We start from the raw sequence: 57,671 nt of genomic DNA, 5'->3' as shown, positions 1-57,671 counted from the left end.
GTGGGCGGGAAGGCCATGGTCTGGCCGCGACTCGGGAGCAAGCTTGGCCATCGTCCACGACAGTCTGGAACGCGAGCCGGCGCAGGCCGCCCTGCCACTGGTGAACGCGCGCGATCCGCAGCGCGTCGTGGCCTGGCGCCACGGCGCGGCGGTGAGCGCGGCGCAGTTCCTTGCTCACGTCGAACGGGTTGCCGCGCTGCTGCCCGAGGCGCCCGCCGCGGTGAACCTGTGCGAAGACCGCTACGCCTTCCTGGTCGCGTTCTGCGCCATCGCGCGTCGTGGCCAGGCCAACCTGCTGCCGCCCTCGCGCGCGCCGCAGGCGGTCGAGGAGGTGATGGCCGCGCATCCGGGCAGTTACGCGCTGGGCGAGCTGGCGCTGTCGCCCGCGCCGCACGGCTACCGCAAGCTGCCCGCGCTCGACGGCGACGCGCTCGCCGCGCCGGCCGCCGTGCCGATGATTCCCGCCGGACAACCCGTGGCGATCGGCTACACCTCCGGCTCCACCGGCGCGCCGCGCGCCAACGCCAAGAGCTGGCGCGGCCTGCGCGCCAGCAGCGCCGGCACGCTGGCGATGCTGGGCGGCGTGGTTGGCGAACGCTTCAACGTGGTGGCCACCGTGCCGCCGCAGCACATCTACGGCATCGAGATGAGCGTGCTGCTGCCGCTGCTGGGCGAGGTGGGCGTGCACGCGGGGCGGCCGTTCTTCCCCGCCGACGTGGCCGCCGCGCTGGCCGAGGTGCCCGCGCCGCGCGTGCTGGTGACCACGCCGGTGCACCTGCGCGCGCTGGTCGCTGCCGGTACGCAACTGCCGCCGCTGGCGGCGGTGCTTTCCGCCACCGCGCCGATGCCGCCGGAGCTGGCGCAGGCCGCCGAGCAGGCCTTCGGCGCGCCGCTGCTGGAAGTGTTCGGCTCCACCGAAACCTGCGCCTTCGCCAGCCGCCGCGTCACCGTGGACGCGGACTGGACGCTGTTCGACGGCGTGCGGCTGCACCCGCAGCCCGACGGCACCCAGGTCGAGGCGCCGCAGCTCGATGCCCCCGTGGTGCTGGCCGACATCGTGAGCCTGCACGACGCGGGCCGCCGCTTCCGCCTCCGCGGGCGCAACACCGATCTGCTGGAGATCGCCGGCAAGCGCGCCTCGCTGGGCGATCTCACGCGGCGCCTGCTGGCGATTCCCGGCGTGGAGGATGGCATCGTGTTCCAGCTCGACGAAGCCGACGCCGCCGGCGTGCGCCGCATCGCCGCGCTGGCCGTGGCGCCCGCGCTGGACGAAGCGGCCATCCTCGATGCCCTGCGCCACGCCATCGATCCGGTGTTCCTGCCCCGCCCCCTGCGCCGCGTGCCCGCGCTGCCGCGCAACGACACCGGCAAGCTGCCGCGTGCGGCGTTGCTGGCCTTGCTGGGCTGACACGCGCCGCTTTTCCTTCATGGCGGCATGATTCCGCTCGTCATCCCGGCGCAGGCCCACTGCTGTCCGGAATAATCCGGGGATGGTGTCGAAGGATGAAGACCCGCGCCGCTTGCACGAAGCGTTGCGAGAAGGCGACTTCATTTCCGATAACGACCACTTATCCAGACCGTCATCCCGGCGCAGGCCGGGATCCAGTAGCGACCACGCTCGCTCAAGCCGCACGGCGACTGGATGACTCGCTTCGCTCGCCCCTTCGGGGCCGCCATGCGGGTGTTCTGCGCGCTTCGCGCTGGTTCGGCCTGCGCCGAAATGACGAGCTAGAGCGCGGTGCCGGTGCATGCCCCAACGGCGGCATGCAACCCCCGCATCACTCCCGCAGCAACGGATGATCCGCCTGCGGCTTGTCCAGGTGGTAGCCCTGTACCAGATCCACGCCGAAGCCCCGCAGCAGGCGCAGGGTTTCCTCGTCCTCCACGAACTCGGCCACGGTCTGCTGGCCCATGCCGCGGGCCACTTCGATGATGGAGCGCACGAACACCTGGTTGTCGCGGTCGTGCGGCAGGTTGCGGATGAACAGGCCGTCGATCTTGAGCACGCCGACCTTGAGGTGCTTGAGGTAGGCGAACGAGGCGAAGCCACTGCCGAAATCGTCCAGGCACAGGGTGCAGCCGACGCGGCGCAGCGCGTCGATGAAGCGTTCGGCGTCGCGCAGGTCGGAGATGGCCGCCGTCTCGGTCAGCTCGATCAGCAGCCGTCCCGGCGCCACGCCGTGCCGGATCAGCTGGGCGGTGATGAAGCCGGGCAGGTCGGGGTCGTCGATCGAGCGGCCCGAGATGTTGATCGCCAGCGCCGGCAGCCGCGGGTGTGCGGCCAGCAGCGCGATGCTTTCTTGCACCACCCAGCGGTCGATGTCGAGGATCTTGCCGCTTTTCTCGGCGTGGACGATGAACTGGTCGGGGGTGACGTAATGCGCGGGGTCGGCTTCGTCCACCATGCGCAGCAGGGCCTCCAGGTGCGCCAGCTCGCCGTTGTCCGCGCGGTACACGCCCTGGAAGTGCAGGCGCAGCAGCTCGCGTTCCAGCGCGCGGTCGATGCGCTCGTTCCAGGTCAGGCGCGCGGCCATGGCCTGCGCGGCGTCGCGGTCGGGACGGTAGGTGTTCCAGCGGTTCTTGCCCAGGCGCTTGGCCTGGTACATGGCCATGTCGGCGTGCGACACCAGGTCTTCGGTGCCCTGGCCGTGTTCGGGGCAGTGCGCCACGCCCAGGCTGGTGGTGAGCCGCACGGTCTGGCCCTGGATCTCCAGCGTGGTGCGCGACACGGCGCGCACGATGCGCTCGGCCAGCGCCAACGCGCTGACCAGGGTGGCGTGCGGCATGAACACGGCGAACTCATCGCCGCCCAGCCGGCACAGGACATCGGTGTCGCGCATCAGCGCCCGGGTTTCGCCGGCCACGCGCACCAGCATCGCGTCGCCGGCGAGGTGGCCGAAGCTGTCGTTGACGTACTTGAACTCGTCGAGGTCGAACAGCAGCACGGCGCCCCGGTGGTCGGTGCCGGCGCCGTCCTTGAAGAAGCGCGTCAGTTCGTCCTCGAAGCGGCGGCGGTTGTACAGGCCGGTCAGGGCGTCGCGCTCGGCCAGGGTGACCAGCTGCGCGCGCCGCTGCGCCAGCTCGGCCACCATGGCGTCGAAGGCCGCCGCCAGCCGCCCCAGTTCGTCCTGGTTGCCCAGCGCGATGGGCTGGGGCATGCGCCCCTGCCCCAGCTCGTCCACGGCACGGGACAGGCGTTTCAGGGGGCGGGTCACCAGCCGGTGCAGGCGGCAGCGCAGCAGCCACAGCATCGGCAGCAGGATCAGCAGGCCGGTGGTGAACATCGCCATCCAGCCCAGCAGCACCAGGTGGTTCACCCGTGTCTGCGGCAGCACGTTCACCTGGAACCAGTCCGGCCCGCGGATGCGCGACCATGCCACCCATTGCCGGCCGTCGGGCGTGCGGCCCGCGCCGGTGTCGGTGTGCGCGGCCAGCACCATGCGCTGCACCTGTTCCAGCACTGGATCCCGCAGCATGGCGATGCGCAACTGGCCCTGCGCGGCGGCGATGCGCTCGCGCAGCTGCGTGTAGGCGATCAGGTTGCCGTGATCGTCCATGATGAGCTGCTGCACGGCCGTGCCGTGGTTGTCGTCCACGGAGTCGATCAGGGTCTGGATCGCCACGTCGTGCCCCACCGTGCCCACCCAGCGGCCCTGCCAGTCCAGCGGCGCGATCACGGACACCATCCAGGTGTGCGCCTGGTTGTCCAGGTACACCGGCGTCCAGAACACCTTGCGCTTCGGGTTGCGGCGCGGATCGGAGCCCAGCATGGTGGGGTAGTCGGCGTTGCTGGCCTGCGCGTCGGCGTTGCCGCCCCAGTCGATGCCGCGGGAATACACCATCAGCCCGTTTTCCACGAAATCCATGTAGGCCGAGAAGAACGGCGGCACCAGCGCCGGGCCTTGTTCGCGCAGCAGGTCGTAGCTGACCACGGCGCGCAGCCGCGCCGACTCGGACAGCCCGTGCGGCCCGTTGTGCAGGTACAGCGTGGGCGCATTCACGGTGTCCAGCAGTTCGGGGCGCACGCGCCACAGGCCGTCGGGGCTGCGCGCGAACAGGCTGTCGAAGCGTTTGGCGGTGCCGGGCGGCGCATTGTCCAGGCGCTGCACCAGCAGTGTGCGCAGCCGGCGCACGCTGGCGTCGGCCTGCACGAACAGGTTTTCGTTGGTCTGCGCCTTCAGCTGCGCCCATTGCTGGATGACCAGCGGCACCACCCGATCCGCCCCCAGCCGCAGCGCCGCGAAGCCCAGCACCGACAGCGACAGCAGCAGCGTCAGGAACAGTCCCCACAAGGTGAGGGACAGCCGGCGGATCAGCGAGGTGTTGGGCGATGCAAGCGACAAGGAATCACCCTGTTTTCCATTCCATCGTGGTGATCCCGAACGATGAGCCAGGCATGGTCTTGAAGCTGATCGACCCGCCCCGGCCGTTCTTTAGGGCGGCGCCGATTTTGTCCATCGCAAGCGTCAAGAGCGTGTCCACCGGAGGGGAGCGGGCGCAGCCCGGCTACAATAGCCGTCCGTTTCCACGCGGCAACACTTTTCGGAGTCATCGGCATGAAGGTTCTGGTCATCGGCAACGGCGGGCGCGAACACGCGCTGGCGTGGAAGCTCAAGCAGTCGCTGCGGGTGGACGAGGTGATCGTGGCGCCGGGCAACGCGGGCACCGCGCGCGAGCGCGGCGTGCGCAACGCGGACGTGGCGGTGACCGACCTCGACGGCCTGCTGGCGCTGGCCAAGCACGAGAAGGTGGAGCTGACCGTGGTCGGCCCCGAGGTGCCGCTGGTGGCCGGCGTGGTGGACAAGTTCCGCGCGGCAGGCCTGCGCATCTTCGGGCCGCGCGCGGTCGCCGCGCAGCTGGAAGGCTCCAAGGCCTTCGCCAAGGATTTCCTCCTGCGCCACAACATCCCCACCGCGCGCTACGCGGTGTTCACCGAACTGAATCCCGCGCTGGCCTACGTGCGCCAGCACGGCGCGCCCATCGTGATCAAGGCCGATGGCCTCGCCGCCGGCAAGGGCGTGGTGGTGGCGCTCACCCAGGCCGACGCCGAGCTGGCGCTGCACGACATGCTGGGCGCGCACGCCTTCGGCGACGCCTCCGCGCGGGTGGTGATCGAAGAGTTCCTCGACGGCGAGGAAGCCAGCTACATCGTGATGAGCGACGGCCAGCACGCCCTGCCGATGGCGTCCAGCCAGGATCACAAGCGCCGCGACGACGGCGACTTCGGCCCCAACACCGGCGGCATGGGCGCGTACTCGCCCGCGCCGGTGGTCACGCCGGAAGTGGAGAAGCGCATCCTAAAGGAAGTGATCGAGCCCACCCTGCACGGCATGGCGATGGAGGGCGCACCCTTCATCGGCTTCCTCTACGCCGGCCTGATGATCGACAAACAGGGCAACCCCAAGGTCATCGAATTCAACGTGCGCTTCGGCGACCCGGAGACGCAGCCCATCATGCTGCGCCTGAAGTCCGACCTGGTGGAACTGGTCGAGGCCGCGCTGGACGGCGAGCTGCACCACACCCGCATCCAGTGGGATGCGCGCCCCTCCATCGGCGTGGTGATGGCCGCTGGCGGCTACCCCGGCAAGGTGCGCAGCGGCGACGTGATCGAAGGTCTGAACAGCCACTTCGGCGCCGACGCCAAGGTGTTCCATGCGGGCACCAAGCTGGATGCGGAAGGTCGTGTAGTGACTGCGGGCGGGCGCGTGCTCACCGTGTGCGCGCTGGGCAAGGACATCGCCGCCGCCCGCGAAACTGCCTACGACGCGGTGGCGAAGATCCGCTTCGAAGGCGCGTTCTGCCGGCGCGACATCGCGCATCGGGCGTTGCGGCGCTGAGAGCCACACGCTGCATGCTGGTTTTGCTCGTCATTCCGGCCTGCGCTCACTGCTGTCCGGAATAATCTGGGGATGGTGTCGAAGGATGAAGGGCCGCGCCGCTTGCACGAAGCATTGCGAGAAGGCGACTTCATTTCCGATAACAACCACCTATCCAGACTGTCATCCCGGCGAAGGCCGGGATCCAGTAGCGACCATGTTTGCTCAGGCCGCACGGCCACTGGATGACTCGCTTCGCTCGCCCCTTCGGGGCCGCCCTGCGGGCGTTCTGCGCGCTTCGCGCTTGTCCGGCCTGCGCCGGAATGACGAGAAAGACCGCGGCCACGAATGTTCAAAATTATTCCCGACAGTAGTGGGCCTACGCTGGAATGACGAGCGAAGAAAGATCGATCACGCCAGCGCCGCATCCACCACCGACTGCGCTTCCTGCAGCAGGCTGTCGAGATGTGCCTCGTCCTTGAAGCTCTCCGCGTAGATCTTGTAGATCGCCTCGGTGCCCGACGGGCGCGCGGCAAACCAGCCGCCCTCGGTGACGACCTTGATGCCGCCGATGGCGGCGCCGTTGCCGGGGGCTTTGTCCAGCACGGCGACCACCTTGTCGCCGGCGATGCGCTCGGCCTTGAGCTGGTCGGGCGAGAGTTTCGAGAGCTTCGCCTTCTGCGCCAATGTGGCGGCAGCGTCGATGCGGCGACTGTATGGCCGGCCGAGTTCGTCGGCGATGCGTGCGTAGACCTCGCCGGGATCGCGGCCTTCGCGCGCGGCGATCTCGGCGGCGAGCAGGCCAGGCACCAGGCCGTCCTTGTCGGTGCTCCACGCGCCGCCGTCCATGCGCAGCAGCGAGGCGCCCGCGCTTTCCTCGCAGCCGAAGCCCAGCGTGCCGTCGTGCAGGCCGGGCGCGAACCACTTGAAGCCCACCGGCACCTCGTAAAGCTTGCGGCCGAGGCGCTGCACCACGCGGTCGATCAGCGCGGTGCTCACCACGGTCTTGCCCACCGCCGCCTGCGCATTCCATTGCGGGCGATGGCGGTAGAGATAATCCACCAGCACGGTGAGGTAGTGGTTGGCGGGCATCAGCCCGGCCGAGCGCGTCACCACGCCGTGGCGGTCGTGGTCGGTGTCGCAGGCGCAGGCCACGTCGTATTTGTCGCGCAGGCCGATCAGGCGCTGCATCGCGTAGCTCGACGAGGGATCCATGCGGATCTTGCCGTCCCAGTCCACGCTCATGAAGGCGAACTGCGGGTCGACCGTCTCGCTCAGCACGTCGATGGCGATGCGGTGGCGCTCGGCGATCGCGGCCCAGTAGTGCACGCCCGCGCCACCCAGCGGATCGACACCGAGACGCACGCCGGCCGCGCGGATCGCGTCGAAGTCCACCACGTTCGCAAGATCGGTGACGTAGCTGTTGAGGTAATCGTGCTCGTGCGTGGTCGCGGCATGGCGTGCCTGTGCATACGGCATGCGCCGCACCTCGCGCAGGCCGCCTTCCAGCAGCGCGTTGGCGCGGTTCTCCACCCACTTGGTGATGTCGGTGTCGGCGGGGCCGCCGTTGGGCGGGTTGTACTTGAAGCCGCCGTCGGCGGGCGGGTTGTGCGAGGGCGTGATGACGATGCCGTCGGCCAGGCCCGTGCTGCGGCCGCGGTTGTACACCAGGATGGCGTGCGACACCGCCGGCGTGGGCGTGAACTCGCCACCCGCGGAAACCATGGTCTCCACGCCGTTCGCGGCCAGCACTTCCAGCGCGCTCTCGAACGCGGGCTGCGACAGCGCGTGGGTGTCGGCGCCGATGAACAGCGGGCCGGCTATGCCTTTCGATTTGCGGTACTCGCAGATCGCCTGGCTCACCGCGAGGATGTGATCCTCGTTGAAACTGCGCTCGAACGAGGAGCCGCGATGGCCCGAGGTGCCGAACGCTACGCGCTGCGCCGGCACGGCAGGATCGGGCTTCAACTCGCTGTACGCCGCGAGCAGCTGCGGCACGTCGACGAGGATGGACGCGGGAGCCGGCTTGCCGGCGAGCGGGCTTATCTGTTGGCTCATGGGATCTCGAATGGTGCGCTTTTGCCGTCATTCCGGCGCAGGCCGGAATCCAGTAGCGGTGCGGTGTGGACTGGCATGGCAGTCGCTGGGTGACTCGCTGCGCTCACCCTTTCGGGGCCGCCCTGCGGGCGTTCTGCGCGCTTTGCGCTTGTCCGGCCCGCGCCGGGATGACGATCCATGGGAGTCTTCGTGAGGTTGCTGTCCACGCGTTCCCTCACGTGAGTTTGCCGTCGCGCAATGCGCGATAGCGCCGGATCAGCGCATTGGTCGAGCTGTCGTGCGCGAGCTTGGGCTCGTCCTTCGCCACCAGTTCGGCGATGGTGGTCTTGGCGAGCTGCTTGCCCAGTTCCACGCCCCACTGGTCGAAGGAGTCGATGTCCCAGACCACGCCCTGCACGAACACGCTGTGCTCGTACAGTGCGACCAGGCTGCCGAGTGCAAAAGGGGTAAGGCGTTCGGCGAGGATGGTGGTGCTGGGCCGGTTGCCCTCGAAGGTGCGGTGCGGCACCAATGCTTCCGGCGTGCCTTCGGCGCGCACTTCCTCGGCGGTCTTGCCGAAGGCCAGCGCCTCGCCCTGCGCGATCAGGTTGGCGATCAGCAAGTCGTGCTGGTCGCCGCCCGGCTTTCCATCGGCATGTTGCGCAGGCACGGGCTGCAGCGTCTGGCCGAAGCCGATGAAGTCGCAGGGCACCAGCCGCGTGCCCTGGTGGATCAGCTGGTAGAACGAGTGCTGGCCGTTGGTGCCGGGCTCGCCCCAGTAGATCGGCCCGGTGGCGTAGTCCACGTGCGCGCCGGCCAGCGTGACGTGCTTGCCGTTGCTCTCCATCGTCAGTTGCTGGAGATACGCGGGGAAGCGCTTGAGGTACTGCTCGTAGGGCAGCACCGCCACCGTGGCGGCATCGAGGAAGTTGGCGTTCCACACGCCGATCAGGCCCATCAGCACCGGCAGGTTCGCCTCGAACGGCGCGTTGCGGAAGTGCTCGTCCATCGCGTGGAAACCGGCGAGCATGTCGCGGAAATTGTCCGGGCCGATCGCGATCATGGTGGACAGGCCGATTGCCGAATCCATCGAGTAGCGGCCGCCCACCCAGTCCCAGAAGCCGAACATCTGCTTCGTGTCGATGCCGAACTTTTCCACCTCCTTCGCGGCGGTGGACACCGCCACGAAGTGCTTCGCCACCGCGCTCTCGTCGCCCAGCGCCTTGACGCACCAGGCGCGCGCGGCGTGCGCGTTGGTGAGCGTCTCCAGCGTGGTGAAGGTCTTGGAGCAGATGATGAACAGCGTCTCGGCGGCGTCGAGGTCGCGCACCGCCTCGGCGAAATCCACGCCGTCCACGTTGGAGACGAAGCGGAACGTCATGTCGCGCCGGCTGTAGTCGCGCAGCGCCTCGTAGGCCATCACCGGGCCGAGGTCGGAGCCGCCGATGCCGATGCTCACCACGTTGCGGATGGCCTGGCCGCTATGGCCCTTCCACGCACCGCCGCGCACGGCGTCGGCGAAGCCGGCCATGCGGTCGAGCACCTCGTGCACGTCCGGCACCACGTCGTGGCCATCCACCGCGATGTGCGCATCGCGCGGCGCGCGCAGCGCCACGTGCAGCACGGCGCGGTTCTCGGTGCTGTTGATGCGGTCGCCGCGGAACATCGCCGCAATGCGGCCCTTGAGGTCGCGCGCCTCGGCCAGCGCGCGCAGCAGGCGCAATGCCTCGTCGTCCACGCGTTGCTTGGAGTAGTCGAAGTACAGGCCCACCGCCTCGGCGACGAGCCGTTCGCCGCGCTGCGGATCGGCGGCGAACAGCTCGCGCAGGTGGCGGGTTTCGACGCGGTTGCAGTGTTGCTGCAGGGCTTGCCACTCGGGCAGCAGGGTGAGGTCGGCGCGGCTCATGGATGTGGATTCCTTGGGGTTCTTGTCCCTTCTCCCGCTGGGAGAAGGTGGCGCGGAGCGCCGGATGAGGGTGCGGGCGAAGCGCGATGGGGAACCTTGCGGCGGGCTTCAATGGCGCGCTGCGCACGAACCCTCAAACCAACCCCTCTCCCGCGGGGAGAGGGGCCTTCTTTCAGCGCTTGCCCGACAACGCGGCCTGCTTGTCGGCGATGCGCTGCAGCAGCTGCTTCCATGACTTCACGAAAGCCTCGGCGCCATCCTGCTGCAGCTTGGCCGCCAGCGCGTCGAGATCCACGCCGGCGGCACCCACCGAGGCCAGCACCGCGTCGGCGTCGCCGCCGTCCATCGGCATCGCCGGGCCGGGCTTGCCGTGGTCGGCCACCGCGAGCAGGGTCTTCTCGGGGATGGTGTCCACCGTGTCGGGCGCGCCCAGCGCATCCACGTACAGCGTGTCGGAGGCGTTGGGATCCTTGCTGCCGGTGCTGGCCCACAGCACGCGTTGCGGACGCGCACCCGCGGCGGCGAGCTTCTGCCAGCGCGGCGAGGCCAGCAGTTCGCGATAGGCGCGGTAGGTCTGCTTGGCGACCGCGATGCCGAGCCGGTTGTGCTGGCCGGTGGGCAGTTGCGGATTGACGGCCACGTCCCAGCGGCTGAGGAATACGGAGGCCACCGAGGCCACCTGCGGATCCTTGCCCGCGGCGATGCGGCGTTCGATGCCGCGCAGATAGGCCTCCGCCGCGGCGAGGTACTGCGCGCAGGAGAACAGCAGGGTCACGTTGATCGGAATGCCGCGGAAGATGGCTTCCTCGATGGCTGGGATGCCCTCGGGCGTACCGGGGATCTTCACGAACAGGTTCGGCCGTTCGGCCTGCGCATGGATGGCTTCGGCGGCGGCGATGGTGCCGGCGGTATCGGCGGCGAGCAGCGGCGACACTTCCATCGACACCCAGCCGTCCACCTGGTGGGTGGCGTCGAATACCGGCTTGAACAGGTCGGCGGCGCGGCGCAGGTCTTCCAGCGCCAGCTCCATGAACAGCGGCTCGCCCGACAGCCCGGCCAGCGACTTGGCGTGGATGCCGGCGTCGTAGGCCTCGCCGTCGCCGATGGCGGCGTCGAAGATGCTGGGATTGGAGGTGAGGCCGGTGACCGAGAGCTCCGCGATGTAGTGCGCCAGCGTGCCGTTGTCGAGCAGGGTGCGGGTGATGTTGTCCAGCCACAGGCTCTGGCCGAGGTCGTGCAGTTGCTGGGTCGCTTTCATGGTGGCTCCGGGGATGGGGAGGTGGGGTTTGTCGAATGCTCCGTTCGTACTGAGCGTAGCTTGCGGCAGCAAGCGAAGTCGAAGTACTGGCGACAAGCTGCCCTTCGACTCCGGCCCTGTGGGCCTACGCTCAGGGCGAACGGTGGGGATGGGTCGAAGCGTTGTCGGTCATTTGGAAGCCCCCAAGCTTACGCCCGCGCAGTTCCGCGATGCACGCGATCTCCACGTCGGGCGCCGGTTCAATGCGCTGGCCCGCGGCGGCGGCGGCGTAGTGGCCCTGCCGCACCCACACCGTGGTGAGGCGGTTGCCGAGCTGGCGCTTCATGTCGGCGAGGATCTGCGGCTTGTCGTCCACCATCGCGTAGTGCGCGGCGGGATAGCGCTGCTGCATGGCGTCCAGCATCTGCTGCTTGTGCAGGTATATCAGCACGTCGCCGCCGAGCGCGTCCCACAGGCCGGCGCGCTGCACCTTGCGCGGCTGGAACACCACGTCGCCGTCGGAGAGGATCACCGGCCGGCCCAGCGTGCGCAGGTGGGCAAGCGCTTCGATCGCGCCGGGGAACAGCCGCTGCTCGAACGGGTAGTCGAGCACGAAGCCGGACATCTCCAGCAGCGCGGGGTGGTTCTCCAGCCCGTGGCGGAAGCGCTGCAGGCTGGCGAGGTAGTCGGCGTAGCCCAGCTCGTCGCGCAGCTCGTCGTAGATCGCCCAGTAGCGCTCGCGCTCGGCGGTGCCGAAGCGGCGCTCCAGCTCGTCGCCGAGGTCGGCGGCGAAGCGGTCGTTGTCCAGCAGGGTGTCGTCGACGTCGAGCAGGATCACCAGTGGCTCGGCGGCCGTCACGGCGCGGCCTCCGGTTGCGGGTCGTGCCAGCCTTCGTCGCCGGCCAGCGCCGCCGCCTCGGTCGGGCCCCAGCTGCCGGGTTCGTACAGGCGCACCGCGTCCTGGTGCTCCAGCACGTTGTCCACCACGCGCCATGCCGCTTCCACGCATTCGTCGCTGGTGAACAGCGCGTTGTCGCCGCGCAGCGCGTCGCTGAGCAGGCGTTCGTAGGGCGCCATCTCCGTGCCGACCTGATGCCGCGCGATCAGCTCCACCGGTTCGCCCTGCATCGCCTCGCCCGGTCGCTTCACCCGCATGCCCTCGGCGATCACCACCTGCGGGCTGAGCCGGAAGCGGAAGTAGTTGGATTGCTCCGCGCCGATGGTGTCGAACACCGACATCGGCGGCTTCTTCATGTCCACCATCACCTGCGTGGTGGTGAGCGGCAGGTTCTTGCCGGTGCGGATCAGGAACGGCACGCCCGACCAGCGCCAGGTGTCGATGGCCAGGCGCAGCGCCACGAAGGTTTCCACGTTGGAATCCGGCGCCACGCCGGGCACTTCGCGATAGCCCTTGAACTGGCCGCGCACCACGTCCTGCGGCTGCAGAGGGCGCATCGCGCGGAACAGCCGCAGCTTCTCCGCGTTCAACGCGGCAGGGTCGTGGCCGATCGGCGCGTCCATCGCCAGCAGCGAGGTCACCTGCAACAGGTGGTTCTGCAGCACGTCGCGGATCGCGCCCACGCCCTCGTAGAAGCCGCCGCGCCCGTCCACGCCGAACTGCTCGGCCATGGTGATCTGCACGCGATCCACGTAGCGGTTGTTCCACACCGGTTCCAGCACGCTGTTGGCGAAGCGGAAATACAGCAGGTTCTGCACCGCCTCCTTGCCCAGGTAATGGTCGATGCGGAAGATCGCGTGCTCCGGGAACACCTCGTGCAGCGTGGCGTTGAGGGCCTGCGCGGTAGGCAGGTCGCGCCCGAACGGCTTCTCCACCACCACGCGCGCATTCTCCGCGCAGCCCGCGGCCTTGAGGCCGCTCACCACCGTGCCGAACAGCACGGGCGGGATCGCGAGGTAATGCAGCGGCGCCCGCGCGGCGCCCAGCGCCCGCTTCAGCTGGGCGAAGGTGGCGGGATCCTTGTAGTCGCCGTCGATGTACTTCAGCAGCGCGGACAGCTTCGCGAACGCGGCTTCATCGACGACACCACCGCCTTTCTGCGCTGCCGCCGCAACGCTGTCGCGCGCGCGCTGGCGCAATTGCTCCAGCGACCAGCCGGCGTGCGCCACGCCGATGACCGGCACGTCCAGCCCGTCGCGCGCCACCATCGCCAGCAAGGCGGGAAAGATCTGCTTGTAGGCCAGGTCGCCGGTGGCGCCGAAAAACACCAGCGCGTCGGAAGCGGGATTCGCCATGGGCCGGTCTGCTCCGTGTCGGTTGGGCGCGTCGTGGATGGCGCGCGGAACGCAAAGGTTCGCACGATGCGGGAGCGCGGGCCAGTTGAGGCGGGCGCGGCGAATCCAGTCCGCAAGAAGGTGCGGCCCCACCTGCCGTGCCGGCGCGCCTAATCGGCGTGTTCACCACTTTCGCAGGACTTCCTTGATGGATTCGCCCTTGAGCGCCTGCATGGCGGCATCGAAGGTGCCTGCGCGTGCAGGGAATGGAAGCCGCCAGGCAGTCGTCCAACGCTTGAGTCAAGCGGCGGCGTAGTCGTTCGCCTTGAACGAACTGTTAGGCCGCATTATGGATGAACCGAAGCGCTGGACTGCAACGCACTGGCACTGAACGAAAGTAACACGACGGCAGCAAAGATGTCGGACACCATCGCAATGTTCTCGAGTTTGCCACGGTGAAAGTGCAGGACGTGGTTTGCACCTGCCAAGCCGTAGAAGATACCGCCGGCCAATGCAATTGGTACGATCCAACTTGAGAAATAAATACTCAGGAGTCCGACTAATCCGAGCGCTACGTTGGCAAAGCCAAGTTCGCGAACGATTAGGAGGGGTTCGTCACTCTTGAGGCCAAGAATGACTTGAGCGGTATAGCGAGGCTGGACGACTTGACGCGAACCCGCCAGCAATAAGCGTACTCCAATTGCCCAGAAAACATACCACTTACCGACGAGAGGCATGATGGGCTGATGTGCGGTCAAGGCTTCCGTAAGCACGGAAGTACACGGCAGAAAAAACATGAACAAGCCGACAACCGCGTAATACATGACCGACGTAGCTCCTTGTAACCTTAAGCCGTGCATTGGAGCATCACGGTTTTAGGATGGCGTAGCGAAAGCCCAAAACCGTGCCGCGAAGCGGTGTCGGTTTGAACGAATAGTTAGGTTTGTTTGCGGCGCCACTGAACTGCATGAAAGATCGTCGGCACATCGCTTTTCCATTTCCGGAGGATGAGCGAAATAGCTATGCCTTCCAGATCGCAAACGATGCCCAGATAGATCATGAGGTCGACTAAAGGGGTGTCGCGGCGGAAGACCAATAGGGAGAAGAATCCCACAAAGAGGCTAAGTGCCCATAGCTTAGAAGACCACATGTGGTAGCTGGCTTCGCGCTGGAACTTAGAAAAATCAAACACATAGCGGAATGCCTCAAGAGAAACCAAAATCAGGATAGGCACCCACCTAGCCCGAATCATCTCCGGGTGAAGGTGCCAGGCAGCAAAAGCTACTGAAATAAAGAACAGTGTATCCACCGCGCTGTCGAGTCGTCTAAGTGTGGGCGTAGCAATGCCTAGGCGACGAGCGATTACGCCATCGAAGTAGTCTGACAACAGCGCAGCAATCAAGCAGAAACCGAATCCGATAGGAGATGAGTAAAACAGCGCCAGAGCGAATACCACTGGAGCAAGTCCAGCTCGAAGTGCAATTAGGAGTGTTGGTATGCTGTTCAATCGATTACTATACTTCAGGGCATCTCATAAACAAACCTGACGCTAGAATTAAGTGGCGCGCGGCTTTTTGCGCATCCGTTTGGACGATAAGTTAGTCCTGAGCAAGATACAAAGAGCAGAGGCCAATACAGATCCCAACGACCAAGAGAGCAACGTTTTGTGCGCAAAAATCAAAACCCCAGAAGCAGCCAGCACGGTGACCAATGTAACCAAGAAGCCGAGCAACGACAGAAGTGGCTTGGAGGGCGAGAAACGGAGTACAAGCAGATGAACGACTAGAGCTACAGCGAATGCCCCCAGTCCGAAAACTACAAGGGACTGCCAAACCATCATGGGAAATTCGCGAGGTTTTGTGAAGGCGCTTGTATAAGCGAGCGCATAGACGGACGCCTGGTATGTGCATAGGCCGGATACAACCCCGGCAATGAGCCCGATGATGACTTGCCTCATGATCTCTCCTTGAGCTCTAACGCTGGAGTTAAGCGGCGGCGAAGCCGTCCGCCTTGAACGAATTGTTAGGTGTGCGGGCCACGACTTTTACGGCCGCCACCGATGATTGCGAACACGAGACCGATGCTGCCTGCTGCGAGAGGCCAGATGATGCCGATGCCAGCTTTGACGTGGAGCTGCCACAAGGCAATGGCACTGACGAAGACGAGTAAACCAACAGCTTCAACTACGCCCAACGACCTGTTGCCAGCCTGATAGAACCTGCCGTCATCGCGGTTGACCCACTGTCTGAGTTTGGCAAGGCGACTCATTCTTGGACACACCTAACGCCTGAGTTAAGCGGCGGCCCGCCAGGGCCGTCCGCTTGGACGAAGAGTTAGACGGTTGCTACGCGGTGCGCACAGGCGACGACGCTTGGCCGGGCTGAGCGCAGAGCTTGAGCAACTGACAACCCCCAACTGCCAGCTCTGAAGGCGGAAGACTTGCCGAGCGCCACGAACAAGGTTGCCGAGGCGAAGGACTGCAAGTTGCCGTAAAGCTGGGTGAAACACACGAACCGATGAAGCAACAACAAGCTACCGACTAACGCTTGAATTAAGCGGCGGCGGAGCCGTCCGCTTGAATGAGAAGTTAGGGGCTTGCGCCGCGCCATGTTCGAGCGACATCGCTGGCACACCCGCGAGCTCCGCCGAACGCAACGCTAGCAGCTTTGGAAGCCTGGAGCTTGCCGCAGCACTGCAAAGCCTGTGGCCAAGTGCGAAGGACTGAAAACTGGCGGAGGCCTTACCGAAGCACACGCTGCGAGAGAATTACCAAGCAAGGGCCTAACGCTTGAGTTAAGCGGCGGCGAAGCCGTCCGCCTTGAACGAGATGTTAGGCGCCACGATACCAGCCCATGTACGAAAGAAGAGACACATAGAGCAGCAAAGCTCCCCAGAATGTAGTGGTGGCTACAAGGCCCACCCAGAATCGAGCCGGCGAATAAGTTCGTAGACTTCGTGAAGCCGCGTTAGTGCCTGTGACCTCGCCAGAGCCAATCACGGCGAGCGGATAAGTAAGGACGAAACACAGCCATAGCATCCAGTTTACGACTAGAAGACCATTCCGAGTGTTGCTAGGGGGAACATGCGCACTGATGATAAAAAGGGAGAAACCAACTGCAATAAGAAGCAGGCAGACATTCGCTATTCGGAGCGGTGACTTTGTAGTCATTAGTGCCTAACGCCTGAATTAAGCCGCCTTGCGAAGCAAGGTCGGCTTGAATGAATTGTTAGGGGGCGTCCCACGCATAGACCTCACCCTCATCTCCGACTATACGTGCCCCGATTGCCGTGGAGAGTGAAATGACCGCCCGCCTTACTGGGTCTTGTGGATCTTGTATGAGTGCATCAGTAGCCGCGAATGACACGCGGCCCTGACTGTACCGAAACACAGGTTGCCAATTGCACTCCGCGTTAGCAGCTGGACGAATGCATACCTCCACACCGCTTGGCTGCATCTGAATTTCAATTCGCTCGCCTGTGCGGGGATTTACAGCCGTGGCCGGCCCTGCGCTCTTGCGAACGTCTGGAGTGGACTGTATAGCCACATCCCACTCCGCCTCGGAGATAGGTTGGCCGTTGTTTTTCTCAATGTGCAGGTCGTATGCCACACCAGCCCTCTAACGCTGGAGTTAAGCGGCGGCGAAGCCGTCCGCCTTGAACGAGATGTTAGGCGCCATGCCCAACACCCTCAATTGCGACACCTGGAAAGAGCGCTGTCGCTTCGGTTGGCGTGACACGCCTAGCGTCGTGGAGTGACTCTTGCCACAAGGCGCCACACACGCGGCAGCGCTGTAAAAGCGCCGGGCCGTCCGGGACAACCGCTATGCGCTCGAAGCGCTGGAACGGCGCGTGATAGCCCAATTGGCAGTCGGGGCAGCCGTCCGCCTTGAACGAGATGTTAGGCGCGCTCATGGTGAGAGCTCAACGAGCTGCCCCACATAAAATTTGTCGGAGTCTGCTGCAGATGCCAAGTGAAAAGCGAACACCGACAGCTCCGGTGAGCCGTCGGCTTTGAGTTTGCGGGGCTGGGTTATCGACCGCGTGACCGAGACTCCGCCAAATTGAGGGCACTCCCCCAGGCCAAACTGGCCAATATCAAGCTGGCGTGCCAACACATAGGCCTTGTTGGAGCGTGAAATAACAGCCTCGACTTGGAACTGCATTAGCTCTCCTTGCCGCCTAACGCCCGAAATCAGCGGCGCGCGCAGCGCGTCCGCTGGATTGAGCTGTTAGGCCCAAAGCTAGTCTGCGTGATACCACTGTATGCCTTGTGACGTACAAAGGCGGATGCCTGTACCCTTTGGTATGCGCGACAATGCAGAACACGTGCATGCGGCAAGTTGCGAAGAGCTATTGGTGCGAGAAGATGCGTCGGAAACATGAACCGCGCAGTAGCCCTCACATTGGTCGGGGCCAGAACAAGACTTCCCTGCATCCTTAGTAGGTAAAGTACACCCCGGACTGCGCCCGCGGCCAGCAACTGTGCCGCCCCAGATGCCGTTCTTAACACTGCATTTTTTGGCCGTGTTTATGCACTCTTCGCCTGCTTTCAGGTAGTAACCAGTCGTGCCGACCCAACATACCCTCTGCTTTTGGGGAAGTGGAGGGCTCGTGGCTTGATGCGCACTGACTTGAGCGCAGAGAAGTGTAAGGATAAAGAAAGCGAGAGTCTTCACGATTTCCCCATGGGCCTAACGCTGGAGTTAAGCGGCGCCGGAGGCGTCCGCCTTGAACGACTGGTTAGGGCGACTACCCAGAAAGAACGTGGCAGTTTTTGCGCTAAGGAGCGCCCATGCGTTGATAACAATTTCCAGAGTGTTGCGTATGACATTGGCCCAAAGCTTCGACGTGACTTCGGCAGGCAGCGATGATCCGGAGGAGACGAGAAGAGCCAAGTTTTGGAAACCAAGGATGCCAAAGAATAGCAATGCGGCTGCCAACATGAGCCAACGAGCGAATTGAACACGAAGCAACGCAAGTACAGAAGCGAGGATGAGGAGGCCGGCTGTCCCCAAAGCGAGCAGCAATGTTGAGAGTCCTGGCTTCAGGTTCTCCGGAATATTGGGATTTGAGCTGAGCAGAAGAAACGCAACGGTTGCCACGCTGATGGTAGCTACGAGAATATTCATGATTGCTGCTACCCAAAGTCTTTTAGGACGCGGAAACTTTGTGACAGTCATCATTGATGAGCCCTAACGCCTGAGTTAAGCGGCGGCCCGCCAGGGCCGTCCGCTTGGACGAGGAGTTAGACGGTTGCGACGCAGTGCGCACGGGCGACGACGCATGGCCGGACTGAGCGCAGAGCTTGAGCAGCCGATAACCCCCAAAGTGCCAGCCCCGAAGCGGAGAGCTTGCCGGGCGCTACCGGCAAAAGTTGCCGAAGCGAGACACTGCAAGCCGCCGCGAAGCTGGACGAAACACACGAACTGCTGAAGCAACAACAAGCTACCGACTAACGCCTGAGTTAAGCGGCGGCCCGTCAGGGCCGTCCGCTTGGACGAGTTGTTAGATGGAACCGGCATCGGCTGTGGTGCTGACCACCGTCTGGCTCTCAACTGGCCAGAAGATTTCAATGCCAGCCACAAAAATGCCGATGGCAAGCGGAACCCAAAACAGGAAGTGCAAGGACAAGAGGGCAAGGAGCGCGAACACGATGTGCAGTACGAAGGGGAGGCGGCCACGCCTACCTAGCTGCACCTTTAGGGTTCCGACAAGAAGTGAAACAGTAACCGCTAGAAGTAGCAGGAATGAGATAACGCTTATAAGGCCAGTGTCGGCCCATCGAACGAGCGTGGGCGCTTTAATGACCCATCCTATAGCAACCAGAAAAATTCCGGCGATGGATGCTGCCTTGCGTGTACGAAAAACCATGTTGTCCCCCATATCTAACGCTGGAGTTAAGCGGCGGCGTAGCCGTCCGCCTTGAACGAAATGTTAGGCGCGCCCACTACGCTGACTCGTGCATGAGAAGCCTGTGAATGGCCAGGCCCCTGCGAAGAAAGTAGAAAGCGATGAGGGTAAAGAAAAGGGACTCTATGAGAGAGAGCCCCGTGCCGATCCAAGTTCGAAGGATGAGCTGCTCAGCTTTTGAGGCCAAGGTTTCGACGGTGACGCCGTATAGCTTCCACAAATTAAAGGCATCGACCAATGCACTGAACAAGGACAGGAATGCCTGTCCGAGAGCGAGCAGGCCGATGATCCGTAATGCGAGCCAAGCTGCTGAGTCTTTGTTCATATGACGCCTAACGCTTGAATTAAGCGGCGGCGGAGCCGTCCGCCTTGAATGACTGGTTAGGGGCGAAGTAGACCTGCACGCTCTGCCACTTGTACATGTAGAACGTACCGACACCAACGACCAGCAGGCCCGGAAGAACATACGCTAGCATGCCGAAGAATGGACATGGTGCTACGAATGCGAGCGCCAGGAAACCCAAATACACGGCGCGAGCATATGGCTGTTTTGACGCTAGAGCCCAGGCGGTGAATGGGCCAACGATGCCTAGCAAGGAGGCAAGTACGCCGGCGCCGCTGCTCCACCACTCAGCGTAAGTGACGTGCCGACCTTGTATAGCGTATGAGTCGATTGGAATGACCGATATGACCAAGAATACGAAGCAACATGCCGCATGCGCAGTTAGAAACTTTAGAAGCTTTGGCATGCCGCTGAAGTTTGCCCACATGGCCTAGCCCCTAACGCCTGAGTTAAGCGGCGGCCCGCCAGGGCCGTCCGCTTGGACGAAGAGTTAGACGGTTGCTACGCGGTGCGCACAGGCGACGACGCTTGGCCGGGCTGAGCGCAGAGCTTGAGCAACTGACAACCCCCAACTGCCAGCTCTGAAGGCGGAAGACTTGCCGAGCGCCACGAACAAGGTTGCCGAGGCGAAGGACTGCAAGTTGCCGTAAAGCTGGGTGAAACACACGAACCGATGAAGCAACAACAAGCTACCGACTAACGCCTGAGTTAAGCGGCGGCCCGCCAGGGCCGTCCGCTTGGACGAGGAGTTAGACGATTGCGATGCAGCACGCTCGGGCGACGATGTTGGCGTACGACGAACGCGAAGCTTGAACAACCGACTACCCCAGAATTACCAGCTCTGAAAGCTCAGGCTTGCGACGACGCTGCGCGAAAAGCTGCTGCGGCGATGGACGACAAGCCAGCGCGAAGCTGAGCGAAACACACGATACGACAAACCACCACGAGCAACCGCCTAACGCCTGAGTTAAGCGGCGGCGAAGCCGTCCGCCTTGAACGAATAGTTAGGGGTTGCCGGCGCAGACAAGAAACGCGTACTCGCTTGGCGACACCTGATGAGTGAGCTGGCTGCCCGCGTGGTTGAGTATGGCAGCCGACTGCAGGAAGTTGAGATTGAAGTCATCGCCGGTGACTACGATGCCGGGCACGTAAGTGGCAACGCTGCTCTGCCAGTCGTCTTGATGCGCGCCGAGCCAAGCGGATAGAGCCTTGTATTGCTCTGAGTCTTGGCTGATAGCACATTGCTTGGTTTGCACGCCGTTTACCGTGACCGACAGGCTAAGCGGGCCACCCGGAAGAGTGAGGTGAATTGATCGAGCGCAACCGCTCAAGGCCATCGCAGAAGCCACAAGTAGACCGATTACTTTCATACAGCCCTAACGCTTGAGTTAAGCGGCGGCGAAGCCGTCCGCCTTGAACGAGATGTTAGGCCTTACCGAAGTGCTTGGACTAGCAAAGCCACGGCGAAGCCTACTGCAAGTGACACGAGAAAGATGACACAAGAGATACCCGCGCGGCGGCGTGCGGCCAAGCCTCTTTGAGTGAGCGAATCTGGTGCAAGTACGTAGTTGAGTGGATTGCCACCAGCCCAAGCGCGAACGCCAGGCTTGAGGCGGAACGGAATGCTGATGAGATTAAAGGCCGCGACCAAAGCGGATACGAACCCAACTACGCAGGCAAGGACGAATACCACCAAGATTGCTTTGCCGATGACGGGATTCATGGCCTAACGCCTGAGTTAAGCGGCGGCCCGCCAGGGCCGTCCGCTTGGACGAGGAGTTAGACGGTTGCGACGCGGTGCGCACAGGCGGCGACGCTTGGCCGGGCTGAGCGCAGAGCTTGAGCAACTGACAACCCCCAATTGCCAGCTCTGAAGGCGGAAGACTTGCCGAGCGCCACGAACAAGGTTGCCGAGGCGAAGGACTACAAGCTGCCGTAAAGCTGGGTGAAACACACGAACCGATGAAGCAACAACAAGCTACCGACTAACGCTTGAATTTAGCGGCGCGCGCAGCGCGTCCGCTGGAATGAACTGTTAGGCGCACCTTGTACAAATACGCTACAGGCTGCACTGTCTTGCACCGCCATGTACTTGCCGGCGGCATAGCCAATTTGCAGCAACGCTACGGCCACGAACACCAACGCCGAGACCAGCCCAGTTGTGAAGACCCGGCCGCGATTCAGTACGGGTATACGGCGAGATTGCTTGTAGAGTACAACCGTGCCCCAGATGGCAAATAACGCTGAGCCAACGAGTGCTAGCCAACTTGTGAGTGGCCAGATGGAAATGAAGACGGCAGCAAACATGAACTTTGTCGATGCGGATGCTGCTGCTGCCCGTGGGTCTCTTGTTGCCAACATGTGCGCTCCTTGCGTAATCCTAAAAGTGCGCCTAACGCCTGAGTTAAGCGGCGGCCCGCCAGGGCCGTCCGCTTGGACGAGGAGTTAGACGGTTGCGACGCAGTGCGCACGGGCGACGACGCATGGCCGGACTGAGCGCAGAGCTTGAGCAGCCGATAACTCCCAAAGTGCCAGCCCCGAAGCGGAGAGCTTGCCGGGCGCTACCGGCAAAAGTTGCCGAAGCGAGACACTGCAAGCCGCCGCGAAGCTGGACGAAACACACGAACTGCTGAAGCAACAACAAGCTACCGACTAACGCCTGAGTTAAGTGGCGGCCCGCCAGGGCCGTCCGCTTGGACGAATAGTTAGGGGCTTGCGCCACGCCGTGCATGAGCGACATTGCCGGCGCAGCCGCGAACCCCACCGAGCACAACGCTAGCAGCTTTGGATGCTTGGAGCTTGCCGTAACGCTGCAAAGCTCGTGGCCAAGTGCGAAGGGCTGAATGCTGACGAAGACCTGACCGAAGCACACGTTGCGAGAGAGCAACCAAGCAAGGGCCTAACTTAAATTCGATTGTTGAATGAAGCCTAATCCAGCAGCCTAACCCGGCAGTTCGAATGGCGACTACCAGACACTTCCTACACGAATCAAAGGGCTTCCCTGATCGCGCCGCCTATTCCCGCAGCCTAATCCTGCAGCCTTTCCCCGGAGGCAGCGATCATGCAGCGATCCTCTCACCCGGCGCCGGTGCCGACAAGCGCGGTCGATGGTGCGCGGGCGGCGCGGCCGCGTCTGCTCGACGAGATGCGTGGGCGCATGCGTCGCCTGGGCCTCTCGCTGCGCACGGAGGAAGCCTATGTCGGTTGGGCGAGGCGTTTCATCCTCGCCAACGGCAAGCGGCATCCGCGCGACATGGGTGCGTCCGAGGTGGAGGCGTTCCTGACCGGACTGGCGACGCGCGGACAGGTGGCTGCGTCGACGCAGAACCAGGCGCTGGCAGCGTTGCTGTTCCTGTACCGCGAGGTGCTGGAGGTGGAGCTGCCATGGCTGGACAACATCCGTCGCGCGAAGAAGCCGGAACGCCTGCCGACCGTGCTGACGCGCGAGGAAGTGGTGGCGATGCTGGGACAGATGAGCGGGGTGACCTGGCTGATGGCGGGTCTGTTGTACGGCGCCGGCTTGCGCTTGATGGAGTGCGTGCGCTTGCGCGTGCAGGATGTGGATTTCGCACGGCGCGAGATCGTGGTGCGGCAGGGCAAGGGCGGCAAGGATCGGCGCACGATGCTGCCGGCGATGGTGTCCGATGCGTTGCAGGGGCAGTTGGCCGAAGCACGGCGCCTGCATGGGCGCGACCTGGCGGCCGGCTTCGGCGCGGTGTGGCTGCCGCATGCACTGGAGCGCAAGTATCCGAACGCGGCGCGGGAATGGGGCTGGCAGTACGTGTTCCCGGCCAGCATGCGCAGCATCGATCCGCGCGACGGCGCAGAGCGTCGGCATCACCTGGACGAGACGGTGCTGCAGCGCGCGGTGAAGGCGGCGGTGCGGCGGGCGTGCATCGCCAAGCCGGCTACGTGCCATAGCCTGCGCCACTCCTTCGCCACCCACCTGCTGGAGTCGGGCAGCGATATCCGCACGGTGCAGGAACTGCTCGGCCACAAGGACGTGTCGACCACGCAGATCTACACGCACGTGCTCAACCGCGGCGGCCATGGCGTATTGAGTCCGTTGGATCGTTGAGTGTTGGCGGGATGACCCGAGGCGCGCGTTACGATACGGCGCTGCCCATGCCGGAAACGCCGAGATGACGCTGTCGATCCGCCCAGCCACCCTCGCCGACGTGCCTGCGCTGTGTGCCTGGAATGCGGCGATGGCGCGCGAAACGGAGGGCCTGGAACTCGATGCGGGAGTGCTGGAGCGCGGCGTGCGCGGAGTGTTCGGGCAACCGCAGCGCGGCTTCTACCTTGTCGCGGAGCGCGATGGCGAAGCGGTGGGTGGCCTGCTGGTCACCTTCGAGTGGAGCGACTGGCGCAATGGCGATTACTGGTGGATCCAGAGCGTGTACGTGATGCCGCCGGCGCGCCGCGACGGCGTGTTCCGTGCGTTGTACGCGGAGGTGGAACGTCGCGCCCGCGCCGCGAAGGCGGCGAGCCTGCGCCTGTACGTGGAAACGGAGAATGCCCGCGCGCAAGTCACCTACGAGCGGCTGGGCATGCGGCGTTGCCATTACGCGATGTACGAGCAGGTGCTTTGAGGGTGCGTCGCGGCGATTGACCTTGCGGCGGCAGTGATCCTCTTCGCCGGCTGCGGTCGCGCCTTGAGGCGCGAGGAAGAGGGAGCGGCACGGCGCGCAAGCTTCTTATGCCTGTGGTGCCTCGCTTCGCCCGAACCCTCATCCGGCCCTTCGGGCCACCTTCTCCCAGGGGGAGAAGGGATTGCGGCAAACCCTCGCTCAGTGCAGCGACGCCGCAGGCGCGGCGAGCCGGCCGTGTTCGTCCAGCACGATGCGGCCTGGCATCTGCAACTCGGCGGCGCAGCCGTAGTGGGCGGCCAGCGCGGCGAGCAGCGGGCCCAGTGCGTCGGGTTGCAACGGGTAGCCGTGGGCGAGCACGTGCGGGCGGCTGCCTTCGCCGCGTTGTGCAGCGGTGACGGCCACCACGCCGAGGCCGGGCGCCTCGTGGGCGTAGAGCTGCGGCGCGTCGTGGTTCGGATCGGCGTCGGCCACGGTTTCCAGCAGCCAGCCGGTTTCGCCCACGCCGTCGGGCGCGGACGACGACAGGCGCAGGGGCAGCGCGTGTGCGTCCAGCAGGGCGGCGTACTGGCGCAGCTCGAACACGATGCCGGCGAAGCTGTGCGCGCGCTCCGCCGCGTCGCCTTCCTGCGCGGCCAGCCATTCGGCGGGCGATTGCGCCAGCACGCGGCCGTGTTCGTAGCGCAGCGCCAAGCCGCGCGCGCTGAGCACGTCTTCCTCGCGGTACGGCGTGAGCAGGGCCGCTTCCAGCAGGCTCCACAGCGGCGCCAGGTTGACGTGTTCGTACTGCACGCAGGTGAGCGCCAGCAGATCGTTGCGGCTGAGGTAGCGCGCGTGTTCCAGCCGCACGCCCAGTGTGCGCATCAGCCAGTCGGCGGTGCGCTCGCCGGCTTCGCCGCGGCCGACCAGTTGCACTTCGACCTGTTCGGAGAGTTCCTCCGCCAGTGCTTCCGGCGCCAGCAGCGACAGCGGCAGCAGGCGCATCGTGCCGTCCGCGAATTGCGGCGCGGGCTCCAGCGGCTGCGCCGGCATGCGGCCCTCGTGGTTGCCGAAGGCCACCACCTGCGCCACGCCGGCGCGCGGCACGCGGCGGCCGAGCTCGTCCAGCGTGGCCCACACCGGGAAGCCGGGGCGCAGCAGCTCCACCGGATCGAACAGCGCGCCGGCCAGCACCAGCCGCGCCTGCGCCACCTGCGGCAGCAGCGCGTGCAGGTCGGCGGCGACCAGGCCGGCCAGTTCGTCCGCCTCGTCGCGGCTCAGGGTGGCGCGCGGCGCGGCGCCGGCCACGGGTTCCAGCGCGAGCACGATGGGCAGGGCGATCAGGGTGGAGGCTTCCACGGCAGGGAAATCCGCGAGGGAAAACGGCGATTCTAGCAAGCGCACGCGCGTTGCCCGTGCGCGGAACCGCGCACGGCGTGCTTCCGCGGCGCGGCGCGGCGGGTTAGCCTTGCGTGGAGTCTTTCAAGGTGGATTTTCCGCAATGGAACAGGTGCAACGGCGGGTGGGCGTGATCGGCGGCGTGCGGATCCCGTTCTGCCGCAACAACACGGCTTATGCCGACGTGGGCAACTTCGGCATGTCGGTGAAGGTGCTGGGGGCGCTGGTGGAGCGCTACGGCCTGCACGGCGTGGAGCTGGGCGAAGTGGCGATGGGCGCGGTGATCAAGCATCCCTCGGACTGGAACATCGCGCGCGAGGCGCTGCTTTCCTCCGGCCTTGCGCCCACCACGCCGGGCATCACCACCGCGCGCGCCTGCGGCACCTCGCTGGACAACGCGATCATCGTGGCGAACAAGATCGCGGTGGGCCAGATCGAGGCCGGCATCGCCGGCGGCTCGGACACCACCAGCGACGTGCCCATCGTGCTCGGCACGCGCCTGCGCAAGCGCCTGCTGGCGATCAACCGCGCCAAGGCGCCGCTGGACAAGCTGAAGGTGGCGCTGCACCGCTTCTCGCTGAAGGAGCTCAAGCCCTCCTTCCCCGGCGTGGCCGAGCCGCGCACCGGCAAGTCGATGGGCGACCACTGCGAGCAGATGGCCAAGCAATGGCACGTCACGCGCGAAGCGCAGGATCGGCTCGCGCTGGACAGCCACCGCAAGCTGGCCGCCACCTACGACGCCGGCTTCTTCGAGGATCTGATCGTGCCGTTCCGCGGCCTGGCGCGCGACGGTTTCCTGCGCCCCGACACCACGCTGGAAAAGCTCGCCGCGCTCAAGCCCGCGTTCGACAAGACCTCGGGCCAGGGCACGCTCACCGCGGGCAACTCCACCGGGCTTTCCGATGGCGCGGCTGCCGTATTGCTGGCCAGCGAGGCATGGGCCGCGCAGCGCGGGCTCAAGGTGCAGGCGTGGTTCCGCGACGCCGAGGTGGCCGCGGTGGATTTCGTGCACGGCGAGGGCCTGCTGATGGCGCCCACCGTGGCGGTGCCGCGCCTGCTCAAGCGCAACGGCCTCACCCTGCAGGATTTCGATTTCTACGAGATCCACGAAGCCTTCGCCGCGCAGGTGCTGTGCACGCTGCGCGCGTGGGAGAGCGCGGACTACTGCAGGGATCGGCTGGGACTGGACGCGCCGCTGGGCGCGATCGATCCCGCCAAGCTCAACGTGCACGGCTCCAGCCTCGCCACCGGCCATCCGTTCGCGGCCACCGGCGCGCGCATCATCGCCACGCTGGCCAAGATGCTGGAGCAGAAGGGCTCGGGCCGCGGCCTGATCTCGATCTGCACGGCGGGCGGCATGGGCGTCACCGCGATCCTCGAACGCTAGCTTCAGCCGCGATTCGCCCGCGCCGGGGCATAAAGGCCGCATGTTGCGTCTGCGCACCACCATCACCCTGAGCCTGCTCGCCCTGGCTGTCGGCATTGCCGGCACGCAGTGGCTGAGCGGGCTGAACACCGGCTGGGCCGGCCCCGCCGAGCGCGTGGCGGGTTTTGCGCCCGCGCATCGCCGTGCCACGCCGCGCCGGCATGCCGCGTTGCCACGCGAGGTGGCGTTGGCGCATCGCGTCCTGCTGCCGCCGGTGGCGGATGTGGTGCAGGCCGAACCGGCACCGCCGCCGCTTGAGTTGGTGCCGGTGTCCATGCCGCAGCTGCCGGTGTCGTGGTCGCAGATGGAAGGCCATTTGCAGGGCCGCGTGCTGCTGCATCTCGCCATCGACGGCAACGGCCGCGTCGCCGACGCGGCGTTATCCGAGTCCAGCGGCGATCCCGTGCTCGATGCGCATGCGCTGGCCACCGTGCGCCGCTGGCGTTTCGCCGTGCCCGACGGGCACCCGGACGGTTTCAGCGGCGACCTGCCGATGCGCTTCAGCAGCGCCGGGCAGCGGCTGGCGGAAGCGCCGTAACGCCGTTGCGCTTGCCGGCGACGGCAGTCAGGGTTCCGTCCTGCTCGCATCCCAGCGATGGCGGCCGTCGCCCTTGGCGCGATACAGGTTGCGATCCGCGCGCTCCATCAGGGCATCGGCCTGCAGGTCGGTGGCGTGGCGCTCCGACACGCCGATGCTCACGGTCACGCGGCCGTCGATGCCCTGGCTGTACGGCAGGTTGGCGGTGTGGATGCGCTCGATGATACGGCTGGCCACCACCGTCGCGCCCTGCAGCGGCGTGGCGGGCAGCAGGATGACGAACTCCTCGCCGCCGTAGCGCCCGCAGAAGTCCGCGGGCCGGTGCAGGGCGCCGGCGATCAGGCGCGCCACGGCGCGCAGGCAATGGTCGCCGGCCTGGTGGCCGTACAGGTCGTTGTAGTCCTTGAACCGGTCGATGTCGATCATCAGCAGGCTCATGCTTTCCGGCGTGCGCATCGCCGCCGCCCACTCGCGCGCGATGGCGCGGTCGAACGCGCGGCGATTGGGCAGGTCGGTGACGGCGTCGGTGTAGGACAGCCGCTCCAGCGCCGCGGCCATGTCCTGCAGCCGATCCTGCGCCTGCATGTAGCGGTACTGCACCTGCACGCTGCGCAGGATGTAGGCCACCATCGCCAGCCCCAGGGCCAGCAGCACCAGGTTGGTGTGGCGGTCGTCGATGCTCACGCCCACCGCGAAGATCGCCACCAGGAACAGGATGGGGCTCACGCCCAGCACCACGCGCTGCGGCAGGCTGCCGGTGCCGGCGGTGTCGTCCGCCGGCAGGTTGCGCCCGTGGTGCAGCATCAGCGCCAGCGCGACGAAGGGCAGCGGCGGCAGCACGTCGCCGAGCCGGCTCATGAAGCCCGCGCCCACGTCTTCCATGTCGAAATGGTTGTGGATGCCGATGCACACGCCGTAGGCGATCAGGAACACGCTGGTGATGCGGAAGAAGCGCCGGCTGGCGGCCGAGTCCGCGGTCAGCCAGCGGATCGTGTGCGACACCGCCATGAAGGCGTTCACCGCATCCAGTGCGTGCCGCACGTACCACAGGCCGAGCGGGCTGATGCTGCCGTGCGCATCCAGCTTGTCCACGATGCTGAGCCAGTACAGCAGGCCGAGCAGGGCCAGCAGCAGCGCGTCCAGCCCCCGCTGCCAGCGCGACGAGTGCGGGTCGCCGTAGGTCGCCGCCACGTACAGCAGCGGGATGCCGTAGCCGACGAACAGCAGGTAGGTGTAGTTCGTCATGTCCACCAGCGAGTGCAGCCAGTCGATCTGCACCAGCAGCGTCGCCACGCCCAGCGTCCACACCGCGAGGCTGGCGGCCAGCGCCAGGATCAGGGGGCGCGGATAGCTGGAGCGGAACACCAGCCGTATGCACCATGCGGTGGTGGCGAGTGCGATGAGGAATTGCAGGTGGTACGACCAGTGATCCACCTGCAGCGGCGCGATCCACAGGCCGATGGCCAGCAGCGCCGGCAGGATGGCCAGCGCGAGGGCGTATCGCAGTCCTGCTTGCCGGTTCGGGGTGGTCATCGCCTGGATCGGAAGTGCTGGCCCGTGGTGTGGGCGCAGCATGGGCAAAGCAGGCGGTCGCCGCAAGCCGGGCCGTGCGCCTTGCCGGCCGGCCGGCGTGGGGCGCACGGGGATCGCGGACAGGCTCTCAGCGCTTCGCCGGCGTGCCGCGCAGCGGTGCGGTGGAGCCGCGCACCACCAGTTCCGGGCTGAAGCCCTCGTTGCCCTCTTCCAGCGGCTCGCCGTTGGCCTCGCGCTGCAGGTTGCCGATCAGCCGCTGCGCGGCGTGGTGGGCGATTTCCTCGGTGGCCTGGCGCGCGGTGGTGAGCGCGGGCCAGGACTGTTTGGAGAACGGGCTGTCCTCGAAGCCGGCGATGGAAAGCTCCCACGGCACGCTGATGCCGCCGGAATGCGCGGCGGCCAGCACGCCGGCGGCGATCTCGTCGTTGGAGCCGAAGATCGCGGTGGGCCGATCCTTCAGCGCCAGCAGCTTGCGCGCGCCGCGGAAGCCGTCGTCGAAGGAGTAGTCGCCGGGCAGGATCAGCTTGCGGTCCAGCGCGATGCCGTAGTCCTTCAGCGCGTCCTCGTAGCCCTGGTAGCGCTCGGGACTGGAGCGGTGGTCGCGGCCGCCCCACAGGAAGCCGATGCGGGTGTGGCCGAGCTGGATCAGATGCTCGGTGATCGCGTAGGCGGCGTCGCGGTCGTCCACGTACACGCAGGGGTAGCCGTCCTGCGGATCCTTGCGCGCCGAGATGATGCGCATGAACGGGATCTTGGCCGCCGCCAGCTTGCGGATCAGCTCCGGCTGCTCCGACATCGGCGGCGCCAGCACCATGCCGGCCAGCCGCGCCTGCGCCGCCAGCGACACCAGCTCGTCGGCCAGCCGCGGCGAAGTGGAGTCGCAGGGGTGGATCTGCAGGCCGTAGCCGTTGGCGCGGCATGCCGCCAGCACGCCGCTCTGCATGCTGATGACGTAGTGCGCGTTCGGGTTGTCGTAGACCAGGCCCACCGCGTAGGCGCGCGTGCTGCGCAGGCTGCGCGCGGACGGGTCGGGGCGGTAATCCAGCGCCTCGATGGCGCGCTGCACCTTCTCGCGCGTGCGCGCGTGCACCGACGGCTCGTTGTTGATGACGCGCGAGACGGTCTTGAGCGATACGCCCGCCTGCTCGGCTACGTCCTTGATGGTGGCGCTGCGCAAACGCGTGGCCTCGGTGGGGGAAAGGGGCGCGCCGGCGCGGCCATGGGGCTACGCCGGCGCGCGGCACAGTCTAGCGGACGGCTGCGCGCTTGCCGCATGCCGCGCCGCTCAGCCGGCGTGCTGGCCCGCGCGATGGCCGCGCAGGCCGTAGTACAGGATGTACAGGTAGCACGGCACGATCACCACCACGAAGGCCAGCTGGAAGTCGATGACCTGCTTCAGGTGCACGAAGGCCTGCGGCAGCAGGGCGCCGCCCACGATGCCCATGATGAGCAGCGCCGAACCCAGCTCCGTGTGGCTGCCCAGCCCCTTGATCGCCAGCGGGAAGATCGCCGGCCACATCATCGCGTTGGCGAAACCCAGCGCGGCGACGAAGGCCACCGACGCGTAGCCGTGGGTGACGTACGCGCCCAGCGCGAACACCACGCCCAGCACCGCCGACGCCGCAAGGTAGCGCTGCTGCGAAACCACGCGCGGGATCAGCGCCGAGCCCACCAGGTAGCCCACCAGCATCGCCACCATGGTGTAGGTGGTGAAGTGCGAGGTCACCTGCAGCGGCAGGCCGAAGCCCTGGCCGTAGGTGTTGATCGCGTCGCCGGCCATCACCTCCACGCCCACGTAGAGGAACAGGCACAGCACGCCCAGCCACAGGTGCGGGAAGCTGAAGATGCCGCCCTTGGCATGGCCCACCGAGCTTTCGCTGTTGGCGCCGGCCGGCTTGATCTCCGGCAGCGTGGAAAACACGATCACCACCGCGATCACCACCAGCAGGCCCGCCACCGCCATGTAGGGCCAGAACACGCGCGCGGCGAAATCGTTGAGCAGGGCGTCGCGCTCCGGGCCGGTGGGCATCGCGGTGACCTTGCCGAGGAAGGCGTCGATGCCCTTCATCACCAGCACGCCGAACGCCAGCGGCGCGATCGCGCCGGCGATCTTGTTGCAGATGCCCATGATGCCGATGCGCTGCGCGGCGCTCTCGATCGGGCCGAGGATGCTGATGTAGGGGTTCGACGCCGTCTGCAGCAGCGACAGGCCCGCGCCGATCACGAACAGGCCGGACAGCGCGCCGGGATACACGCGGACGCGCACGAACGCGCCGAACAGCGCCGCGCCGACGGCCATCACGAACAGGCCCAGCACCATGCCGCGCTTCATGCCGGTGCGCTTGAGCACCGCGCCCGCGGGCAGCGCGAGCACGAAGTAGGAGAGGTAGAACGCGAACGGCACCAGGAAGGCGTTGATGTCGTCGAGGGTGAAAGCCACCTTGACGAAGGAGATCAGCGGCCCGTTGAGCCAGGTGAAGAAACCCATGATGAAGAACAGCACGCCGATGATGATCATCGGCCCGATGTAGGAACGTCCGGACGGCGCGGCCGCCTGCGTGCTTGTCATTGAAGTCTCTCCCCGAAAACGGCGCGGACAACCGCGAACGCGGCGACGCCAGCGGCCGCCGAAGGCTCTTTATTGGCCGCAAAGTACAACGTTGTCAACAGGGCGTGGCGCCTCGGTCTGAATTTGACCATTCGCGTCGAGCGCAGCTCGCGTCGGCGAGCGCACGCTGGGAAGCGCCATGGATGGCGCTGGCTTTGGGGAGCGAGGAAGTCGAAACGCCATGTGCCCGTCGACTTCGGCCCTGGCGGGCCTGCGCTCAGGGAGAACGGCATCGGATCAAGGCGCCGCCGACGGCACGTTGCGCGGCATGGCGCCAATGGCCGTGGCGCCGCAAAGGCGTTTTCGAGCAAGCCCGGTTTTGTCGCGACGCAACAGCCGCAACCGGTGCGCCTGTGGCCATCGCCATCCCCGTGCCAACGGTCATATTGCGTCAGCCGCAGCGGCTTATGAAAATTTCGGGACAGCCACTTGACAACGTTGTCATGACGATTCCAGACTCCCAACCCATCGCCTGCCGGCGACCGCGCGCGCATCGCGCGCCGCGCCGGTGGGCCGCAGCGGATATCGGGGGAAACCACGTGGGAGAGTTCGCCAGCCAGCGTCATGCCGCCCAGCCGGTGCCATCGGCGGTGCCGCACGGCGTGCTCGATCGGGCCGAGCCGTTCCTCGCCGCCGACGTGGGCGGCACCCACGCGCGCATCGGCCTGATGCGCGCCGCGCCGGCCGGGCAACCCCCGGTCAGCGTGCTGCACTACCACCGCTACTGCTGCGCCGACTGGGCCGACCTCGGTGCCGTGCTGCGCGACTTCATGGCGCGGCTGCCGTCCGCCGGCCATGCCGAGCTCGCCGCGCGCGTGCGCCGCTGCGTGGTGGCCAGCGCCGGCGTGGTGCTGGACGATCGCATCGTCAACGAGAACCTGCCCTGGCCGGTGTCCATCGGCGCGCTGCGCGAACAGCTCAAGCTGGCGCAGTTGGAGGTCATCAACGATTTCGAGGCGGTGACCTGGGCCACCCAGTTCCTCGGCACGGACGAAACCCTGCCGGTGATCGACGTCGCCCAGCCCGCGGCCCGCGGCCCGGTGCTGGTGATGGGGCCGGGCACCGGCCTGGGCTCGGCGGTGCTGCTGCCGCGTGCCGACGGCCATGCCCAGGTGCTGCCCACCGAGGCCGGCCAGATCGCGCTGGCGCCCGGCAACGAGCGCGAGATCGAGATCCTGCGCGTGCTCGCGCGCGGCCGCGCCTACGTCTCCTGCGAGGACGCGCTGTCCGGCCCCGGCCTGCTCAACCTCTACCACGCGCTGTGCGAACTGCGCGGCAGCCCGGTATCGCTGATGACGCCGGCGGAAGTCACCGGCGCCGCGCTGGCCGGCCACGACGGCACGGCGACGGAGACGCTGCAGGTGTTCTGCGGCCTGCTCGGCAGCTTCGCCGGCGACCTCGCGATGCTGTACGGCGCCAGCGGCGGCGTGTTCCTCGCCGGCGGCATCCTGCCGCAGATCCACGGCTTCCTGCGCAACAGCGCGTTCGCCGAGCGCTATTTCAACAAGGGCGTGATGCGCGCCTGGCTGCAGAAGGTTCCCGTACGACTGATTGAGCACGGCCAGCTAGGTGTCATCGGCGCCGCCGGCTGGTTCCTGGAGGAGCGGCAAGGAGAACACACCATGCCACCGCTCTAGCGACACGGCGCCGAACGCCGCAACCGAAGTCAACCAAGCAAGCCACACGACCACGGTCACCGACCGATCCAGCCTCTGAGGGGAGGAAACCATGAACCATCGCAAGACACTGCTTGCCGCGAGCATCGTCGCCGGCCTGTGCCTGTCCGTCGGCGCGTATGCGCAGGACAGCACGCAAACCCAGAACACCCAGAACGGCAGCGCGGCGAACAAGAAGGACGCCAAGCAGCTCAATGCGGTTGTCGTCACCGGCATTCGCAACAGCCAAGCGCTGTCGATCGATACCAAGCAGGCCGCCAACTCGCACATCGAGGTGGTGTCCGCCGTGGACATCGGCAAGCTGCCGGCGAAGAACGTGGCCGACACCATCGCCCAGTTGCCCGGCGTGAACATCGCCGATGCGGCCGGCTCCGAAGGCGGTTTCGACGAGGCCGACCGCGCCAGCATCCGCGGCAGCGCGCCTTCGCTCACCCTCACCACGCTCAACGGCCATGCGCTGGCCTCCGGCGACTGGTTCGTGCTGGCCGGCGGTACGCGCAGCGTGAGCTACTCCATGCTGCCGTCGGAGCTGGTCAGCCAGGTGGTGGTGCACAAGACCTCCGAAGCGCGTCTGCTCGAAGGCGGCGCCGCCGGTTCGATCGACATCATCACGCGCAAGCCGCTGGAGTTCGCCAAGCAGGTCACCACCGAGGCCAGCGTTGGCGCGGTGTACGCCGACCTGCCCGGCAGCACCAAGCCGCAGTTCAACGGCCTGTTCAACTGGAAGAACGACAGCAACACGTTCGGCGTGCTGGCCGAAGCGTTCTACGAGGAACGCTCGCTGCAGCGCAATGGCTAGGAAATGCTGGGCTACTCCTACGTGCCGACCGGATCGGCGGCGGCCACCAGCCTGGGCCTGGGCGCGGCCTCGCCGGGCAGCAAGAGCACCGGCGTGTTCTATCCCAACCTGCCGGGCGCGGTGCTGTTCACCCAGACCCGCAAGCGCAAGGGCGGTTCGGTCGACCTGGAGTGGAAGGCGGCCGACAACCTGAGCTTCAACCTCGACGGTTTCTACTCCAAGCTCGACGCCACCGACTACAACCGCAACTACATGCTGCGCCTGCGCGAGCAGCTGCCGGTCCAGCCGATTACCGGCACCGTGCAGAACAACGTGATCACCAGCGCGAACCTGCCGGGTGCCAGCAACATCTCGCAGGGCATCTACGACATGATCTCGCGTCCGGGCGAGGGCGAATCCAGCGCCTACGTTACCCTCGACGCCGACTGGAGGGCCACCGATACCCTCGACTTCAAGTTCCAGGGCGGCGTCACCCGCGGTACCGGCTTCACGCCGACCGAGGACATCATGGAGATGGACACCGGCTACGGCCAGACGGCCAACTATGCGATGAACGGGCTGGGCAAGCCCTTCAGCCTGGGCATGAGCGGCAACAACGGCACGTACAATCCGGCCACCGTCGGCCTCGACTGGATCTTCGGCGACCAGAACATCCACGTGGTCGACAAGGAGAAGTGGTTCCAGGTCGACGGCGAGCAGGACTTCGACTCCGGCGTGCTCTCCTCGCTGCAGTTCGGCGCCCGCTACTCCGATCACACGCACGAGAACCTGGTCGCGATCGCGCAGGGCCCGAACTGGGCCTCGGCCGTCAACTTCACCCCGAACTCCACCCTGTGGCCGGCCAGCACCCAAAGCTACACCGACCCCCTGTCCAGCGGCCTCGGCAGCATCTGGTACTGGTCGCCGGCCCAGCTGGCCGCGCTCAACGCCACCTATGCCAACCGCGCCGGCAGCGGCCCGGCTTCGCGCTTCTACCCCAACGACATCTACTCGCTGGAAGAGAAGAATTCCGAAGCCTATTTCCAGGCGAACTTCGAGGGCAGCAACTGGAGCGGTAACGTCGGCCTGCGCTACGTCTCCACGAACGACAAGATCGGCTACACCAGCGCCTCGATCCTTGAGAGCGACCACACCGGGCCGTTCAACAACTCGCCGTGGTATGTGAATGGCTGGTACTGGAACTACCACCACGCTCACTATGGCAAGTTGCTGCCCAGCCTGAACTTCAAGGTCAACCTGAACGAGGACGGCAGCCTGCTTGCGCGCTTCGCCGCCTCGCAGACCCTGACCCGCCAGGACTACGGCCAGCTGACCGGCAACGTGGCGCTCTCCGATCCGATGGCCGCGGGCGTGGTGGGCGGCGGCTCGGGCCCCAACCCCGACCTGAAGCCGCTGATCTCCACCAACTTCGACGCCTCGCTGGAGTGGTACTTCGCCAAGCGCGGCCTGTTGTCGGCCAGCGTGTACCAGATGGATCTCAACGACTATTACGACTACGGCACGGTCACCCGCAGCTATCTCAACAACTACCTGACCTACGGCACCAGCAACCCCTCGCACACGCCGGTCTACAGCCAGTACCTGGTGAGCGTGCCGGTGAACGTCAATGGCACCTTGAAGGGCGTCGAATTGAACTGGGTGCAGCCGATCGGTGAGCACCTCGGCACGCAGCTGAACTACACCTACGCCAACGGCCATTCGTCGGGCGGCACCTACCTCTACAACGGCGACGGCACCTTCGGCGACAACCTTGCCGCCGGCAACCGCCCCTTGTACGGCACCTCGCGCACCACGGCCAATGCGTCGGTGTTCTACGAAGACGACGTGTGGAATGCCCGCCTCAACTACACGTACCGCTCGTCATTCTACGACGGCATGATGATCGTGCAGGCCGGTGGCCTCGGCAACACGCCGCCGCTGCTGCCGTACTACCAGGCCGGGCAGGGTTACCTGTCGTTCTCGGCGGGCTACAAGATCAACGACAACATCAACCTGTCCTTCAGCGCGATGAACCTCAACAACCCGAAGCTGCGCTACTACGACGTTGGCAGCCAGGCTGGCCTGAACTTCGGCAAGGTGCCCGAGGCGTTCTACACGAACGGCCGCCAGTACTACTTCAACGTGAACTTCAAGTTCTGATCCACCGCTTCACCGCGACAACCCGCGGGCCACGGACGGCCCGCACTCTCCCCGAGCGGGCCCGGCTTCACTTTGCGGGCCCGTCTTTTTGCGCCCATCGGCCGCGGCGGTGGCATGCTGGGTCGCCTCGCAGGAGTTGCCGATGAACCGTTCCGCCTCGCTGTTCCGCGCTTGCCTGCTGTTCGTGCTTGCCCTGCTGCCGCTGCATGCGGCGACGGCCGGCGAGGCGGCAACGCCCTCCCTGATTCCGCTGCCGGCGCAACTCTCGTTGCAGCACGGCGGCTTCGCCGTGGATGCGGACACGCCCGTCGTGCTGGCCGACCACGACGCCTCGACGCGGCAGACCGCGGATTACCTGATCGACCTCGTAGCGCGCACGCGCGGCCTGCGCCTGCGCATCGCCGGCGACGCCAAGGCCGCGCATGCCATCGTGCTGGTGCGCGACCCGCAGGCGCCGGTGGCGCAGGCCGAGGGCTATGCGCTGGACGTCACGCCGCAAGGCATCCGCATTGCCGCGCGCGACGCCGCCGGCCTGTTCCATGGCGCGATCACGCTGGCCCAGCTGCTGACGCCCGACGCGAAAAAGGGCGCGGTGGACGTGCCCGCGCTGTCCATCCGCGACTGGCCGCGTTTCGCCTGGCGCGGCCTGATGCTGGATTCCGCGCGCCATTTCCAGAGCGTGGCCGAGGTCGAGCAGCTGATCGACCAGATGGCCCAGCTCAAGCTCGACGTGCTGCACTGGCACCTCACCGACGACCAGGGCTGGCGCATCGAGATCAAGCGCTACCCCGAACTGACCAGGATTGGCGCCTGGCGCACGCCGCCCGACGCCGGCCAGGACGGCGAGCCGCAGCGCTACGGCGGCTTCTACACGCAGCAGCAGATCCGCGCCGTGGTAGCCTACGCCGCCGTGCGCCACGTCACCATCGTGCCGGAGCTGGACATGCCCGGCCACGCGCAGGCCGCGGTGGCGTCGTATCCGCAGATCGGCGTGACCGGCCAGCGTCCGCGGGTCTCGGTCGACTGGGGCGTGAACCCGTGGCTGTACAACGTCGACGACAGCACCTTCGCCTTCATCGACAACGTGCTCGACGAGGTGATGGCGCTGTTCCCCTCGCAGTACATCCACGTCGGCGGCGACGAGGCGATCAAGAACCAGTGGAAGGCCTCGCCCGCGGTGCAGGCGAAAATGCGCGCGCTGGGCATCACGAACGAAGACGCGCTGCAGGGCTGGTTCATCGGCCGCATCGGCCAATACCTCGAAAAGCACGGCCGCAAGCTGATCGGCTGGGACGAGATCCTCGAAGGCGACAACCTGCCCGCCGACGCCACCGTGATGTCGTGGCGCGGCACCGACGGCGCGATCAAGGCCGCGCTGCTCGGCCACGACGTGGTGATGTCGCCCTCGCCGCAGCTCTACTTCGACCACGTGCAGGGCGACCTCGCCGACGAGTATGCCGGCCGCCTCGGCGTGGAATCGCTGAAGGATGTCTACGGCTTCCAGGCCGTGCCCGGCGTGCTGAACGCCACGCAGGCGAAACACGTGCTGGGCGTGCAGGCCAACGTGTGGACGGAGCACCTGCCGACCATGGAGCTGGTGGAGCACGCCGCCTTCCCGCGGCTGGACGCGCTGGCGGAGGTGGCCTGGTCGCCGGCTGCCACGAACGACTGGCATGGCTTCCTCGCGCGCCTGCCGGCGCAGTTCGAGCGCCAGCGCGCGCAGCACGTGGCCGTGGCCGACAGCGCCTTCGCGGTGGGCATCGCGGTGGATCGCAACGTGGCGCTGGCCACCGGCAAGGCCACGGTCACGCTCTCCGACCAGGCCGGTTTCGGCGCCATCCGCTACACGCTGGACGGCAGCGCGCCCACGCCGGCCTCGCCGCTGTACGCCGCGCCGTTCAACGTGAGCCCGCCCGCCACCGTGCGCGCCGCCAGCTTCGCCGCCGATGGCAGCGAACTGGCGGCGCCGCGCGAGCGCAGGCTGGATCGCGCCGCCCTGCTCAGCCTGCCCGGCACCGAACTGGGCAACTGCGCCGGCAGCGATTTCCGCCTGCGCCTGCAACCCACGCCCGACGCCACCAGCACCCAGCCGGTGTACGCGGTGAACATCTTCGACAACTGCCAGCAGTTCCCCGCCACGCTGATGGACGGCGTCGCCGCGATCCACGTCGATGCCGTGCGCCTGGTGCGCAACTACGCGCTGGCCGGCGACGCGAAGCTGGTGGTGTCGCGCCCGCACGCCACGCCCTTCGGCGAACTGGTGGTGCACGCCGACAACTGCGCCGGCACGGTGCTCGCCAGCCTGCCGTTGCCCGATCCGGCGCACAGCCCGCGCCAGTTCAAGCTGGACGCGAAGCTGCCTGCGCAAAGCGGCGTGCACGGCCTGTGCCTGGCCTACGCCACGCCCACCGACGGCCCGCTGTACGCAGTGGGGCGGGTGTCGCTGGAGGCGAAACCATGAAGCGGGTCTTCGGGAGCGCAACCTGTAGGCAAAGGCTCCCATCCTGGAATATTGCGAGCCTGCCCGTCATTCCGGCGCAGGCCGGAACCCGGTAGCCGCAGGGTTTGAACGAGCGTTATCGTCACTGGATCCCGGCCTCCGCCCACTGCTGTCCTGAATAATCTGGGGATGGTGTAGAAGGATGAAGGCCCGCGCCGCTTGCACGAAGCATGGCGAGAAGGCGACTTCATTTCCGATAACGACCACCTATCCAGACTGTCATCCCGGCGAAGGCCGGGATCCAGTAGCGACCATGTTCGCTCAGGCCGCACGGCCACTGGATGACTCGCTTCGCTCGCCCCTTCGGGGCCGCCCTGCGGGCGTTCTGCGCGCTTCGCGCTTGTCCGGCCTGCGCTGGAATGAGGAGAAAGATCGCGGCCACGAATGTTCAAAATTATTCCGGACAGTAGTGGGCCTCCGCCGGGATGATGCCGAAAGTCAGGGGCGCCTGGTTGCTTCAGCTCGTAAACATCGCGCGCGGTGCGGCGGGGTCGAAGGACGGTTGTCGGGCTTTATGCCGGCCGGATCAGCCACTGGAGCAGAACGCATGAACAAACGCCTCGCCTCCCTCGATGCCCTGCGCGGCATCACCATGGCCTGCATGCTGCTGGTCAACGATCCGGGCACCTGGTACCAGGTGTATCCGCAGTTGAGCCATTCCGCGTGGAACGGCTGCACGCTCACCGACCTGGTGTTCCCGTTCTTCCTGTTCATCGTGGGCGTGTCGATCGCGATGGCGATACTGCCGAGGCTGGAGCAGGGCGTCGCGCCTGCCGGGCTGCGCAATGCGGCGCTGTGGCGCGCGGTGCGCATCGTCGCGCTGGGACTGGCGCTCAACGCCGCCTCGGCGTGGTGGCCGCCGGGCCACGACCTGCGCTTTCCGGGCGTGCTGCAACGCATAGGCGTGTGCTTCGCGGTGGCGTCGATTCTGGCCATCTATACGCCCAGACGCGCATGGGTGATCGCCATCGTGGCGCTGCTTGCCGGCTACGCCGCGCTGCTGCTTGCCGGCGGAACCCTGGCGAAGTGGGACAGCATCGTCGACCACGTGGACAGCGCCGTATTCGGCCGGCACGTGTGGGAAACCAATGCGGCCACCGGCCAGCGGCACGATCCCGAAGGACTGCTCAGCACCCTGCCAGCCATCGCCAACAGCCTGTTCGGCCTGTGCGCGGGCGTGTGGCTGCGCGAGCGCCGGCTCAAGCGCCTGCTCGCGGCCGGCGTGGCCGCGGTGGCGCTGGGCTGGTTGTGGTCGTACTGGATCCCGTTCAACAAGAACCTGTGGACGCCCTCCTTCGTGCTGTGGACGTCCGGCTGGGCGACGCTGGCCCTGCTCGCCTGCCACTGGCTGGTCGACGTGCGCGGCTGGCCACCGCTGGGCCGCCGCTTCGGCATGAATGCGATCGCCGCCTACGCGGGCTCGGAACTGATGCAGGTGGTGCTGCCGCCGACGGGCTGGCAGGACGCCATCTATACCCACGGCTTCGCCAGCTGGATCGCGCCGTGGGGCGGCGAGAAGCTCGCCTCACTGGGCTACGCCATCGCCTTCGTGGCGTTCTGGTGGGTGATCGTGTGGTGGATGGACAGGCGGCGCATCTATCTCAAGCTGTGAAGCGCCTGCCGCGCGGCCTGTGTTTCCGTCGCCGACAGTTCGGCCAGCGCGACGAACTTGCCCGCGACCTGCGCGGCCACGGGCATGCCGTCGCGATAGAGCACGCGCGAACCGGGCACCGCCGGCACCTTGTCGCCGGCCAGCACGCCGCCCACCAGGTTGAGCGGGTCGCAGCCGCCCACCACGGCCAGTTCGCCGTCGTCCGCGCGCTGGCGGATAGCGCGCAGCGGCGCGATGGCCTCAGGCAACGCGAACTGCTCGCCCACCAGCCCTTCCACGAAGCGCCCGCCGCGGATCTCGCCGCGCGCTTCGAGCCGGCGATACACGCGCAGCAACTCGCGCCACGACGGCAGCCACGGCGCCTCGCGCTCCAGCAGTTGCCAGAACACCACGCCGTAGCGGGCGAGCAGGGCGCGGGCGACGTGCTCTGTTTCAATCGAATCGCCTCGGCGCGAAGCGCCACGTTCGCCTCCTCTCCCCTGCGGGGAGAGGATTGAGGTGAGGGGCTGTTCTTGCCGCGAGCCTTCATCTGGCTTCTCCGCAAGCACCCGCCCCTCATCCGACCCCTGCGGGGCCACCTTCTCCCCGGCGGGGAGAAGGGAGGAACGAACCAGCGACCACCTTCCCGCATCCTCGATCCCACCGAACACATGCCGCCGCATGCGCCGGTGCCGCGGCGCCTCGCGCTTCGCCGCGGGCAGCAGCAGCGCGCGCAGGCCGGCGAAGCTGTCCGCGCTGACGCGGCCGGCGGCGACCAGCTCGCCCAGCGCGTCCTCCAGCTCGGTGCGCAACAGGTGGGCGATGGATTGCAGCTCGTCGAAGAACAACGCGCCGTGTTCGCGCAGTGCGTCGGCCACCGCCTGCGCGCGTGACGAAAGCAGGCTTTCCTGCGGCGACGATTCCTGTGCGACGGACGTCCAGACGGCCATCTGCCGGCGCGGCAGCAGCACGATGGGCGTGGCGCGCACCGGGCCGTTGCCGCCACCGGCGCGCAGCCGGCTCCAGCCGATGCGGCCGGCGCGGCACAGTTCGTCCAGCCAGTTCGCCGAATAGTCGGCGATGCGTGCGGGCAGGATTTCCGCTTCCCACGCGCCGGCTGCCGCCTCGTAGCCTTCCAGTTGCGCCAACACGGCCGGCAGCGCGTCGGGGCCGCGCAACCGCGTGGCGGGGCTGGCGTGCTGCCAGTCGAGCAGGAAGCGCATCAACTGGCGCCGGCTCACCGGCTCGATCTCGCGCCGCAGCCGGCCCAGCGTGTAGCGGTGAATGCGCGCCAGCAGGTGGCGCTCGCACCATTGCGTTTCGCCGATAGTGGGATCGAAATGGCCCTGGATCACGTAGCCTTCGGCTTGCAGGCGCAGCAAAGCGGTTTCCGTGTCGGCGGGCGTCACGCCCAGCGGCGCGGCGAGGGCTTCGACGGTGACCGGGCCGAGGCCGAGCAGTCGGCCGCGCACCAGTTCGCGCAGGGCGTCCTCGCGTGTCCAGGCTTGCGCGGCGTATTCGGCGGGGGACGCGATGGCGGGATGCAACGATGCCGCGGGATGCACGGCCTGCCACAGCGGGAGTTTTTCGGCACAGACCCACACGCCATCGTCTCCTTCTCCCCTTTGGGGAGAAGGGTGGGATGAGGGGCGGGTGCTTGAGGTGACACTTCCAAGAGCCTGCTTTGATGTGGACTGAGGCGAGAGTGTCCCCTCACCCCAGCCCTCTCCCCGAAGGGGAGAGGGAGACAGGAGCGTGGCGCGCTGGTCTTTCGCCAGTGCGCACAGCCTTTCGTCCCAGCCTTCGTTCGCCGCCGCTTCCCCAGACGTGATCCCGCCCAGCGCCTCCAGCGCCTCGTGCATCTCGTCGATGCTGCGCACTTCCGGCCACGCCTCGGCGCGCACGGCGGCGATGGCGTCGGGGTCGAGCCGGCCGAGGTCGCCGGCGCTGGCGGGGCCATCCTGCCGCACGGCGCGGGTGCGGCGCTCCTCCAGCGGCGCGTCGTCGAGGAAGGCGTAGGGCGCGGCGTTGAGCACCGCGCCGGCGAGCGGGCTGGGCGCGGCGAGGTCGCGCGCGACGAGGCGGATTTCGCCGTTTTCGAGCCGGCGCAACAGGCGCAGCAGGCCGTCCACGTCCATCGCCTCGCGCAGGCAGTCGTGCAGGGTCTGCGCCACCAGCGGGTGGTCGGGAATCTGCCGTTCGCCCACGATGTTCTCCAGGCAGGCCACCTGGTCGGGGAACACCGCGGCGAGCAGATCCTCGCTCTTCATGCGCTGCAGCTGCGGCGGCACTTTCTTCCCGCCCGCAAAGCGCGGTAGCGCCAGCGCGGTGACCGCGTTCCAGCGCCAGCGTGCGGGGAACAGCGGCGCGTCGAGCAGGGCCTGCACCAGCACGTGCTCGGCGCTGTTCGAGTGCAGATAACGCGCCACCTCCTCCAGCGGAAAGCTGTGGCTGGTGGACAGCGACAGCACGATCGCATCCTCGGTGGCCGCGGCCTGCAGTTCGAAGTTGAACTGGCGGCAGAAGCGCTTGCGCAGCGCCAGTCCCCAGGCGCGGTTGATGCGGCTGCCGAACGGCGCGTGGATCACCAGCTGGGTGCCGCCGGATTCGTCGAAGAAGCGCTCGAACACGATGACCGATTGCGTGGGCAGCACGCCCAGCGCGGCTTTCGCGCTGGCGAGGTAATCGAGCAGTTGTTGCGCGGCGGCTTCGCCGAGGCCGAGTTCGTCGCGCAGCCACATGAATGCTCTGCTCTCCTCTCCCATCGGGAGAGGGGTTGGGGGTGAGGGTTCGGTATCGCCGGAACCCTCCGCGAAAACCGTACCCTCACCCCTGCCCCTCTCCCGAAGGGAGAGGGGTTCAAGCAAGGCATCGATCTCCCCGCGCAAGCGCGACACCGCGAACGAGAGCTCGTCCGTGCGTCCCGGCGCCTCGCCCAGCCAGAACGGGATGCTCGGCGGCACGCCGTGCGCGTCCTCCACGCGCAGGCGGTCGCGTTCCACGCGCAGGATGCGATAGCTGGTGTTGCCGAGCTGGAAGATGTCGCCGGCGAGGCTTTCCACCGCGAAATCCTCGTGCACCGAGCCGACCACGGTGCCTTGCGGCTCCAGCACCACGAGATAGTCCGCGGTGTCGGGGATCGCGCCGCCGGAAGTGAGCGCCACCAGCCGCGCGCCGCGCCGCGCGCGTACCTGGCGATGCACGGCATCGCGATGCAGGTAGGCGGCACGCGCGCCGCGCCGGGTGGTGAAGCCTTCGGCCAGCATGCGCAGCACGGCGTCGAAGTCCGCACGCGCCAGCGCGCGATACGGATGCGCGCCGCGCACCAGCGCGTACAGCGCGTCCTCGTCCCATTCGCGGCAGGCCACCTCGGCGACGAGCTGCTGCGCCAGCACGTCCAGCGGCTGCGGCGGCTGCACCAGCGCGTCGAGTTCGCCGCGGCGCACGGCGTCGAGCAGGGCGGCGCATTCCACCAGGTCGTCGCGCGTGGTGGGGAACAGCCGCGCCTTCGGCGTGCCGCCGACGTGGTGACCGGAACGGCCCGCGCGCTGCAGGAAGGCGGCGATGGAACGCGGCGAGCCGAGCTGGCAGACCAGATCCACGTCGCCGATGTCGATGCCCAGCTCCAGCGAGGCGGTGGCCACCAGCACCGCCAGCTCGCCGCGCTTCAGCCGCTGCTCGGCGTCGAGGCGCTGCTCCTTGGCGAGGCTGCCGTGGTGCGCGGCCACGGCTGCCTTGCCCAGCCGTTCGGACAGATGCCGCGCCGCGCGCTCGGCCAGCCGCCGCGTGTTGACGAATACCAGGGTGGTGCGATGCGTCTGCGCCAGTTGCGCGATGCGGTTGTAGACCAGCTCCCAGGCGTCGTTGGACATCACCGCTTCGAGCGGGATAGGCGGGAGTTCGAGGGCGAGGTCACGCTGGCGGACGTGGCCCGTGTCGATGATGGCGACGCCGCTTTTAGCGTTGGCCTCCTCTCCCCTTTGGGGCACGCGGGGAGCGGCCATGGATGGCCGCGGCTTTGAGGAGCGAGGAGAGGATTGAGGTGAGGGGTGGGTGCTTGCGCCAGCCTCACCCAGATCAGGCTTCGATGAAATCTGCGGCAAGCTTGACCCCTCACCCCGACCCTCTCCCCAAAGGGGAGAGGGAGATGTTGCGCCGACTAAAAAGTCGGCAATTTCTTCTATGGGTTTCTGCGTCGCCGACAACCCGATCCGCTGCAGGCGCCGCTGGCACAGCGATTCCAGCCGCTCCAGCGTCAGCGCCAGGTGCGCGCCGCGCTTGCTGCCGGCCACGGCGTGGATCTCGTCCACGATCACGCTGCGCGTGCTCTTCAGCATCTCGCGGCCGGAAGCCGAGCCCAGCAGGATGTACAGCGACTCCGGTGTGGTGACGAGGACGTGCGGTGGCGTCTTGCGCATCCATGCGCGCTCGGCCTGCGGCGTGTCGCCGGTGCGCACGGCGGTGCGGATCGCCACTTCGGGCAGCTCGCGCCTTTCCAGCTCGGCGCGGATGCCTTCCAACGGTTCGTCCAGGTTGACGTGGATGTCGTTGGAAAGCGCCTTCAGCGGCGACACGTAGACCACCCGCGTCTCGTCCGGCAGCGCGCCGCCGTTCGCCACGCCTTCGCGCACCAGCGCGTCGAGCGCGGCGAGGAAGGCGGTGAGCGTCTTGCCCGAGCCGGTGGGCGCGGCCACCAGCACGTGGCTGCCGGAACGGATCGCCGGCCACGCCTGCGCCTGCGCCGCGGTAGGCGCGTCGAAACGGCCCGCGAACCAGGCGGCGACGGCGGGGTGGAATCCGTTCAAGGGGGAAGCATCCGCGGGCATGCAGGCTGGGTGCGGCGAGGATCGGGACTGTCGATTCTACGCGTCCCGTTTTGCCCGCGAATCGCCATGCACGGCGGCACGCTGGCATGCCAAGATGCGCGCTGGCCGCCGTCCGCGAGGATGCCTAGGGGAGTCCGCGGATCGCGTCTTCATGCGAAGGAAACGTATGCGTACTTGGTGCGATGGGACGATCCGCCGCCTTGGCCGGATCGCGATGCTGGCGCTGGCGGCGGGGCTGGCCATGCCGGCAGCGAAGGCGGCCAGCCTCGATGCTGCGCTGCTGCCGAAGATCCAGGCGGCCACGTTCGAGGTGGTGCAGGCCAAGCCGGCCAGCGACCCGCTGACCTACGAGAAGCCGCTGCCGCTCGACCTGCTGCCCTACCAGGAGCGCACCGACAAGTACTACTCCATCGGCACCGCGTTCGCGATCGGCCACGGCCGCTACGTCACCGCGGGCCACGTGCTGATGGCCGGCCAGGGCAGCCTGTGGGGGGCGCCCGAGCTGCGCGACGGCGCCGGCCACGTCTATCCCATCGCCAGGATCGAGAAGTTCTCGCTGCGCCAGGATTTCGTGGTGTTCACGCTGGCGCAGCAGCCGGCCGGCGACGCCGCGCTGGCGATCGACCGCACGCCCGCGCTCAACCAGGTGGTCTACGCGGTGGGCAACGCGCTGGGCACCGGCGTGGTGATCCGCGACGGCCTGTACACCTCCGACACGCCGGAGGAGCAGGACGGCGCGTGGAAGTGGATGCGCTTCTCCGCCGCCGCCTCGCCCGGCAACAGCGGCGGCCCGCTGCTGGACAAGGACGGCAAGGTCATCGGCGTGGTGCTGATGAAGTCGGCCAACGAGAACCTCAACTACGCGCTGCCGATCCGCGAGGTGCTGGACGCGCCGGACGACCGCGCGGTGATCGACCGCCGCGTTCCCTACCAGTTCGACCTGTTCGACACCACCAACATCGACACCTTCAAGGCGCAATTCGCGCTGCCGATGAGCCTGGGCGATTTCTTCGCGCGCTACCAGAAGCTGGAGGACGCCTACGTGGACGGCCAGCTCAAGACCCTGCTGGCCAAGGAGCCGGAGCGGGTTTTCCCGAACGGCGCCGGTTCCAGCCGACTGCTGCACAGCGCCGCCCGGATGGACGGCCTGCCTGCCCTGATCGGCCGCGACAGCACCGGCAACTGGGATGCGGCGGTCAAGGCCGGGCCGCGAATCCCGCTGGAGAACAACGGTTTCGTGGCCCTCGGCGTGGTCGGCAAGAACCTGCTGTTCCACCTGCGCAAGCCGGACGGCGTCACCGATGCGCAGCTCTATGCCGATCCGCAGCGGCTGATGGACACGCTGCTCAAGACCGGTTACCTGCACCGCCCGGTCGCCACCGAAAGGATCAAGGTCACGTCGCTGGGCAAGCCGACGCTGGACACGTCGTACACGGATCGCTGGCAGCGCCGCTGGCAGGTGCGCGCGTGGCCGGTGCCGTTTGCCAACGAAGACGCCCTGGTGCTGACCCTGCCCGTGCCGGACGGCTACGTCGGCCTCATGCGTGGCCTGCCCGCCCGCCAGCGGCACGACTACCTCATCAACCTGGAGGCGATGGCCGACTTCTTCGACACCGCCTACGAAGGCACCCTCGCGCAGTGGCAGGATTTCCTGAAGAACAAGGATCTGCTGCCGGCGGCGTTCGCGGACATCAAGCTCGACATCGACTACGGCCACCGCTTCGGCTACGCCTCGCCGCGCCTGCGCTTCGACTTCACGCCGCAGGTGCAGAAGATCGGCGCGAACAGCCTGCTGATGCTCGGCTTCCGCTTCTTCCCCGATAACGGCAAGGTCGCGTGGGGCGTGGGCGAGGTGCGCGTCTGGAAGGACAGGGCCGCGGACGACATGGATCGCGTCGACATCGAGCGGGTCGCGCACCCCTCGGACGACCTCGACGACGACTACAAGAGCGCGTGGCGGAAGATGTCGCAGCGCGAGCATCCCTACGACGCCGTCGCGCGCAACGAGGGCGACATGACGCTGATCGACACCGTGGTGGATGCAGGAACGGGAAAGGACGCGCTGTACCTGGTGTCTTCCGGCGTGGAGGGCACGCATCCGCAAGCCGACATGAAGGCCAAGCTCGACCTGCTGACGAAGAACCTGCAGGTGACGGAGCATTGACCGCGGCGGCCTGGCTGGAAATGCCCGACGGCCAGCCGCTGCGCCTGCACGACTGGCCGCTGCCGCAGGCGCGCGGCGGCGTGCTGCTGGTACACGGGCTGGGCGAGCACGCGGGCCGCTACGGCCAGTTGGCGCAATGGTTCAACCAGCGTGGCCATGCCGTGCGCGGCTACGACCAGCGCGGCCACGGCGAAAGCCCCGGGCCGCGCGGCGTGCTGGCCCATCCCGACGATCTGCTGGCCGATCTCGCGGTGGTGCACGCGGACTACGCGCGCACGCTGGGCGCCGCGCCGCTGCTGCTCGGCCACAGCATGGGCGGCCTGGTCGCGTTGCGCGCCGTGCTGGACGAGCGCATCACGCCGCGGGCGCTGGTGCTTTCCTCGCCCGCGCTGCGCAGCCATGCCTCGCCGGGCCTGCGGCGGCTGGCCGCGGCGCTGTCCCGCGCGTTGCCGAACCTGCGCCTGCGCAACGGCCTCGACCTGCCGCGCCTCAGCCACGATGCGCAGGTGGTGGATGCCTACCGCGCCGATCCGCTGTGCCACGACCGCGTCAGTCCGCGCCTCGCCGACTTCATCTTCCGCGCCGGCGCGTCGTGCCTGGCCGAGGCCGGGCGCCTCGACGTCGCCACGCTGCTGCTGGTGGCCGGCGAGGATGCGCTGGTCGACGCCGGCGGCAGCCGCGATTTCTCCGCTGCCGCGCCTGCGCAGCGGCTCACCACGCGCTACTTCGCGTCGCTGTACCACGAGCTGTTCAACGAGGCCGAGCCCGGCCGCGGCCAGGTGCTGATGCAATTGGCGGACTGGCTGCAGCGCCTGCCGTGATGCGCGCAAACCCGTGCCTTTCGGCAGGGGCCGCCTTCAGGCACATTCGCCGCGGCGCAAAGCAGGGCATAAAAGAATGCCGGGAACGTACGCTTGACGCGCGCTGTCTCCCGTTATGCTGGCGCGCCACGGAGGACACGTGAACATCTTCGCACCCATGATCCGACGGCCCGTCGGCACCTCGCTGCTGGCGATCGGCCTGGCCATCGCCGGTTTCTGGGCCTACCTGCTGCTGGGCGTGGCGGCGTTGCCGTCGGTCGAATTCCCCGGCGTGGTGGTGTTCACGTCGACGCCGGGCGCCAGCGCGCAGACCATGGCGAACACCGTGGTGGCGCCGCTGGAGCGTCACCTGGGGCGCATCCCCGGCATCAAGCAGATGGCGTCCAACGCCAGCGAGGGCGGCGCGCAGATCCAGATCCTGTTCGACATGAGCCGCAGCGCCGACCAGGCCGCGCGCGACGTGCAGCAGGCGATCAATGCCGCCATGCCCGACCTGCCCACCGGGATCACGCCGCCGCAGTTTTTCAAGTTCGACACCTCGCAGATGCCGATCCTGCTGATCGCGGTGAACTCCGCCAGCCTGTCGCCGGACAAGCTCTACGACCTCACCGACACCCTGCTGGAGCCGGCGGTGGCGCAGGTGCCGGGCGTGGCGCAGGTGCAGGTGGACGGTTCGCCGCACGCGGTGCGGGTGGCGCTGCATTCCGACGCGATGGCGCACGTCGGCGTCACCGCCAACGACATCGCGAACGCGCTGCGCGCGGCCAACGTCACCGCGCCGCAGGGCGTGCTCAGCGACGGCAGCACCCAGCTCACGGTGAGCGCGAACGACTCCCTGCACAGCGTGGCCGATTTCGCCAGGCTGGTGATCGCCAGCCACAACGGCGTGGCCGTCCACCTGGCCGACGTGGCCACCATCACCGGCGGCCAGCAGGATCAGTACGCCGCGGTCTGGTTCAACGGCGAGCGCTCGGTGCTGCTGCAGATCAGCAAGCGCCCGGAGGCGAACTCGGTGGCCACGGTGGAGGCCATCCTCGCGCGCCTGCCCGAGCTGCACGCGCTGATGCCGGCGGACGTGCAGATCCGCCCGATCTTCGACCTCACCGCCACCACCAAGTCCGCGCTGCACGAGGTGAACGTGGCGCTGCTGATGAGCGTGGTGATGGTGGCGCTGGTGATGCTGGTGTTCCTGCGCCGGCTGCGGCCCACCCTCATCGCGATGTTCAGCGTGCCGTTGTCGCTGGCCGGCGCGTTCGTGCTGATGTGGGCGCTGGGCTTCACGCTCAACACGTTTTCGCTGGTGGCGCTGGTGCTGTGCGTGGGCTTCGTGGTGGACGACGCCATCGTGGTGATCGAGAACATCGTGCGCCACATGGAAGCCGGCATGCGGCCGCTGGAGGCCGCGCTCGCCGGCGTGCGCGAGATCGGTTTCACGGTGATCTCGATCACGCTGTCGCTGATCGCGGTGTTCGGGCCGATGGTGTTCGGCAACAACATGTTCGTCATGTTCATGCGCGAGTTCTCGGTGACGCTGATCGCCACCATCGTGATCTCCGCGCTGGTGTCGCTCACGCTCACGCCCGCGTTGTGCGGGCACTGGCTGGCGCACGGGCACGATGCGCCGGCGCGCGAGCCGGGCCGGCTGGAGCGCTGGGCCGAGCGCTTCGATCAGTCGTCCTTGCGCCTGTACGAGCGCGGGCTGGACTGGGCGATGAAGCATCGCCGGCTGATGCGCTGGCAGCCGCCCATCCTGCTGGTGCTCACCATCGCGCTGGCGGTGCTGGTGGGCATGACCGCCGGCGGCGGCTTCATGCCGAAGGAAGACATCGGCCTGCTGCAGGCGCAGATCCGGGCGGACGCCAACATCTCGCCCACGCAGATGGCGGCGCGCACCCAGGCCATCACCAACGAGGTACGCGCCGATCCGGCGGTGCTCGACGTCACCAGCATCCTCGGCGGCAACAACAACAGCGGCGCCGTGGGCAACCGCTCCACCCTGTTCATCGACCTGAAGGAGCATGGCAAGGGCGGCCGCCAGGAAACCGCGCAGCAAGTGGTGGATCGGCTGTCGGCGAAGTTCAAGAACTTGGCCGACATGGAAGTGTCGCTGACGCCGGTGCAGTTCATGGGCGGCGGTGGCGGTGGCGGCAACGGCGGCCCGCAGTACTCGTTCCAGCTCAGCAGCACCAGCGGCGCGCCGCTGCAGCAGCCCACATTGGCGGTGGCCAAGGTGATGCGCGGCATGAAACAGTTCCGCGACGTCACCACCAGCTACGACACCATCGGCAAGCAGCAGATGCTGGAGGTGGATCGCAATGCGGCGGGGCGGCTGCGGATCAGTATGGGCGAGGTGGACGATGCGCTGAACAAGTCGTTCGGCCAGACGCCGGTATCGACGATCTACTCCGGCATCAACCAGTACTCGGTGGTGCTCACCTCGGACAAGGCCGATTCGCTGAGCCCCGACGCCCTGCTCAACACCTACGTGCGCAACGCGCAGGGCAAGATGATCCCGCTGTCGGCGGTGGCGCGCATCCGCCCGATCACGGCGCCGCTGAGCATCAGCCACTTCGACCAGATCGAGTCGTCCGAGATCAGCTACAACCTCGCCAAGGGCACCACCCAGATCGAGGGCCTGAAGCTGGTGGACCAGGCGATCTACGCCGCCAACCTGCCGGCCGGCATCCAGAAGAAGTACACCGGCGACAACCAGAACCTGATGGACTCGCTCACCAATTCGCTGCTGCTGCTGCTCGCGGTGATCGGCGCGATGTACGTGGTGCTGGGCATCCTGTACGAAAGCCTGATCCACCCGCTGACCATTCTCTCCACCCTTCCCGCCGCCGGCATGGGCGCCTTCCTCGCCATGCTGCTCACCCACACCCAGCTCACCCTGATGTCGGTGATCGCGGTGCTGATGCTGATCGGCATCGTGAAGAAGAACGCCATCCTGATGGTGGACTTCGCCCTGGTCGCCGAGCGCGAGCGCGGCATGGCGCCGCCGGCGGCGATCCGCGAGGCGGCGCTGGTGCGCTTCCGCCCGATCACCATGACCACCCTGGTGGCGATGGGCGCCGCGCTGCCGCTGGCGATCGGCTTCGGCGTGGGTTCGGAAATGCGCCAGCCGCTGGGCATCGCCATCCTCGGCGGCCTGTTCGTGTCGCAGCTGCTGACCTTGCTCAGCACGCCCGCGATGTACCTGTGGCAGCACGACCGCCGCGAGCGCAAGGCCAAGCGCAAGGCGCTGCGCGAGGAGATCCGCCGCCAGCGCGAGGTGGCGAAGCAGATGCCGGCATTGCCCGGCTGATCACGATCGTGCCCGCGGCCTTGGACGGGCCGCTGCGGGCCCGGCGGTGCTGCCTGGGCGCGCGTGCGGCACCGTCCACGGCTGCTCGCGCGGAAGGTCGCGTGCCTGCCGTGGCGCATGCGGCACGCATCGAGCATGCTGCTTGACCTTGCCCCAAGGGCAGGCCGTAGTGTCCCGATCCGATGTCGAAATCCACCGCCACCACGAAGTACTTGCGCATCGGCCAGATCGCCGAGCGCACCGGCCTGTCGGCCAAGGCGCTGCGCCTGTACGAGGCGCGCGGCCTGCTGGTGCCCGATGCGCGATCCGCCTCGGGCTACCGGCTGTACGGCGCCAGGGCGCTGGCCCGGCTGGCCGAGATCGCCGTTCTGCGCCGCGCCGGCTTCACGCTGGCCGAGATCGGTGCGCTGTTGCTGCGCGAAGCGGCTGCGGCGGCGCTGATCGAGGCGCGCATCGTGGCGTTGCGCCGCGAGGTGCGCGGCAAATCGGCGGCGCTCGCCACCTTGGAGCAGGCGTGGCGGCGGCTGGATCCGGCATCGTCCACCGACGTCGACCAAGTATTGGAGAGTATCCAGATGAGCGAAGAACTCGATGTGCGCTTCACCGAAACGCAGCGGGCGGAATTCCGGCGCAGCGGAGACATCCTGGGCCAGCACTTCACCCCGGAGGAGCGCGAGCGCCTGCGCCGGCGCGCCGAGCAGTACGGCACCGAGAACATGCGGCGGTATGCGGAGCAGTGGCCGCCCCTGGTTGCGCAGGTGCGCGCAGCGATGGATGCCGGCACGCCGGCGGACGATCCCGCCGTGATCGAGCTGGGCCGGCGCTGGCACGCATTGCTCGATGCGTTCAGCGGCGGCGACACCGGCCTGGTGCGCAAGATGCGGGACGCCTACGACAAGGAGCCGCAGGTGATGGCGGCGCAGGGCATGGATCCGGCGATGTTTGCCTACATCGGCGAAGCCATGCGGGCCGCGGGACTGATGCCGAAGGAGTGAACCGCCTGCCTGGCGGCCCACTTGCGGGAGCCGCCAGGCAGTGCCGCTGCGTTACTGGCCGCGGCGCTTCACGTAGGTGTCGAACAGCTCGTCGATGCGCCGGTACTCGTCGTACCAGTCGTCGGCGTGCTTGAAGTCGTGGCGCTCCAGCGGGTACAGCGAGATCCAGAAGTTCTTCTTGTGCAGCTCCACGAAGCGCTGGTAGAGGCGGATCGAGTCGCTGGCCATCACGTTGTCGTCGATCAGGCCGTGTTCGATCAGCAGCGGGTCGCGCAGGTTCTGCGCGTAGTCGATCGGCGAGCTGGTCTTGTACGCCTCGGGGTCGAGCTGCGGGTCGTTGAGGATGTTCGAAGTGTACTCGTCGTTGTAGGTGGCCCAGTCCGCCGGCGGGCGCAGCGCGGCGCCCGCCGCGAACTGGCCCGGTGCGCGCAGCAGCGCCATCTCGGTCATGAAGCCGCCGTAGCTGCCGCCGTAGATGCCCACGCGCTTCGGATCGACGCCGTGCTGCTTGACCAGCCAGGCCTTGCCGTCGAGCAGGTCTTCCAGTTCCGGGTGGCCCATGTGGCGGTAGATCGCGTCACGCCAGTCGCGGCCGTAGCCGGCGGAGCCGCGGTAGTCCATGTCCAGCACCACGTAGCCCTGCTGCACCAGCAGGTTCTGGAACATCTGCTCGCGGATGTAATAGGTCTCCTGCTTCGACACGTCCTGCAGGTAGCCGGCGCCGTGCACGAAGATCACCGCGGGGCGCGAGGCGGGCGCGTCGGTTTCGTTGGCGGGGCCGTAGTACTTCGCGTGGATCATGCCGGCGCCGTGCGACGAAGGCACTTCGACGAACTGCGGCTGGATCCAGTGGCGCGCGGTGTAGGCCGGCTTCATCGTGTCGGTGAGTTCGCGCGGCGTGCCGCCGGCGGCGGGCTGCACGGCTAGCTGGTCGAGCAGGTAGGGCGCGGAGTGCAGCACGGCGAGCCGGCTGCCGTCGGGCGACAGCGTGAAGCCGTCCACGCCCTCGTACTGCGTCAGGCGCGTCAGTGCGCCGCCGCCCGAGGGCACGCGGTAGACGTCGTAGCTGTACGGCGCGACCTTGTTCGCCAGCAGGTAGAACCACTGGCCGTCGGGGCTGAGCACGGGCTGGCTCACCTCGAAGTGCGTGTTGTCGGTGAGCGCCTTCGCCTTGCCGTCCAGCGGCTTGGCGTAGAGGCGCGACCAGCCGCTGGCCTCGGAGAGGTACCACAGCGTGCGGCCGTCCTTCAGCCAGCCGAAATCGTTGAAGCTCCAGTTGATCCACGCGTCGTCGTGCAGGCGATCCTGCGGCACCAGCGCGTGCCTGGCGAAGTCGACGGTGGCGATCCAGCGATCCTTGTTGTCGATGGCGCGCAGCTGCACGGCGGCCTGGCTGCCGTCGGCGTTCCACGCGGCGCCGCCGCCGTTGCTGTCGCTGTCGGGAACGAGGGCGATGCTGACCGGGCGCAGCGCCGGCGCCTGCAGCGCCTTCGCCTCGTCGGCATGGCCGGCCTTTTCCAGCGCGGCGACGGTGCGCGCGCGGATCGCCTTCAGCGGGTCGTCCTTGATGCCGGGCAGGTTGTCGGTCGCGATCGGCCACGCCTTGTGCGCGGCGAGGTCGAGCAGCAGCAGCGACTGCGGCGCGGGATCGTTGCGGCCCACGTAGGTGCGCGCGGGCTGCGTCTCGGTGTAGCCGGAGTCGGTGACGTAGTGGATCACGTCGGGCGACTTGCCGTCGCCGGAATGCGCGGGCTCGGTGATCACCAGCATCCAGCGGCCGTCGGGCGACAGCTCGGTGTCCACCGCCTTGATCTTGTCGCCCAGCCAGAACGGCCGCGGCGCGCGGCCGGCGTCGGCGGCTTCCAGCGCCCGCTGCTGCGCGCGGTGCGCGTCGCGGTCGGCCTTGATCTCGCGCAGCGTGCTGAAGGTTTCGAGCTGCTGGCGCTCCAGCGCGTCGGGCTCGTCCGCCTGCGGGTCGTCGGCGAACTTCAGGATCGCGGCGGGCGCGGTGACGCCGCTGGCGAGGTCGTAGTCGTACCAGTCGTTGCCGTCGCGGAATTGCAGCGTGCGGCCGTCGGCGCTGAACTGCGGCGCGGATTCCGCCTGCGGCGAGCGCGTCACCTGCACGCGCCGGCCGCTGGCGAGGTCGACCAGGAACACGTCGCCGTGCAGGATGAAGGCCGCGTGCGTGCGGTTGCGGTCGTACACCGCGGGGCCGTCGGCCTGCGCCATCGCGGCGGGGTCGAGCTTGCCGCCGGCGCCGCCGTCCGCATCCACGCGATAGAGGTCGCGCACGCTGTCGCCGTCGCGCTTCAGCGCGTAGTACAGGCGGCGGCCGTCCACGCTCCAATACGGGCTCTCCACCGCGTGGCCGATCCAGTCGGGGCTGGCCATGATGGTTTCCAGGTCGAGCGGCGCGGAGGCGGGCGTTGCCGCCATCGCGGCGGCGGGCAGCACGGCGAGGGCGATCAGGCTGGCGAGCAACAGGCGGCGCATGGGTGTTCCCCGAGGCAAAAGACCAGCATAGCCGAGCGCTCCCGCCGTACGGTCGCGCCTGTGCCGAAAGTCAGGTGTGCGGACGAGGGGGCGATTGTCTTGCCGCATCCGCCAGGCGGCGCCGGATCGCCCATTGCAACCGCAGTCGTCCGCCGCCATCGTTGGCTCTCCCTACTCGTTGGCCTTGCCATGACCGCCCTGCTGCCCTGTGTCGAACACGAAACCGCCGCCGCACCGTGCTACAGCGTGATCTGGCTGCACGGCCTGGGCGCCGACGGCCACGACTTCGCGCCCGTCGTGCCGGAGCTGGCGGCGGCGGACTGGCCGGCCGTGCGCTTCGTGTTTCCGCATGCGCCGGTGCGGCCGGTGACGGTGAACGGCGGCATGCCGATGCGCGCGTGGTACGACATCATGGGCTTCGACCTGGTGAGCCGGCAGGACGAGGCGGGCATCCGCGCTTCCATCGCCGCGGTCGAGGCGCTGATCGCGCGCGAGAACGAGCGCGGCGTGCCGGACGAACGCATCGTGCTGGCCGGCTTCTCGCAGGGCGGCGCGATCGCGCTGGCTGCAGGCCTTCGCCATGCGCGGCGGCTGGCCGGCATCGTGGCGCTGTCCACCTACCTGCCGCTGGCCGACACGCTGGCCGCCGAACGCAGCGCGGCGAATGCGGACGTGCTGGTCTTCCAGGCACACGGCACGTTCGACCCGGTGGTGGTTCCGCCGCGCGGCAGCGACAGCCGCGACCTGCTGCAGCGCCTGGGCTATCGCGTGGACTGGCACGCCTATCCGATGGCGCACGCGGTCTGTGCCGAGGAGATCGCCGACCTGCGCGCCTGGCTGGGCCAGCGTTTCGCCTGACGCACGCGAGCGCGCACGACCACGGCATACTGCGCCCATGCGCCTGCCCGTCACCGACGAACCCAGCCCGCTGCCGGATTTCTGCAGCCTGCCGGTGCTGTTTACCCTGCTGGTGACCGGCGCGCTGGCGGCCACCGTGGTGTGGCTGGCCGCGGGCGACCACCGCGACGTTTCCGGCTACAGCGTGGGCATCCTGTTCGTGAGCTGGCTGGCGCTGGCCATCGTGGTGGTGCTGTGCCTGCTGCGCCCGTGGCTGCAGCGCCTGCCGGGGCACCTGCCCTATCTCGCCGCGTGGCTGCTGGTGATGCCCGTCGTGGGCGTGGCGAGCTGGGTGGCGCACGGGCTGGACAAGGCGCTGCACATGGGCCTGGTCGGCGCCGGCGCCGCGGCCTTCGTGCGCGACAACGTGCTCATCGCCGCCCTGCTCGGCGCGGCGATCCTGCGCTACTTCTACGTCGCCGCGCAGTGGCGGCTGCGCCTCGCCGCGGTGACGCGCGCGCAGGTGGAGGCGCTGCAGGCGCGCATCCGCCCGCACTTCCTGTTCAACAGCATGAACACCGTGGCGGCGCTGATCCCGCTCGACCCGGTGGCGGCGGAACGCACGGTGGAAGACCTTGCCGAACTGTTCCGCGCCGCGTTGGGCCAGCACGAGCAGGGCGACGGCACGCTGGGCGAGGAGCTGGCCCTGCTGGATCGCTACCTCGCCATCGAGCAACTGCGCCTCGGCGAGCGCCTGCGCGTGGAGCGCGAGCTGGACGCGTTGCCGCCGGACTTCCCGCTGCCGCGCCTGCTGCTGCAGCCGCTGGTGGAGAACGCCGTGCACCACGGCATCCAGCCGCTGCGCGAAGGCGGCGTGGTGAGCCTGCGCGGCACGCGCGAAGGCCATGCCATCGCCATCGAGATCGCCAACCCGCTGCCGCCCTCGCCGGCCCGCGGTGGCCACGGCCACGGCCTGGACAGCGTGCGCCGGCGCGTGGCCTTCCGCTACGGCCCGCGCGCCGTGGTGCGGGCCGGGCCGCAGGGCGGGCGCTACGTGGTGAGCCTGCGCTTGCCGTTGCCGGACAGGGAGGGCGGCGATGCGCGTGCTGATCGCCGATGACGAACCGCTGGCGCGCCTGCGCCTCGCCGCGTTGCTGGGCGAATGCGAAGGCGTGGAACTGGCCGGCAGCGTGGGCGACGGCGAGGCCGCGCTCTCCGCGCTCTCCGAACTGCAGCCCGACCTGCTGCTGCTCGACATCAACATGCCGGGCATCGACGGCCTGGCGCTGGCCGCGCGGCTGACGGGGCAGGCGCGGCCCAAGGTGGTGTTCTGCACCGCCTACGAGAACCACGCGCTGCACGCCTTCGAGCTGGATGCCGTGGACTACCTGCTGAAGCCGGTGCGGCTGGAGCGCCTGCGCGAGGCGCTGCAACGCGCGCGCAAGCGGCTGGCGGACGCGCCGCGCGCCGCCACCGCGTGGCTGCATGCGCGCGTGCGCGACGAGCAGGTGCGCGTGGCGCTGGACGAAGTGGTCTGCCTGCTCGCCGAGGAAAAATACGTGCGCGTGCGCCACGCCGGCGGCGAGCTGCTGATCGACGAATCGCTGCGCCAGCTGGAGGAAGCCTACCCGGAGCAGTTGATCCGCCTGCACCGCAACTGCCTGGTGCCGCCCGCGCGCCTGCTGGGCCTGAAACCCCTCGCCGACGGCCGCGTGCTGGCCCGCCTCGCCGGCACCGACTTCAGCCCCGAGGTGAGCCGGCGCAACCTGCCCGCGCTGCGCAAGCTGCTCAGGATGGGGTGAGATGGCATCCTCCCCTCATGGAGGACAGTGCGTGGATCCGATGAGCGCTTTCCGGAACTTCTGCTTCCAGCGATCACGGTTTGCGCGAGGGGCGGTTTCCCCCAGGAAATAGAGCGGCCCACCGTCGCCAAAGAACAGCAGCTTGTCCAGTGCCCGTGGCGTGATG

41 protein-coding genes and 2 pseudogenes (1 of these 43 cut by a window edge) are annotated in these 57,671 nt (G+C 67.4%); 19 read left to right on the top strand and 24 right to left on the bottom strand.

What is annotated here, in order from left to right:
- Nucleotides 1-43 precede the first annotated feature (43 nt).
- Nucleotides 44-1,408, top strand: coding sequence for an AMP-binding protein (locus ACZ5Z2_RS17215; RefSeq protein WP_464759796.1), 1,365 nt, complete (start codon nucleotides 44-46; stop codon nucleotides 1,406-1,408).
- A 370-nt stretch (nucleotides 1,409-1,778) separates the two neighbouring features.
- On the opposite strand, the gene ACZ5Z2_RS17210 is transcribed toward ACZ5Z2_RS17215, so the two are convergent.
- Complete coding sequence (locus tag ACZ5Z2_RS17210) at nucleotides 1,779-4,343, bottom strand: putative bifunctional diguanylate cyclase/phosphodiesterase (protein WP_464759795.1); 2,565 nt, start codon at nucleotides 4,341-4,343, stop codon at nucleotides 1,779-1,781.
- Nucleotides 4,344-4,556: 213 nt separating this feature from the next.
- Between ACZ5Z2_RS17210 and purD the strand changes: the two genes are divergently transcribed.
- On the top strand, nucleotides 4,557-5,837 hold the full coding sequence (gene purD, locus ACZ5Z2_RS17205; RefSeq protein WP_464759794.1) for a phosphoribosylamine--glycine ligase: 1,281 nt from the start codon (nucleotides 4,557-4,559) through the stop codon (nucleotides 5,835-5,837).
- A 390-nt stretch (nucleotides 5,838-6,227) separates the two neighbouring features.
- Here purD and pgm read toward each other — a convergent pair whose 3' ends face one another.
- The 11 genes from pgm to ACZ5Z2_RS17150 all read right to left on the bottom strand — a co-directional run bounded on the left by pgm (nucleotide 6,228) and on the right by ACZ5Z2_RS17150 (nucleotide 18,357).
- Nucleotides 6,228-7,874, bottom strand: a complete 1,647-nt coding sequence (gene pgm, locus ACZ5Z2_RS17200) for a phosphoglucomutase (alpha-D-glucose-1,6-bisphosphate-dependent) (protein WP_464759793.1) — start codon at nucleotides 7,872-7,874, stop codon at nucleotides 6,228-6,230.
- A gap of 214 nt (nucleotides 7,875-8,088) precedes the next feature.
- On the bottom strand, nucleotides 8,089-9,759 hold the full coding sequence (pgi, locus tag ACZ5Z2_RS17195; RefSeq protein WP_464759792.1) for a glucose-6-phosphate isomerase: 1,671 nt from the start codon (nucleotides 9,757-9,759) through the stop codon (nucleotides 8,089-8,091).
- Nucleotides 9,760-9,931: 172 nt separating this feature from the next.
- A complete protein-coding gene (tal, locus tag ACZ5Z2_RS17190; RefSeq protein WP_464759791.1) occupies nucleotides 9,932-11,017 on the bottom strand; it encodes a transaldolase in 1,086 nt (361 codons plus the stop codon).
- 130 nt (nucleotides 11,018-11,147) lie between these two features.
- Nucleotides 11,148-11,855, bottom strand: coding sequence for an HAD family hydrolase (locus ACZ5Z2_RS17185; RefSeq protein WP_464759790.1), 708 nt, complete (start codon nucleotides 11,853-11,855; stop codon nucleotides 11,148-11,150).
- Nucleotides 11,852-13,249, bottom strand: coding sequence for a glucose-6-phosphate dehydrogenase (zwf, locus tag ACZ5Z2_RS17180; RefSeq protein WP_464759789.1), 1,398 nt, complete (start codon nucleotides 13,247-13,249; stop codon nucleotides 11,852-11,854). Before zwf ends, ACZ5Z2_RS17185 begins: the two co-directional genes overlap by 4 nt.
- Before the next feature lie 326 nt (nucleotides 13,250-13,575).
- Nucleotides 13,576-14,052 carry a DUF6790 family protein gene (locus ACZ5Z2_RS17175; protein ID WP_464759788.1) on the bottom strand — a complete coding sequence of 159 codons (477 nt, stop codon included), beginning with the start codon at nucleotides 14,050-14,052 and terminating at the stop codon, nucleotides 13,576-13,578.
- 113 nt (nucleotides 14,053-14,165) lie between these two features.
- Nucleotides 14,166-14,735, bottom strand: coding sequence for a CDP-alcohol phosphatidyltransferase family protein (locus ACZ5Z2_RS17170; protein ID WP_464759787.1), 570 nt, complete (start codon nucleotides 14,733-14,735; stop codon nucleotides 14,166-14,168).
- A 48-nt stretch (nucleotides 14,736-14,783) separates the two neighbouring features.
- Nucleotides 14,784-15,185, bottom strand: coding sequence for a hypothetical protein (locus ACZ5Z2_RS17165; RefSeq protein ID WP_464759786.1), 402 nt, complete (start codon nucleotides 15,183-15,185; stop codon nucleotides 14,784-14,786).
- A gap of 65 nt (nucleotides 15,186-15,250) precedes the next feature.
- The gene (locus tag ACZ5Z2_RS17160; protein ID WP_464759785.1) at nucleotides 15,251-15,496 is read right to left on the bottom strand and encodes a hypothetical protein; all 246 of its coding nucleotides are present in this window, start codon (nucleotides 15,494-15,496) and stop codon (nucleotides 15,251-15,253) included.
- Between the two features lie 1,640 nt (nucleotides 15,497-17,136).
- Nucleotides 17,137-17,391 (bottom strand): hypothetical protein, encoded by a 255-nt coding sequence (locus ACZ5Z2_RS17155; protein WP_464759784.1) that lies wholly within the window; start codon nucleotides 17,389-17,391, stop codon nucleotides 17,137-17,139.
- 540 nt (nucleotides 17,392-17,931) lie between these two features.
- On the bottom strand, nucleotides 17,932-18,357 hold the full coding sequence (locus ACZ5Z2_RS17150; RefSeq protein WP_464759783.1) for a hypothetical protein: 426 nt from the start codon (nucleotides 18,355-18,357) through the stop codon (nucleotides 17,932-17,934).
- 364 nt (nucleotides 18,358-18,721) lie between these two features.
- Here ACZ5Z2_RS17150 and ACZ5Z2_RS17145 point away from each other — a divergent pair, with 364 nt between their 5' ends.
- Nucleotides 18,722-18,919, top strand: a complete 198-nt coding sequence (locus tag ACZ5Z2_RS17145; RefSeq protein ID WP_464759782.1) for a hypothetical protein — start codon at nucleotides 18,722-18,724, stop codon at nucleotides 18,917-18,919.
- A 256-nt stretch (nucleotides 18,920-19,175) separates the two neighbouring features.
- Here the strand turns inward: ACZ5Z2_RS17145 and ACZ5Z2_RS17140 are convergent, their stop codons facing one another.
- The 4 genes from ACZ5Z2_RS17140 to ACZ5Z2_RS17125 form a co-directional block, all read right to left on the bottom strand.
- Nucleotides 19,176-19,463: a hypothetical protein gene (locus tag ACZ5Z2_RS17140; RefSeq protein ID WP_464759781.1), complete on the bottom strand. Its 288-nt coding sequence runs from the start codon at nucleotides 19,461-19,463 to the stop codon at nucleotides 19,176-19,178.
- Between the two features lie 19 nt (nucleotides 19,464-19,482).
- Complete coding sequence (locus tag ACZ5Z2_RS17135; protein ID WP_464759780.1) at nucleotides 19,483-19,614, bottom strand: hypothetical protein; 132 nt, start codon at nucleotides 19,612-19,614, stop codon at nucleotides 19,483-19,485.
- An 871-nt stretch (nucleotides 19,615-20,485) separates the two neighbouring features.
- Nucleotides 20,486-20,737 (bottom strand): hypothetical protein, encoded by a 252-nt coding sequence (locus ACZ5Z2_RS17130; RefSeq protein WP_464759779.1) that lies wholly within the window; start codon nucleotides 20,735-20,737, stop codon nucleotides 20,486-20,488.
- A gap of 176 nt (nucleotides 20,738-20,913) precedes the next feature.
- Entirely contained in the window at nucleotides 20,914-21,204 is a 291-nt protein-coding gene (locus ACZ5Z2_RS17125; protein WP_464759778.1) for a hypothetical protein, read from the bottom strand.
- 1,422 nt (nucleotides 21,205-22,626) lie between these two features.
- Between ACZ5Z2_RS17125 and ACZ5Z2_RS17120 the strand changes: the two genes are divergently transcribed.
- Both ACZ5Z2_RS17120 and ACZ5Z2_RS17115 read left to right on the top strand, forming a co-directional pair.
- On the top strand, nucleotides 22,627-23,559 hold the full coding sequence (locus ACZ5Z2_RS17120; RefSeq protein WP_464761733.1) for an integron integrase: 933 nt from the start codon (nucleotides 22,627-22,629) through the stop codon (nucleotides 23,557-23,559).
- A 64-nt stretch (nucleotides 23,560-23,623) separates the two neighbouring features.
- A complete protein-coding gene (locus ACZ5Z2_RS17115) occupies nucleotides 23,624-24,073 on the top strand; it encodes an N-acetyltransferase family protein (RefSeq protein WP_464759777.1) in 450 nt (149 codons plus the stop codon).
- 198 nt (nucleotides 24,074-24,271) lie between these two features.
- Here ACZ5Z2_RS17115 and ACZ5Z2_RS17110 read toward each other — a convergent pair whose 3' ends face one another.
- Nucleotides 24,272-25,408: a hypothetical protein gene (locus ACZ5Z2_RS17110; protein ID WP_464759776.1), complete on the bottom strand. Its 1,137-nt coding sequence runs from the start codon at nucleotides 25,406-25,408 to the stop codon at nucleotides 24,272-24,274.
- A 142-nt stretch (nucleotides 25,409-25,550) separates the two neighbouring features.
- Here ACZ5Z2_RS17110 and ACZ5Z2_RS17105 point away from each other — a divergent pair, with 142 nt between their 5' ends.
- Both ACZ5Z2_RS17105 and ACZ5Z2_RS17100 read left to right on the top strand, forming a co-directional pair.
- The gene (locus ACZ5Z2_RS17105; protein ID WP_464759775.1) at nucleotides 25,551-26,834 is read left to right on the top strand and encodes an acetyl-CoA C-acetyltransferase; all 1,284 of its coding nucleotides are present in this window, start codon (nucleotides 25,551-25,553) and stop codon (nucleotides 26,832-26,834) included.
- A 40-nt stretch (nucleotides 26,835-26,874) separates the two neighbouring features.
- Entirely contained in the window at nucleotides 26,875-27,411 is a 537-nt protein-coding gene (locus ACZ5Z2_RS17100) for an energy transducer TonB (protein ID WP_464759774.1), read from the top strand.
- 27 nt (nucleotides 27,412-27,438) lie between these two features.
- Here the strand turns inward: ACZ5Z2_RS17100 and ACZ5Z2_RS17095 are convergent, their stop codons facing one another.
- The 3 genes from ACZ5Z2_RS17095 to ACZ5Z2_RS17085 all read right to left on the bottom strand — a co-directional run bounded on the left by ACZ5Z2_RS17095 (nucleotide 27,439) and on the right by ACZ5Z2_RS17085 (nucleotide 31,513).
- Nucleotides 27,439-28,944 carry a GGDEF domain-containing protein gene (locus tag ACZ5Z2_RS17095; protein ID WP_464759773.1) on the bottom strand — a complete coding sequence of 502 codons (1,506 nt, stop codon included), beginning with the start codon at nucleotides 28,942-28,944 and terminating at the stop codon, nucleotides 27,439-27,441.
- 127 nt (nucleotides 28,945-29,071) lie between these two features.
- Complete coding sequence (locus ACZ5Z2_RS17090; protein ID WP_464759772.1) at nucleotides 29,072-30,121, bottom strand: LacI family DNA-binding transcriptional regulator; 1,050 nt, start codon at nucleotides 30,119-30,121, stop codon at nucleotides 29,072-29,074.
- 108 nt (nucleotides 30,122-30,229) lie between these two features.
- Nucleotides 30,230-31,513 (bottom strand): sugar MFS transporter, encoded by a 1,284-nt coding sequence (locus tag ACZ5Z2_RS17085; RefSeq protein ID WP_464759771.1) that lies wholly within the window; start codon nucleotides 31,511-31,513, stop codon nucleotides 30,230-30,232.
- A 578-nt stretch (nucleotides 31,514-32,091) separates the two neighbouring features.
- On the opposite strand from ACZ5Z2_RS17085, the gene glk reads away from it, so the two are divergent.
- The 5 genes from glk to ACZ5Z2_RS17060 all read left to right on the top strand — a co-directional run bounded on the left by glk (nucleotide 32,092) and on the right by ACZ5Z2_RS17060 (nucleotide 40,278).
- Complete coding sequence (gene glk / locus ACZ5Z2_RS17080) at nucleotides 32,092-33,189, top strand: glucokinase (RefSeq protein WP_464759770.1); 1,098 nt, start codon at nucleotides 32,092-32,094, stop codon at nucleotides 33,187-33,189.
- 91 nt (nucleotides 33,190-33,280) lie between these two features.
- Complete coding sequence (locus tag ACZ5Z2_RS17075; protein WP_464759769.1) at nucleotides 33,281-34,027, top strand: TonB-dependent receptor plug domain-containing protein; 747 nt, start codon at nucleotides 33,281-33,283, stop codon at nucleotides 34,025-34,027.
- A 3-nt stretch (nucleotides 34,028-34,030) separates the two neighbouring features.
- Nucleotides 34,031-36,166 carry a TonB-dependent receptor gene (locus ACZ5Z2_RS17070; protein ID WP_464759768.1) on the top strand — a complete coding sequence of 712 codons (2,136 nt, stop codon included), beginning with the start codon at nucleotides 34,031-34,033 and terminating at the stop codon, nucleotides 36,164-36,166.
- A gap of 142 nt (nucleotides 36,167-36,308) precedes the next feature.
- Nucleotides 36,309-38,627, top strand: a complete 2,319-nt coding sequence (locus ACZ5Z2_RS17065; RefSeq protein ID WP_464759767.1) for a beta-N-acetylhexosaminidase — start codon at nucleotides 36,309-36,311, stop codon at nucleotides 38,625-38,627.
- 586 nt (nucleotides 38,628-39,213) lie between these two features.
- On the top strand, nucleotides 39,214-40,278 hold the full coding sequence (locus ACZ5Z2_RS17060) for an acyltransferase family protein (protein ID WP_464759766.1): 1,065 nt from the start codon (nucleotides 39,214-39,216) through the stop codon (nucleotides 40,276-40,278).
- Here the strand turns inward: ACZ5Z2_RS17060 and ACZ5Z2_RS17055 are convergent.
- Together ACZ5Z2_RS17055 and ACZ5Z2_RS17050 are read right to left on the bottom strand one after the other, a co-directional pair.
- A pseudogene (locus ACZ5Z2_RS17055) lies at nucleotides 40,263-44,261 on the bottom strand (Lhr family helicase); the annotation flags it as partial. The gene ACZ5Z2_RS17060 and the pseudogene ACZ5Z2_RS17055 overlap by 16 nt on opposite strands.
- A gap of 150 nt (nucleotides 44,262-44,411) precedes the next feature.
- Nucleotides 44,412-45,083 (bottom strand): annotated as a pseudogene (locus ACZ5Z2_RS17050) (DEAD/DEAH box helicase); the annotation flags it as partial.
- 166 nt (nucleotides 45,084-45,249) lie between these two features.
- On the opposite strand from ACZ5Z2_RS17050, the gene ACZ5Z2_RS17045 reads away from it, so the two are divergent.
- The 4 genes from ACZ5Z2_RS17045 to ACZ5Z2_RS17030 all read left to right on the top strand — a co-directional run bounded on the left by ACZ5Z2_RS17045 (nucleotide 45,250) and on the right by ACZ5Z2_RS17030 (nucleotide 52,370).
- Entirely contained in the window at nucleotides 45,250-47,247 is a 1,998-nt protein-coding gene (locus tag ACZ5Z2_RS17045; protein ID WP_464759765.1) for a S1 family peptidase, read from the top strand.
- Nucleotides 47,244-48,068 (top strand): alpha/beta hydrolase, encoded by an 825-nt coding sequence (locus tag ACZ5Z2_RS17040; protein ID WP_464759764.1) that lies wholly within the window; start codon nucleotides 47,244-47,246, stop codon nucleotides 48,066-48,068. The genes ACZ5Z2_RS17045 and ACZ5Z2_RS17040 overlap by 4 nt, the downstream gene beginning before the upstream one ends.
- A 139-nt stretch (nucleotides 48,069-48,207) precedes the next feature.
- Nucleotides 48,208-51,375: an efflux RND transporter permease subunit gene (locus tag ACZ5Z2_RS17035; RefSeq protein ID WP_464759763.1), complete on the top strand. Its 3,168-nt coding sequence runs from the start codon at nucleotides 48,208-48,210 to the stop codon at nucleotides 51,373-51,375.
- Between the two features lie 182 nt (nucleotides 51,376-51,557).
- Entirely contained in the window at nucleotides 51,558-52,370 is an 813-nt protein-coding gene (locus ACZ5Z2_RS17030) for a MerR family transcriptional regulator (protein WP_464759762.1), read from the top strand.
- Nucleotides 52,371-52,421: 51 nt separating this feature from the next.
- Here the strand turns inward: ACZ5Z2_RS17030 and ACZ5Z2_RS17025 are convergent, their stop codons facing one another.
- On the bottom strand, nucleotides 52,422-54,866 hold the full coding sequence (locus tag ACZ5Z2_RS17025) for a S9 family peptidase (RefSeq protein ID WP_464759761.1): 2,445 nt from the start codon (nucleotides 54,864-54,866) through the stop codon (nucleotides 52,422-52,424).
- A 189-nt stretch (nucleotides 54,867-55,055) separates the two neighbouring features.
- Here ACZ5Z2_RS17025 and ACZ5Z2_RS17020 point away from each other — a divergent pair, with 189 nt between their 5' ends.
- The 3 genes from ACZ5Z2_RS17020 to ACZ5Z2_RS17010 are packed head-to-tail and all read left to right on the top strand — an operon-like array spanning nucleotide 55,056 to nucleotide 57,505.
- The gene (locus ACZ5Z2_RS17020) at nucleotides 55,056-55,724 is read left to right on the top strand and encodes an alpha/beta hydrolase (RefSeq protein WP_464759760.1); all 669 of its coding nucleotides are present in this window, start codon (nucleotides 55,056-55,058) and stop codon (nucleotides 55,722-55,724) included.
- A gap of 37 nt (nucleotides 55,725-55,761) precedes the next feature.
- Nucleotides 55,762-56,823, top strand: a complete 1,062-nt coding sequence (locus ACZ5Z2_RS17015) for a sensor histidine kinase (RefSeq protein ID WP_464759759.1) — start codon at nucleotides 55,762-55,764, stop codon at nucleotides 56,821-56,823.
- Complete coding sequence (locus ACZ5Z2_RS17010) at nucleotides 56,801-57,505, top strand: LytR/AlgR family response regulator transcription factor (protein WP_464759758.1); 705 nt, start codon at nucleotides 56,801-56,803, stop codon at nucleotides 57,503-57,505. Before ACZ5Z2_RS17015 ends, ACZ5Z2_RS17010 begins: the two co-directional genes overlap by 23 nt.
- 15 nt (nucleotides 57,506-57,520) lie before the next feature.
- On the opposite strand, the gene ACZ5Z2_RS17005 is transcribed toward ACZ5Z2_RS17010, so the two are convergent.
- A protein-coding gene (locus ACZ5Z2_RS17005) for a hypothetical protein (RefSeq protein ID WP_464759757.1) crosses the window boundary here: on the bottom strand, nucleotides 57,521-57,671 show its 3' portion. The gene runs 872 nt beyond the window's last position; only the last 151 of its 1,023 coding nucleotides appear in the window; its start codon lies off the right edge, out of view — the gene reads right to left on this strand; it ends in the stop codon at nucleotides 57,521-57,523.

It is taken from the genome of Rhodanobacter sp. G1 (assembly GCF_055397855.1).
This window is presented reverse-complemented; position numbering and strand designations above follow the sequence as displayed.

What these genes read in the sequence shown, in the direction of transcription:
- purD (WP_464759794.1), top strand. Translation starts at nt 4,557, where the DNA reads ATGAAGGTTCTGGTCATCGGCAACGGCGGGCGCGAACACGCGCTGGCG.
- pgm (WP_464759793.1), bottom strand. Translation starts at nt 7,874, where the DNA reads ATGAGCCAACAGATAAGCCCGCTCGCCGGCAAGCCGGCTCCCGCGTCC.
- pgi (WP_464759792.1), bottom strand. Translation starts at nt 9,759, where the DNA reads ATGAGCCGCGCCGACCTCACCCTGCTGCCCGAGTGGCAAGCCCTGCAG.
- tal (WP_464759791.1), bottom strand. Translation starts at nt 11,017, where the DNA reads ATGAAAGCGACCCAGCAACTGCACGACCTCGGCCAGAGCCTGTGGCTG.
- zwf (WP_464759789.1), bottom strand. Translation starts at nt 13,249, where the DNA reads ATGGCGAATCCCGCTTCCGACGCGCTGGTGTTTTTCGGCGCCACCGGC.
- ACZ5Z2_RS17175 (WP_464759788.1), bottom strand. Translation starts at nt 14,052, where the DNA reads ATGTATTACGCGGTTGTCGGCTTGTTCATGTTTTTTCTGCCGTGTACT.
- ACZ5Z2_RS17165 (WP_464759786.1), bottom strand. Translation starts at nt 15,185, where the DNA reads ATGAGGCAAGTCATCATCGGGCTCATTGCCGGGGTTGTATCCGGCCTA.
- ACZ5Z2_RS17160 (WP_464759785.1), bottom strand. Translation starts at nt 15,496, where the DNA reads ATGAGTCGCCTTGCCAAACTCAGACAGTGGGTCAACCGCGATGACGGC.
- ACZ5Z2_RS17155 (WP_464759784.1), bottom strand. Translation starts at nt 17,391, where the DNA reads ATGCAGTTCCAAGTCGAGGCTGTTATTTCACGCTCCAACAAGGCCTAT.
- ACZ5Z2_RS17150 (WP_464759783.1), bottom strand. Translation starts at nt 18,357, where the DNA reads ATGAATATTCTCGTAGCTACCATCAGCGTGGCAACCGTTGCGTTTCTT.
- ACZ5Z2_RS17140 (WP_464759781.1), bottom strand. Translation starts at nt 19,463, where the DNA reads ATGAACAAAGACTCAGCAGCTTGGCTCGCATTACGGATCATCGGCCTG.
- ACZ5Z2_RS17135 (WP_464759780.1), bottom strand. Translation starts at nt 19,614, where the DNA reads ATGCTAGCGTATGTTCTTCCGGGCCTGCTGGTCGTTGGTGTCGGTACG.
- ACZ5Z2_RS17125 (WP_464759778.1), bottom strand. Translation starts at nt 21,204, where the DNA reads ATGAATCCCGTCATCGGCAAAGCAATCTTGGTGGTATTCGTCCTTGCC.
- ACZ5Z2_RS17120 (WP_464761733.1), top strand. Translation starts at nt 22,627, where the DNA reads ATGCGTGGGCGCATGCGTCGCCTGGGCCTCTCGCTGCGCACGGAGGAA.
- ACZ5Z2_RS17115 (WP_464759777.1), top strand. Translation starts at nt 23,624, where the DNA reads ATGACGCTGTCGATCCGCCCAGCCACCCTCGCCGACGTGCCTGCGCTG.
- ACZ5Z2_RS17105 (WP_464759775.1), top strand. Translation starts at nt 25,551, where the DNA reads ATGGAACAGGTGCAACGGCGGGTGGGCGTGATCGGCGGCGTGCGGATC.
- ACZ5Z2_RS17100 (WP_464759774.1), top strand. Translation starts at nt 26,875, where the DNA reads ATGTTGCGTCTGCGCACCACCATCACCCTGAGCCTGCTCGCCCTGGCT.
- ACZ5Z2_RS17095 (WP_464759773.1), bottom strand. Translation starts at nt 28,944, where the DNA reads ATGACCACCCCGAACCGGCAAGCAGGACTGCGATACGCCCTCGCGCTG.
- ACZ5Z2_RS17085 (WP_464759771.1), bottom strand. Translation starts at nt 31,513, where the DNA reads ATGACAAGCACGCAGGCGGCCGCGCCGTCCGGACGTTCCTACATCGGG.
- ACZ5Z2_RS17075 (WP_464759769.1), top strand. Translation starts at nt 33,281, where the DNA reads ATGAACCATCGCAAGACACTGCTTGCCGCGAGCATCGTCGCCGGCCTG.
- ACZ5Z2_RS17070 (WP_464759768.1), top strand. Translation starts at nt 34,031, where the DNA reads ATGCTGGGCTACTCCTACGTGCCGACCGGATCGGCGGCGGCCACCAGC.
- ACZ5Z2_RS17065 (WP_464759767.1), top strand. Translation starts at nt 36,309, where the DNA reads ATGAACCGTTCCGCCTCGCTGTTCCGCGCTTGCCTGCTGTTCGTGCTT.
- ACZ5Z2_RS17060 (WP_464759766.1), top strand. Translation starts at nt 39,214, where the DNA reads ATGAACAAACGCCTCGCCTCCCTCGATGCCCTGCGCGGCATCACCATG.
- ACZ5Z2_RS17045 (WP_464759765.1), top strand. Translation starts at nt 45,250, where the DNA reads ATGCGTACTTGGTGCGATGGGACGATCCGCCGCCTTGGCCGGATCGCG.
- ACZ5Z2_RS17030 (WP_464759762.1), top strand. Translation starts at nt 51,558, where the DNA reads ATGTCGAAATCCACCGCCACCACGAAGTACTTGCGCATCGGCCAGATC.
- ACZ5Z2_RS17025 (WP_464759761.1), bottom strand. Translation starts at nt 54,866, where the DNA reads ATGCGCCGCCTGTTGCTCGCCAGCCTGATCGCCCTCGCCGTGCTGCCC.
- ACZ5Z2_RS17020 (WP_464759760.1), top strand. Translation starts at nt 55,056, where the DNA reads ATGACCGCCCTGCTGCCCTGTGTCGAACACGAAACCGCCGCCGCACCG.
- ACZ5Z2_RS17015 (WP_464759759.1), top strand. Translation starts at nt 55,762, where the DNA reads ATGCGCCTGCCCGTCACCGACGAACCCAGCCCGCTGCCGGATTTCTGC.
- ACZ5Z2_RS17010 (WP_464759758.1), top strand. Translation starts at nt 56,801, where the DNA reads ATGCGCGTGCTGATCGCCGATGACGAACCGCTGGCGCGCCTGCGCCTC.